A 49,659-nucleotide genomic window follows, 5' to 3' on the forward strand; every position below is an offset into this window, starting at 1 on the left:
GCGGGTGGGCGTGCCGTGGGCAGGTGGCGCGCGATCAGCGACCGTCGCGGGGGCCGAAGGCGACCAGGGCGTCCACATCGCTGTTCCGGGAGCGCAGGTACTCGTCGGCGAAGGCGGCGGCGTCCGGGTAGCCCGACTCGGCGGCCACCCGAGCGCAGGCCGCATCGACGTCGTACGCCGTGCGGCGCAGTTGGACGCCGGGGCCGAGCAGCGCCCACCAGGCGCCCGCGCCACCGTACGGCATGCCGACGCTGCCCGGGTTGACGACCAGTCGGCGGTCGACCAGCCGGGTGAACGGCATGTGGGTGTGCCCGCAGACCACCGTGCCCACCTCGGCCGGCAGGTCGGCGAAGACCTCGGCCCAGCGGTCGAGGCGCGAGTCGACGAGCACGACCTCCTCGTCGTCCCGGGGTGTGGCGTGGCAGAACAGCACCTCGCCGAGACCGGCCACGGGCAGCGTCACGGTGCGCGGCAGTGCGGCCAGCCGGGCCACCTGATCGTCGCGCAGTTGCCCGGCTGCCCAGGCCGACACGTCGATCGGGGCCGGCTGCCCGGCCCGCGTCTCGACCAGATGCCGGTCGGCGTTGCCCCGGACCCAACAGGCCCGGTCACCAAGGGAGGCGAGCAGGTCGAGCACCTCGACCGGCTGCGGTCCGGCGGCGAGATCGCCGGTGAGCACGATCAGGTCGGCGGCGGCCACCTCCGGCTCGGCCAGGACGGCCTCCAGCGCCGGCAGTACGCCGTGGATGTCGGAGAGGACAGCGACGCGCTCCAGCATCGCCCCAGGATTCCGGCTGCCGGAGCTGTCGTCCAACGATTCTGCGCTGGGCAGACGGCACCCGCGTACGGCGTCGTTGCGCGGGCGCGCGAGGACCGGGGTCAGACGCGGGCGCGGCGGGCCAGGCGCTCCGGGTCGAGGATGATGATGCTCTTGCCGTCCAGCCGGAGCCAGCCACGCGAGGCGAAGTCGGCCAGGGCCTTGTTGACCGTCTCCCGCGAGGCGCCGACGAGCTGGGCGATCTCCTCCTGGGTCAGGTCGTGCGTCACCCGCAGCACGCCACCGTCCCGGGTGCCGAAGCGGCCGGCCATCTGGAGCAGGTTCTTCGCGACCCGACCCGGCACATCGGTGAAGATCAGGTCGGCCAGCGCGTCGTTGGTCCGGCGCAGCCGGCGGGCGAGCACCCGCAGCAGCTGCTCGGCGATCTCCGGCCGGTTGTTCAGCCAGGGGCGCAGGGCCTGCTTGCGCAGTCGGGCCAGTCGGCTGTCGGTGACCGCGGTGGCGGTGGCCGTACGCGGACCCGGGTCGAAGAGCGACAGCTCACCGACCATGTCCGATGGGCCCATCACCGCTATCAGGTTCTGCCGGCCGTCGGCCGCCCGGCGGCCCACCTTGATCTTGCCGGACAGCAGGATGTAGAGGCTGTCGCCGGGCTCGCCCTCGTTGAAGACGACCTCGCCCTTGCGGACCTCGATCGTCTCCATCTCCTTGGCGAGCGCCTCGGCTGCCTCCGGGTCGACTCCCTGGAAGATCCCGCTGCGGGCCAGTACCTCGTCCATCGCGCACCTCCGCTTACGCGTGCCGTCCGTCGGCGGGGTCTGCAGTCCGCTGATCCGTCGCGCGCCGACCAGTCTAGGCGCACGTGAGCAGGAATCGGAGGTGCACCCCGGGAATCTTGATCGTTGGATGTAACGTGCCCGTCGAGATCAACCGGTAGCATCGCGCCCCCGGTGCGGGCGGGCTGGGGGCGATCCCACCCTCGGTCGTAGGGTCACGGCGTGCTGAGTGATCCCCTGCTTACCGTACGCCCCGAGGACGGGCGGGACGTCCCGCTGCTCGTGTGGCGGGCCGAAGGCCCTCTGCGCGCGGTCAGCACCGCGCCACTCGGTGGCGGACTGGGCGTACGTCGCTGGGTGGTGAACGCGACGGTGCCCATGTCGTACGACCGGGACGACCCCGCCGACCACCTGGCCGGCATGGCCCGGCGGCTCGGCCTCGACGGACCGGGGGTGGGGCTGCTGACCGGGGTGGACGTCGGTGAGGTGGTGACGCGGGCGGACAGCGGCGTGCGGGTCTGGGCCACGGTCGGGCTGGGCACCCCGGTGCCCGCGGCGGCCCCGGCCCCGGCCGTGGCGCAGCGCGTCGGCACGGTGAACATCGTGGCGTACGTGCCGGCCCGGCTCGGCGACGCGGCGCTGGTCAACGCGGTGGCCACCGCCACCGAGGCGAAGGCGCAGGCGATCGCGGACCTGGGCCTGGCCGGCACCGGTACCCCTACCGACGCGGTGACAGTCCTCTGCCCGCCGGACGGTCCGCTGCACGCCTACGGCGGACCGCGCTCCACCTGGGGGGCACCCCTCGCCCGCGCGGTGCACGCAGCGGTGTGTGCGGTCGGGGTCGACACGGTGCCATGGTCGGATCGGCTGCCGGGCTGAGACTCCCACCCGATCGGCCGTCGTGGACGCGTTATCCGGCCGGTAGGGTCGCCCACGATGTATGCTGCCGCCCTTTCCGTGTCCCGATCGCGTCGCCGCCGCGTGGCCGCAGTCGGGGCGCTGCTCGTCGCCCTTGTGCTGGCCGGTTGTGGTGACTCCGGCGGGCAGCCGGTCTGGCAACCCGGCGTGGGTGGTGGCGGCACGGGCGGGCCGGTCGAGTCGAGCCCTCCGGCACCCAAGCCGATCTCGCTCTCCGCCACCGGCGACATCGTCATGGCCATGGCACCCAACCGGATGCCGCCTAACGACGGCAAGGGCTTCTTCGACTCGGTCAAGAAGGCGCTCGCCGCCGACCTGGTGATGGGCAACCTGGAAGAGCCGTTGACCGAGGACACCGGCGTCAGCAAGTGCGGGCCCGACTCGACGAGTTGCTTTGCGTTCCGGGCCCCGCCCGGGTACGCCAAACACCTCGCCGACGCCGGGTTCGACCTGCTCAACCAGGCCAACAACCACGGCAACGACTTCGGGGCGAAGGGGTACGAAAACACCCAGCAGGCACTGGAGGAGCACGGCCTCGAACACACCGGGGCGCCCAACCAGATCACCGTGGTCGACGTCAAGGGCGTCAAGGTGGCGGTCGCCGGCTTCTCCTCGTACGCCTGGTCGAACAGTCTTGTCGACATCCCGGCCGCGAAGAAGGTGATCGCCAAGGCCGCCACCATGGCAGACATCGTGGTGGTGCAGGTGCACATGGGTGCCGAGGGCGCGGAGATGACCCGGGTCCGGCCGGGTACCGAGACCTACGTCGGTGAGAACCGGGGCGATCCGATCAAGTTCTCCCGGGCGATGATCGACTCCGGCGCCGACCTGGTGGTCGGCCATGGCCCGCACGTGCTGCGCGGCATGGAGTTCTACAAGGGCCGGCTGATCGCGTACAGCCTGGGCAACTTCGCCGGCGGCGGCAACTCGCTGAGCAACACCGGCCGGCTCGGCTGGGGTGGCGTGCTCAAGGTCAAGTTGAATCCGGACGGCAGTTGGGCGGGCGGCTCGTTCGCCTCCACCTACATGAACGACGTCCGCCTGCCGACCATGGATCCCGACGACCGTGGCCTCGGGTTGCTCCGGGAGCTCAGCAAGCTCGACTTCCCGGAGTCCGGCGCGCAGCTCGACGACTCCGGGAAGATCAGCCCGCCGGACGCCGACTGACCCGGGCCGGTACGCCAGGCCGGCGGGACGGTCGGTGCGACGACGTAGGCTGGCCGTCGTGACCAGAAGTGCCACCGAGACCGACCTCGGGCGGACCCGGCGGGCGCGGCGGATCGGCCGCGTGCTCGCCGAGACCCACCCCGACGCGCACTGCGAGCTGAACCATGCCAACCCGCTGGAGTTGGCCGTCGCCACCATCCTCTCGGCCCAGTGCACCGACAAGAAGGTGAACGAGGTCACCCCCAAGCTCTTCGCCCGCTACCCGACCGCCGCCGACTACGCCGGGGCGGACCGGGGCGAGTTGGAGGAGCTGATCCGGCCCACCGGCTTCTACCGCAACAAGACCAGCTCGCTGATCCAGCTCGGTCAGGCACTCGTCGAGCGGTACGACGGTGAGGTCCCCGGCCGGCTGGTCGACCTGGTGACGCTGCCCGGGATCGGCCGCAAGACCGCCAACGTCATCCTCGGCAACGCCTTCGACGTGCCCGGCATCACCGTCGACACCCACTTCCAGCGGCTGGTGCAGCGCTGGCGGCTGACCACCGAGACCGACCCGGTCAAGATCGAGCATGCGATCGGCGCGATGTTCCCCAAGCGCGACTGGACCATGCTGTCGCACCGGATCATCTTCCACGGCCGCCGGGTCTGCCACGCCCGCAAGCCCGCCTGCGGGGCGTGCACCCTGGCCACGCTCTGCCCGTCGTACGACACCGGCCCGACCGAGCCGGCCGCAGCGGCGAAGCTGCTCAAGGGTCCTCGGGCCCGCGACCTCGCGGTCGCCGCCGGCGTCGACCCCGACCTCGTGCCCGTGCAGGCGGTCCGGGCGGAGGTGCCATGATCCGCCGCCTCACCCTGCTCTGCGTCGCGGTGCTGCTGCTGGTCACCACCGGTTGCACCGCCGAGCCCGAGCCCGACTCGCCCACCCCGCGGGACGCCGCCGCCAGCCGGCCGTCACCGTTCGAGGAGTGCGCCGCGCTCACCGCGGGCCCGACCGCCCCCGCTGACCCCGGCACCGCCTCCGGTGACCTGCTGCCGGAGCTGACCCTGCCCTGCTTCACCGGCGGTGCCCAGGTCACCCTGCGGGAGGTGGCCGGGCCGGCAGTGATCAACATTTGGGCCTCCTGGTGCGCACCCTGCCGTGAGGAACTGCCCGCCTTCCAGCGGCTCAGCCAACGCGCCGCAGGACAACTGCGGGTCATCGGGGTCAACAACCGGGACAGCCGCGAGGCCGCCCAGTCCATCGGCGAGGATTTCGGCGTACGGTTTCCGATGCTCTTCGACCAGGGTGAGGCGTTGCGGCGGGCGCTGCGCCGCAACGCGTTCCCGCTCACCGTGTTCGTCGCCGCCGACGGGCGGATCCGGCACATCGACACCTCAGGTGCCCTCGACGACGCGCAACTCGCCACGCTCGTCCGACAGCACCTCGACGTCACGGTGCCCGCGTGAGCCACGTCCGATCGGCGAACGGTGGGCGGCGGCAGCCGCCGGGCTGGATGACGCCGCTGCTGACCCGGCTCGGCACCGCGCGTCGCGAGGACTTCACCCCGCTTCGCACCCCGGAGCAGGGCGGCCGGGAAAGTGCCGTGCTGGTGCTGCTCGGCGAGGAGACCGGCACCGGCCCCGACGTGCTGATCCTCCAACGGGCCGCCACGCTGCGCAATCACGCCGGCCAGCCGGCGTTTCCCGGTGGTGCCGCTGACCCGGAGGACGCCGACGCCGCGGCGACCGCACTGCGCGAGGCCAACGAGGAGGTCGGGCTCGATCCGACAAGCGTCACCCTGCTCACCGAGCTGCCGAGACTCTGGATCCCGGTCAGCGACTTCGTGGTGACCCCGGTGCTGGCCTGGTGGCACGCGCCGCATCCGGTGCATCCCCGGGAACCGGCCGAGGTGGCGCACGTGGCCCGGCTGCCAGTCACCGAGCTTGTCGACCCGGACAACCGGATGCGGGTACGCCACCCGAGCGGCTGGATCGGTCCGGCGTTCTCCGTACGCGGAATGCTGGTCTGGGGCTTCACCGCCGGAGTGCTGGCGACGCTGCTCGACATGGGTGGGTGGAGCCGGCCGTGGCCCCTCGGCCGGGTGATCGACCTGCCTCCGGTGGCGGCGGTGCCGGCCCCGTCCGCCGGTACCGACGAGGCCGATGAGAGCGCGGTCCGCTGATCGGACCGTCACCTTCCGCTAGTGATCGTCATCCCGCGCGCCCCCGGCCCGTACGCTTGACCCGTGTCGGCCGTGGATCTCGTAATGCTGTTACTCATGCTCGTGTTCGCGATCAGCGGATACCGACAGGGGTTCGTCATCGGAGTGCTGTCGTTCTCCGGGTTCTTCCTGGGTGCCCTGATCGGCCTCCAGATCGGGCCGCTGATCGCCGAGCAGTTCGTGGACAGCGGCACCCGGGTGCTCATCGCACTTGTCGCCGTCTTCGGCCTGGCGGTGGTCGGCCAGGCGCTCGCCGGCTGGCTCGGTTCCCACCTGCGCCGCACCATCGCCAGCGACGTGGGCCGGCAGGTCGACGACGTCGGTGGCGCGTTCGTCTCGCTCTTCGCGGTGCTCCTGGTCGCCTGGCTGGTCGCGGTGCCGCTCGGCTCCTCCTCGCTGCCCTGGCTGGCCGCCTCGGTGAAGAACAGCGCGCTGCTGCGCACGGTGGACGCCGTCATGCCCGACCAGGCCCAGCAGCTGTCCCGGGCGCTGCGGGACACCGTCGACACCAACGGCTTCCCGGACGTCTTCGACGGTCTGCGGCGCACCCAGGCTCGGCAGGTCGAGCCGCCAGACCCGGCCCTCGCCGGCTCCGAGGTGGTGGCCAACGGCCGGCAGTCGGTGGTCAAGGTGCTCGGCTCCGCGCCGAGCTGCTCGCGCCGGATCGAGGGCTCCGGCTTCGTGTACGCAGACGACCGGGTGATGACGAACGCGCACGTGGTCGCCGGCACCCGCACGGTGGCGGTGGAACTGCGCGGCGACCGGTACGACGGCGAGGTCGTCGTCTACGACCCGGATCGGGACCTGGCCGTGCTGTACGTCCCCGGGCTGCCCGGCCCCTCCATGCGGTTCGCTGCTGGTAACGCCTCCACCGGCGCGGACGCCATCGTGCTCGGCTTCCCGCTGGACGGCCCGTACAACGCGCAGTCGGCCCGGGTCCGTGACGTCGGCCGGATCCCCGGGCCGAACATCTACTCCTCCGGCGAGGTCACCCGGGAGATCTACACGATCCGGGCGCTGGTGCGCAGCGGCAACTCGGGTGGACCGTTGGTCTCCTCGAACGGCCTGGTGCTCGGGGTGATCTTCGCGGCGGCGGCGGAAGACCCGAACACCGGATTCGCGGTGACCGCCGCCGAGGCCCGGCCGGTGGCGCTGGAAGGCGCGCAGCGTACCCGGGGTGTCGGCACCGGCGAGTGCACCTGACGCCTCACCGCCCGGTCGCCGGCCGGATGTCTCCCGCGTGCCTGTCGAACAGGGCCACGGTGGCGATGACCACCGCCGTTCCGAGCAGCCAGCCGGCCACCACATCACTTGTCCAGTGGACGCCGAGAGCGATCCGGCTGAACCCGGTGACCAGGGCGATCAGCAGCGCGCCGACGCACACCGCCACCCGCGTTGCCGGCCGGGCGGCCGGTCGTGCCACGGCGGGGTGCAGGAAGACCACCACCAGGACCCCGGCGGCGAGCGCCGCGTTCAGCGCGTGTCCCGAGGGGAAGGCGAGCCCCGACGCCTGCGCCACCGGATCGGGCAGCGCCGGTCGCGGGCGACCGATGAGCAGCTTGAGCAGCGGCCCGAGCAGGCCACCGACGACCATGGTCGTGGTGACCCAGGCGGCGAGCCGCCGGGCGCCCCGGACGGCCAGACAGATCACCAGGACCAGGGCCGCGATCCGCAGCGGCATCGGTGCGAAGGCGTCGGTCCAGAAACTCATAACCCGGGTCCAGGCCGGCTGGTCGTGGGCCACGTCGTGCAGCCGCTCGGCCACCGCCACGTCCAGCCGACGCAGCGGCGGCCAGTCGGCCAGCACCAGTGCGGCGAGCAGCGCGAACAGCACGAAGGAGAGCAGCCCGGAGGCGGGCAGGGCCGGCCACCGCCGCGCCACGGGCAGGTGGGACCGCGATGATGACGCTGCGCCGCGTCGGCCGGTGCTGCCCATGTCGGCAGGTGTACCCAGCCGGAGCGGCTCGGCCACCTGGGAACCTGCGGATTCGTCCGGCGGGCCGGTCAGCGGTGCGCCCGCCGGAACCGGCGCACCATGAGCGCCGCGCCGGTGAGCAGGGCGACGAGGATCGCCGAGCCCACCCAGAGCCGTTCGGTGGCGACGTCGTCAGGTGACCCGGCCGCCCGCGCCCGCCACCTGGTCTCCTGTTGCGGCCCGCTCAGGCCGAGTTGTTCGGCGTCCGGATCGTTGACCGGGGTCAGGCCGGGTGCCGAGCCGAAGCCGCTGACCCCCGGCGAGTCGTTGTCGTCGAGAGGGTTGTGGCCGATCAGCGGCACGTCGGCGGTGAGGGCCGCGATCGGGTCGACCAGACCGTAGCCGAAACGGTCGTCGCGGCCGGTGGGGCCGATGTCCTTGGCGGTGGTCAGCAGCCGGTTCACCACGTCGCCGGCGGACATCTGCGGATACCGGGAGCGCACCAGGGCGGCGGTGGCGGCGACCAGCGGCGCGGCGAAGCTGGTGCCCTGCACCCGCCAGTAGCCGGAAGGCGGGCGGGCGCCGACGAGTCCACTGGCCGGCGCGGTGAGGACGGTGGCGCGTCCGGTGATCGCGCCGCTCCACAGGTTGTTGCTGCTGCGTTCCAGGCCGGAGACCGCGATCACGCCCGGTTCCCGAGCCGGATACCACACCTTCGCGTCAGGTGAGGTGGCGAGGTTGCCGGTGCAGGCGATCACCACGACGTCGCGGGCGAAGGCGTAGTCGATGGCGGCCGCCAGGGCGGGACTGTCGCCGCTGCCGCCGAGCGACAGGTTGATCACGCGGGCACCGTTGTCGACCGCCCACCGTACGCCCTTGGCCACGATGAGGGCGTCGTCGTAGCGGTTCTCCTCGTCGAGCACCCGTACCGGCAGGATCCGGGCGTCCGGTGCCAGTCCCACCACGCCCTGCCGGTCGTCGTTGCGTCCGGCGATCAGCCCGGCCACCGTGGTGCCGTGCCCGACCGGATCCGGCGGGGTGGCACCGCCGGGGGAGACCAGGTCGAGGCCGGGAAGCACCCGACCGGCCAGATCCGGATGGGAACCGTCCACCCCGGAGTCGATCACGGCGACGGTCACGCCACGCCCGGTCGACGTCCGCCAGGCGATCTCCGCGCCCAACTTGTCGAGCTGCCACTGCTCGTCGCGGATCTGGTCGGAACGTTCGGTGACGTCTCCCGGCGCGTACGCCACCGGGACAGCGAACGGGGACACGGTGAGCGGCGTGGCAGTGGCGGGTACGACCGTGACGGCGGCCGCCAGCACGGTGGCCGTCGCCGACAGCAGTGCCCGGTGAGCGAACCATCGAGGCCCGAACCGGCCGCTGTGCCGCACCCTGGTCACCTTCTCAGCCATTCCTCGCAGGACACATGACGATCGGAGATTACCGGTTCCGTCCCGCTTACAGGGACGTTCCGTGGACTTCGCGTCACTGTGGCGGAAGGTGGGCCAGTTGGACCAGGCGTACCCCTTCACGTCGGGTGAGCAGTCGGCCGCGTCCGGGCGGCAGCGGACCGGGCCGGACCGCCCCGAGCAACGCACCCTCCTCCGGGCTGCCCGACATCACCAGGCCCGAGGTGGAGAGCTCCCGAAGCCGCTGCACGAGGGGCTCGTACTGGGCTCGACCGGCACCGCCGCACCGGCGCACCATCACCAGGTGCAAACCGATGTCGCGGGCCTGCGGCAGATGCTCCTCCAGCGCCCGCAGCGGGTTCGCCGGGCCGCTGGCGACCAGGTCGTAGTCGTCCACCAGGACGAACAGTTCCGGCCCGGACCACCACGACCTGTCGCGTAGCTGGGCCGGGCTGACCTCCGGGCCGGGGATGCGGCCCTGCATGTAACCGGCGGCCGACTCGACCAGGTCGGCGGTGTGGGCCGCGGCGGTGCCGTACCCGATCAGGTGCGGCGTCTCGATGGCACCGAGCAGGCTGCGTCGATAGTCCACCAGGATCACCCGGGCCTGCTCCGGGGTGAATCGGGTGACGATCGAGGTGGCCAGGGCGCGCAGGAACGACGACTTGCCGCACTCGGCGTCGCCGTAGACCAGGAAGTGCGGTTCGGTGGCGAAGTCGAGGACCACCGGACGCAGGTCCGCCTCGGCGATCCCGATCGGGATCCGCAGCCCGGTGGTGGCGTCGAGGTCCAGATCGGCGTACGGCAGCACCGCGGGGAGCAGCCGGACCCGGGGCGCGGCCGGACCGGACCAGGCCGCGGCGACCTGTCGTACCAGCCCGGTGGTGTCGGCGTCGGTGGCGCGTGGCAGCGCGGTGAGGAAGTGCAGGCTCTCGGCGGTGATGCCACGTCCCGGCCGCTGCTCCGGCACGTCGACGGCCGCGCGTCGGGCGACGAGTGAGTCGGACGGATCACCGAGGCGCAGTTCCAACCGGGAACCGAAGAGATCCCGGATGGCCGGGCGGAAGTCCAGCCAGCGCACCGCGCTGGCCACCACGTGCAGACCGTACGACAGGCCACGGGTGGCGAGGTCGGTGATCAGTGGTTCGAGGTCGTCGTACTCCCCGCGCAGGGTGGCCCACCCGTCGATGACCAGGAACACGTCACCGAAGCTGTCCTCCCCGGCCAAGTCGGCCCGGGGCCGGGCGGCACGACGCTGCCGCCAGGCGGTGACCGACTCCACGCCGGCCTCGGCGAAACTCCGCTCCCGTTCGGCCAGCAGAGTGGACATCTCGCCGACGGTCCGGCGTACCCCGGTGGGATCGGCCCGGCCGGTGACCCCGCCGACGTGGGGTAGCTCGCGCAGCGCGGCCAGCCCGCCGCCGCCGAAGTCGAGGCAGTAGATCTGCACCTCGGCCGGGGTGTGGGTGAGCGCCAACGCGCAGATGAGCGTACGCAGCGCGGTGGACTTGCCGCTCTGCGTACCGCCGACCACCGCGACGTGGCCCGCCGCGCCGTCCAGCGCCAACCAGAGCACGTCCCGGCGCTGCTCGTACGGCTTGTCGACCACGGCTACCGGCACCTGGAGCGCCCCGTGCAGCTCGGGATTGCCGAAGCTCAGCCCACGGGCCGGGTCCACCGCGAGCGGCCCGACCAACTCGTCGAGCGTGGGTGCGCCGTCGAGCGGCGGCAGCCACACCTGGTGGGCCGGTGGCCCCTGCCCGGCCAGCCGGCCGACCAGCAGATCCAACAGGGTCTCCCGGTTTTCCTCCTCGTCCTGCTCGGCGACGGGGGCGGGCGACGGTTGCGGCGCGGGCGTGAAGTGGGTGGAGAAGGTGAGCAGGCGAGGGCGTTGCCCGCCGGCCGTGGCGACGTCCGTCCCGCGTCGGCGTACCGGCCCGGAGACGTAGGCGCTCTTGAAGCGCAGCAGCGGTTCGGTGCCGAAACGCAGGTAGCCGTGCCCCGGTGAGCGGGGCAACTGGTGAGCGTCCGGCACCCCGAGCACGGTCCGCGACTCCAGCGCGGAGAAGGTACGCAGACCGATCCGGTACGACAGGTGGGTGTCCAGCCCGCGCAGCCGCCCCTCCTCCAACCGCTGCGAGGCCAGCAGCAGATGCACGCCCAGCGACCGACCCAGCCGGCCGATCTGCACGAACAGGTCGATGAAGTCGGGCTTCGCGGAGAGCAGTTCGGAGAACTCGTCGCAGATCAGCAAGAGCGACGGCAACGGCGCGAGCGGGCTGCCCGCCGCCCGGGCCCGCTCGTAGTCCCGGAGGCTGGCGAAGTTGCCGGCCCGGCGCAGCAGTTCCTGTCGGCGGACCAGTTCGCCGTTTATCGCGTCGACCATGCGGTCGACCAGGGGCAGCGCGTCGGCCAGGTTCGTGATCACTGCGGCGGTGTGCGGCAGCCGGTCGAAGGAGGCGAACGTCGCGCCGCCCTTGAAGTCCACCAGCACGAAGTTGAGCTGCTCCGAGGAGTGGCTGGCGGCCAGCCCGAGCACCAGCGTACGCAGCAGCTCCGACTTGCCGGAGCCGGTGGCGCCGATGAGCAGCCCGTGCGGGCCCATGCCGTCCTGCGCCGACTCCTTGAGATCCAGCTCGATCGCGCCGCCGTCGACGCCGACACCGATGGGCACCCGCAGCCGTTCGCGGGCCGACCGGGGGGTCCAGCCCTGATCGGCGGTGAAGTTCTCCGGGTCGCCGATGCCGAGCAGCTCCGGCAGGCCCGGTTCGGCACCGGGCGCCGCGTCGGCCCGGCGGCTGGCGGCGGCCAACCGTAGCGGAGCCAGCCGGCGGGCCACCGCCTCGGCCTCGGCGACCTCCAGCGCGTCGGCGGTGCCGACCTCGGCGGATCCGTCCGCCGAGTGCGAACGCAGCCGGCCACCGCGTACCTCCAGCAGCAGCGCGAAGCGGTCGAGCAGTCGCGGTGGCGGCGTGCCCAGGTCGATCACTGTGACCGCGTCGATGCCACCGTCTCCGGCGAGTTCGGTGGCACCGGTCAGGTCGCCACCGTCGAGCACCACCACCAGATGTGGCCCGTCGGTGGCGGGCCCGGCCGGGCTGAACCGGGCCCGGGCGGCCAGCACCTCGTCGAGCAGGCGTTCCAGCTCCACCGCCGAACTGGTCACCAACCGCAGCGGGCCGAGGGCGTCGCTGCGGGTCGGGTGTTGGGCGTGCGGCAGCCACTTGACCCACTCCCAGACACCGCGCCGTTCCGGTCCGGCACAGACGGCGATGAGCAACTCGTCCGGGGCGTGGAAGACCGCGAGCTGGGTGAGCATCGCCCGGACCAGCACCTGCGCCTCCGGTGACCCGGTGTGGCCAGCCGGCGCGCCGCGTACGAAAACCCGCGCGAAGCTGCGCAGCGACACCGCCACCGGCAGGTCGGGCACCACGGAGTACGCGTCGAGGAAGCGGCGCAGCGCGCCGGCCGTCATCGGCTCCAGCTCCTCCAGCGGGCGGGTGACCGGCGGGATCAACGGGGTGGCCAGGGTCTGCGGCCCGATCGCCACCCGGACCACCGCGAAGTCCGGATCGTTGGGGCGGCGCTCCCAGACCCGGTGACTGTCGACGGTCGACCACAACAGCGCCGGATCGGGGTGCCGGTAGAAGAGACCGGCACGCTGCCGGGTGGCGGTCTGCCGGACCTGGCGCCGCAACGTGGTCAGGTGCCGCAGGTACTCCCGGCGGGCCGCCATCATCTCGGACTTCTTGGGACCGCCCGAGGCGCTGCCCCAGCTGGTCACCAGCATGGCCAACGAGGAGAGGCCGAACATGCCGCCGACGACGTACGAGTAGGCGCCGCCGCCCCGGCCGAACATCATCGCCATCGCGACAGTGCCGCCGAGCATCGGCAACAGCATCAGGAGCTGAGTCCAGCGTCCACCGGTGTCCGCCGGAATCTCCGGAGGGGCCTCGACCGCCAGTTCACCTGCGGGAACCTGCGGCGCGGGACGCCGTGGTGGTCGTCGGATGACGACAGTGGACACTCGACCTCCCCCAACGCGCTCGGTAACCCGAACCTGGCTCATCGTAGGTAAAGTCCTCTCGTTCGCGCAGCCGTCACCCCGCTCGACATGGAGATCAATCAATGACAATCGGGCTGGCTCGGGTCACCGTCAACGCCCCTGCGCGGCGGGTCGACGTGGCCCTGCCGGAGCAGGCTCCGCTCGTCGAACTGCTGCCCGAGGTGCTGCGGCACGCCGGTGTCGGGCTCGCCGACGACGGCGAACAGCACGGCGGCTGGGTGCTGCGCCGCGCCGACGGGACCGTGCTGGCGACCGCGCAGACCCTGCTCGCCCAGGGCGTACGCGACGGCGAGGTGCTGCACCTGGTGCCGGCCCGCGCCGAATGGCCCGAGCTGGAGTACGACGACGTGGTGGAGGCCATCGTCGACGGCGCGCGTCGACGCGGTGGCGGGTGGTCGTCCCGGGCCACCCGGGCGGCGGCGCTGGGCGGTGCCGCCGTACCGCTCGCCGTCGGCCTGCTCGCCCTGCTCACCGGGGGACCGGGCCAACCGGCCGGCGCGCTGGCCGCGACCGGCGTGGCGGTGCTGCTGGTGCTGGCCGGCACGGTGCTCTCCCGGGCCCAGGGCGACGGTCCGGCGGGAGCGACGGTCGGCGGCTACGCACTGCCGTACGCGGCGGTGGCCGGTGCGCTCGCCGTCAGCTCCGGTGACCCGGTCGGGCCACTGGCCCCGCTGCGCTGGATCGGCGCGGCCGAACTGCTTGCCGGTTCGGCGGCGTTGCTGCTGGTCTCGGTGCTCGGACTGCTTGGGGTGGCGACCCGGCTGCGGATCTTCGTGGCAGGTGCGGTGACGGGGGCGGTCGGGGTGCCGGCCGCCCTGGGGGGCGTGTTGCTCGGGTCCGCAGGCGCCGCGGCCGTGCTGCTCTGCGTGCTGCCCTTCGCGATCGGGGCGATCCCGCTGCTGGCCATCCGGTTGGGCAAGGTGCCACTGCCGCCGATCACCCTGCCCACCGGCGCCGCGGAAGACCCGGACCGAGCCCGTGACCTGCCCGATCGGGGCCGGGTGTACGCGGCGGTGGCCCGGACCGAGGAGATGCTGACCGGAATGCTCATCGCGCACGCGGTGCTCACCGTTGCCGCTGCGGTGGTGCTCGGCGTCACCGGTGGCAACACCGGTCGGGTGCTCGTCGCGGTGGCCTCGGCGGTGCTGCTGCTGCGGGCCCGGCTCTTCGCGGCGGTACGGCACCGGTCGCCGCTGGTGCTCGCCGGATCGGCCGGGTACGCGGTCCTCGGTGCGGTGCTCGCCACCGGTGCCGGACCGACCGGTCGCCTCGTCCTGGCCGTCGGCGGAGTGCTTGTCGCCCTGGTGGTGGTGGCCGGCGGCAGCACGTACGCCCGCCGGCCGGTCTCCCCGTACCTCGGTCGGTTCGCCGACCTCACCGACACCGTGCTGGTGGTCTCCCTGGTGCCGATCGCCTGCGCCGTGCTCGGGCTCTACGAACGGGCCCGGGGCCTGCTCGGCTGAGCGCTTCCCGGGCCGGTCGACACGTCAGTTCAGTGGGTGGCCTCGCCGCGCGCCTCGGCCTCCCGGGCACGTCGGTACGACGCCTGGATCTCGGCCTCGGCCTCGATCCGCCCCACCCAGGTCGCACCCTCGACCGACTTGCCCGGCTCCAGATCCTTGTAGACCTCGAAGAAGTGCTGGATCTCCAGCCGGTCGAACTCGCCGAGGTGGTGGATGTCGCGCAGATGCTCCTGCCGCGGGTCCTCGTACGGGACGCAGAGGACCTTGTCGTCGCCACCCTTCTCGTCCGTCATCCGGAACATGCCGATGGTGCGGCACCGGATCAGGCAACCCGGGAAGGTCGGCTCGGGCACCAGCACCAGGGCGTCCAGGGGGTCACCGTCCTCGCCCAGCGTGCCCTCGATGAACCCGTAGTCCGCCGGATACTGGGTGGAGGTGAAGAGCGTGCGGTCCAGCCGGATCCGGCCGGTCACGTGGTCCACCTCGTACTTGTTGCGGTGACCCTTCGGGATCTCAACCGTGACGTCGAAATCCATCTGCACGCTCCCTCGTTCGCCCACGCTGGCTTCGCCGGAACCGGCGGTCGCGCCTCGGGCAGGCGAATGCCCACCCACCGACTCCGACCGCCGCATAGTCTTCGGACCGAAGTAGTGTCACCCAGGCCGGTTCCAAACGGGGAGGAGGGGGTCGTGGGGAGGGAAGATTCACACTACCGTTCCAGCGATGCCGCCGGAGGCGACAACGCCCAGCAACCGGCCAAGCCGGCGACCGGGCGGGTGTCGGTGCCGGACGCGCAGACCCTCCGACCGCAATCGGCGTACCCACCCGCCTCGCCTCCATCCGGCCCGGCGCCGACGACCGCGGCTGGTGCGGTCGCGCCGCCGGCGCCCACCGAAACGCCTCCACCGCCGGCCCCGCCCAGCAGCCGCCGGCGGCTGCCGCTGGTGCTCGCCGCCGTACTGGTGCTCGTCCTGGTCGCGGTCGGGTTGGTCGCGGTACGCCCCGGCCCCGTGGCGCGGTGGCTGGGTGACGACTCCGCTGGCTCCGCTACCGCTGGCCCGCCGGAACCCGCACCGGTCGCGGTGCTGGCCGCAGCCGACGTCGGGGCGCCGATGCCGAGTGCCGAGGGGCTGCGCGCGGTGCTCGATCCACTTGTCGGGGACGCCGCGCTCGGCGGCCGGGTCAACCTGGCGGTGGCCGACGCGCTGACCGGGCAGCCACTCTTCGAACGGGGTGGCGGCGAGGGGACCGTGCCGGCTTCGGTGACCAAGCTGCTGACTGCGGTGACGGTGCTCACCGCGCGCGGACCCGGGTACCGGATACCGACCCGTGCGGTGGCCGGATCGGCACCGGGCGAGGTGGTGATCGTCGGCGGCGGGGATCCGACCCTGGCAGCCGGCGCCAAAGGCTTCTACCCGGGGGCGGCCAGCCTCGAAGACCTCGCCAAGCAGGTGCGTACGGCGCTGGGCGGGACCGAGCCGACCCGGGTCGTCGTCGACTCGACGCTTTACCCGGGGCCGGTGCACGGACCGGGTTGGGACGATGACATTCCCACCGGCGGGTACGGCGCGGCGGTGACCGCGTTGATGCTCGACGGCGCACGTAAGGACCCCAAGGCCGACCAGGGTTGGGCCGAGCGGGTCCCCCAGCCGGAACTCGCCGCCGGCCGGGCCTTCGCCCGACTGCTCAACGTGCCGGAGAGCGCCGTCCGGAGCGGCACCGCGCCGCCGGCACCGACCGAGGCGACTCCGGCCGCCAGCGTCGCGCCCGGCGCCGAGCTGGGCGTGGTGCAGTCACCGCCGCTGATCCGGCTGGTCGACGTCATGATCAGCGAGAGTGACAACATCGTCGCCGAGGCGCTGGCCCGCCAGGTCGCCCTGGCCCGGGACCGGCCGGCCTCGTTCACCGGCGCCGCCGCGGCGATGGTCGAGGTGCTTACCGAACTCGGCCTGCCGACCGACGGACTGACCCTCGCCGACGGCAGCGGCCTGTCCCGCACGAACCTGGTCAGCCCGGCGCTGCTCACCGAACTGCTGGCGCTCGCGGCCAGCCCCGACCGGCCCGAACTCGGCGGCGTCTTCAGCGGGCTGCCGGTCGGCGGCTGGTCCGGCACGCTGCGCGACCGCTACGGCGCGACACCCGGCACCGCCTCCGGCGCCGGGGTGGTCCGGGCCAAGACGGGCACCCTGACCAAGGTGCACGCCATCGCCGGGGTGGTCACCACGGCCGAAGGACGGCTGCTCACCTTCGCGGTGCTCACCGACGAGGTGCCACCGGACGGTATGGAGCCCGCGCGGGCCGCCCTCGACCGGATCGCCGCGGCCCTCGCCACCTGCGGCTGCCACTGAACGACGGGGTGGCCGACCTGCTCCGGGGCCTCCCGATCAAGCCCACGCGGGCCGGCGAGCCCGGCTGGGGTGTCGCGACACGGGTACCGTGGGTCGCATGGCGCAGTTCGTGGACTGGGATCTGGCCGTCGCGACGGCGGGGGCACTGGGTAAGTCGGGCCCTCGGGTGTCGTACTCGGAGGCCACCGAGGTGGTCGCCGACCTGCGCCGGTTGACCGACGAGGCGGCCGGGCACGTGGCCGGGTACACCGGGCTGACGTCGCAGGTGGCGCACCCGCCGGTGCGGGTGGTCGACCGGCGCGACTGGGCCGCGACGAACGTCGCCGGCCTGCGGGAGGTGATCACCCCGCTGGTCGGCCGGCTCACCAAGGACAAACAACCCGGCGCGCTGGCCGAGGCGGTCGGCTCCCGGGTCACCGGCGTGCAGACCGGCACCGTGCTGGCGTACCTGTCGGGGCGGGTGCTCGGTCAGTACGAGGTCTTCTCCGGCGAGCCGGGGCAGTTGCTGCTCGTCGCGCCGAACGTCGTCGAGGTGGAGCGCAAGCTGGGCGCCGACCCACGTGATTTCCGGCTCTGGGTCTGCCTGCACGAGGTGACCCACCGGACGCAGTTCACCGCCGTGCCGTGGATGCGGGGATACTTCCTCGGCGAGGTGCAGGCGTTCGTGGACGCCGCGCAGGGTGGCGAGCAACTGCTCGACCGGCTGCGTCGCAGCGTGGGCACGCTCGCCGACGTGGTCCGCAACCCGCAGAGCCGGGCCAGCGTGCTGGACATCGTGCAGACACCGGGGCAGCGGGCGGTGCTGGACCGGCTGACCGCGCTGATGACCCTGCTGGAAGGGCACGCCGAGTTCGTGATGGACGGCGTCGGTCCGCAGGTGATCCCGAGCGTGGAGCGGATCCGGGCCGGGTTCAACAGGCGCCGCGAGGCCGGCAACCCGGTGGAGAAGGCGGTCCGGCGGTTGATCGGCATCGACGTCAAGATGCGGCAGTACGCGGAGGGTCGCAAGTTCGTGCACGCGGTGGTCGAGCGGGTCGGCATGGCCGGTTTCAACCGGGTGTTCGAGTCACCGTTGACGCTGCCCCGGCTCGCCGAGCTGAGCGAACCGGACGCCTGGGTGGCGCGGGTGCACGGGCCGGTCGGCCCGGTGCCGGACGCCGGCTGAGCACGGCGCCGGCATGGCCCCACTCGCACCGCCGGTCGCCGCGATCCGGCTCGCGGTCCGTCGTGCGCTGGCCGATCTGCCAGCGTACGGGCCGGTGCTTGTCGCCTGCTCCGGCGGGGCCGACTCACTCGCCCTGGCCGCGGCCGCCGCCTTCGTGGCCCCACGGGCCGGCCACACCGCCGGCCTGGTCACCGTCGATCACGGGTTGCAGGCCGGGTCGGCCGGGCGGGCCGAGGCGGTGGCCCGGTGGGCGCAACGGGCCGGTCTCGCGTCCGTTGACGTGGTGCGGGTCGATGTCGCCGGCCGACCGGGCGGTCCCGAGGCGGCGGCCCGCGAGGCGCGCTACCAGGCCCTCACCGAGGTGGCCGGGCGGCACGGGGCGGTGGCGCTGCTGACCGGGCACACCCGCGACGACCAGGCCGAAACCGTGCTGCTGGCGCTGGCCCGAGGTGCCGGCCCGCGTGGGCTGGCCGGGATGCCCACCCGCCGGGACCTGAATGGGGTGCCGCTGGTCCGGCCGCTTCTGGAGATCAGCCGCGGGCAGACCCGGGCGGCGTGCGTGGCCCTGGGACTGACGCCGTGGCAGGACCCGCACAACAGCGACCCTGCGTACGCCCGGTCCCGGATCCGCGCCGACGTGTTACCGGTGCTGGTCCAGGCCCTCGGGCCGGGGGTGCTGGACAATCTGGCCCGTACCGCCCGGCTGGCCGCGGCGGACAACCTCGCCCTGGACGAGTTGGCCGATGCGGCGCTGGCCGCGGCCCGACACCCTGAGGGTGGGCTGCTGGTCGAGTCTCTGGCCAACCTGCCTGCGGCGGTACGGACCCGGGTGCTACGCGCCTGGGCGCACGAGTTGGGTGCCGCGCCGGCCGCGCTGTCCCACCGGCACGTCACCGCGCTCGACACCCTTGTCACCGGCTGGCGGGGACAGGGGCCGGCGTACCTGCCCGGCGGGCTGCGGGTGCGCCGCAGCGCCGGCCGACTGCTCGCGGTACCGGCGGAGGACGAGGAGTGTGCGGGCGGGGCGGTGTCAGCCGGTCGGCGCGCGGTGGCGGAAGGTGCGGCGGTAGGCGTTCGGGGTGGTGCCGACCCGGCGGGTGAAGTGGTGCCGTAGCCCGGCGGCGTCGCCGAAACCTGCCCGGTCGGCCACCGCCTCCACGGTCAACCCGGTCTCCTCCAGCAACCGGCGGGCGAGCAGGACCCGCTGGTTGGTCAGCCAGTCGTGCGGGGTGGTGCCGGTCTCCGCGCGGAAGCGCCGGGCGAACGTACGAGGTGACATGCCGGCCCGGGCGGCCAACTCGTCGACTGTGATCGGCCGGTCCAGCTGTCCCATCAACCACTCCAGCACCGGCTCCAGGGTGGGTGCCTCAGGTGCCTTCGGGATGGGCGCCTCGACGTACTGGGCCTGCCCGCCGTCGCGGTGCGGCGGCACCACCATCCGCCGGGCCAGTCGGGTGGCGATGGCCGAGCCGTGCTCCTGGCGTACCAGATGCAGGCAGGCGTCGATGCCGGCGGCGGTGCCGGCACTCGTCAGCAGCCGGCCGTCCTGCACGTAGAGCGAGTTGCAGCGGACCCGGGCCTCGGGGTGCCGGCGCTGCAACTCGTCCACGTGCCGCCAGTGGGTGGTGCACTCCCGCCCGTCGAGCAGCCCCGCCTCGCCCAGCAGGTACGCGCCGGTGCACACGCTGAACAGGTAGGCCCCCCGGTCGGCGGCCCGGCGCAGCGCGTCGTGCACCTCGGGTGGCGCGGTGGTGAAGCCCTCATGGGCGGGGACGGCCACCAGGTCCGCCTCCGCGACCGGGCCGAGGTCGGCGTTCGGCGTCACCTGGAAACCGGCGGAGGTGCGTACGCCGGCACCCCGTGGGCTACACACGTCGAAGCGGTACCCGGGCAGGCCGTCGGCGGTGCGGTCGGTGCCGAAGACCTCGGCGAGCACACCGAGTTCGAACGGGGCGACCCCGTCCAGGGCGAGCACGGCGACAGAGTGAAGCATGTGACGAGGGTAACCGCAGTGGTGGCGGGATTTCACGCACGGCTGGCATTTCTGCCACTGTCCGGGCGGTGATGCGGCGCGCAGACTTGCCTGGTCCGGTGCGCACCGGCGGCGACAAAAACCCAGCAATCATGCGAAAGCGAGCGCCGCCATGGGATTCCTTTTTCTGCTGATCTTCCTCCTGCTCCTCACCTTCGCCTCCGCCGTCGGCTTGACCGCCGACAGCCGCGACTCGGCCGACTGGAAACCGTCAGACGGTGGTCGCCGGTGGCGATCCCGTCCGTCCTGAGGTGATTGGTGCGCTTGGTCGGAATAATCCGGGCCGGGGTCGTCCAGAAAGGGGCGGCCCCGCCGACGGCTCACCGGGGCCGTACGGCAGGCTAGGGTCATGGCTGACGGCTCCTGGTACGACGCCGACATCGACCACGTGATCATTTCCGAGGCGCAGATCCGCGAGAAGATCGCGGAGCTGGCCAAGCAGGTCTCCGCGGACTACGCGCACGTCTCCGACGGGCTGCTGCTCGTCTGTGTGCTCAAGGGCGCGGTCATGTTCATGGCCGACTTCGCCCGGGCGCTGGGCCGACAGGGGCCGCCCGCCGAGCTGGACTTCATGGCCATCTCGTCGTACGGGCAGGGCACCACCTCCTCCGGCGTGGTGCGCATCCTCAAGGACCTCGACCGGGACATCGCCGGCCGGCACGTCGTCGTGGTGGAGGACATCGTCGACTCCGGGTTGACCCTCTCCTGGCTGCTTCGCTACCTGGAGTCCCGGTCGGCGGCCAGCGTCGAGGTGGTCGCGCTCTTCCGCAAGCCGGACGCGGTCAAGGTGCACGTGCCGGTCAGGTACGTCGGGTTCGACATCCCGACCGAGTTCGTCGTCGGTTACGGCCTCGACTTCGGCGAGCGCTACCGCGAGCTGCCCTACGTCGGCGTACTCAAGCCCGAGGTCTACGCCCGCTCCTGACCTGCCCTTGTTACTTTCGGTGTGGTCGACATTCAGCCATCTCTCAGCCGATCGGGATAGCGTGGATCGCGGTGGTCAGGAGGTCTCCTCCCGGTCACGCCGGTTGAATCCCGGTTCGCCGTACGCGTAACTGCTGGGCTCGCCAGCTCACATCCGTTCCATACGGTGTACCGTCGAATGACCGTGGCGCGGCAGGTCCGCGCCTCGGGGTCAGGGCCGGCCCGCACGGCGGCTCCGGCAGCCGCTCCGGCGGCGACACCCACAGTCGGTCAGGACGTCGATCAGGAGGATGCGGGCGTCTCGGCGCTCGACAACAGCATGGAACGTACGCGTTTCTTCCGCCGACCGGTGTTCTGGGTCATCCTGGTCATCCTCGGCGCCGTCGTGCTCAGTCAGCTGTTCACCGGTGGTCCCAGCTACCACCGGGTGGACACGTCCGTCGCGCTCGACCAGCTCAACAAGGGCGGCATCGAGAAGGTCGTCTTCCAGGACAAGGAACAGACGATCCAGCTCGAACTCGCCGAGGAGGCCGAGTTCGACAAGACCACCACGAAGCTGATCGAGGCCCAGTTCCCGTACGAGGTCGGCAACGAGGTCTGGAACCAGGTCCTCGACGCCAAGGCGAACAACCGGGTGACCGGACCGGCCGACACCGAGGTGTCGTCCGACAGCATCTGGGTCAGCCTGCTTGTCAACCTGCTTCCCATTGTGCTGCTCGTGCTGCTGCTGCTGTTCTTCATGTCGCAGATGCAGGGCGGCGGCTCCCGGGTGCTCAACTTCGGCAAGTCCAAGGCCAAGATGATCACCAAGGACACGCCGAAGACCACCTTCGCGGACGTCGCGGGCTCCGAGGAAGCGGTTGAGGAACTGCACGAGATCAAGGACTTCCTCCAGAACCCGGCGAAGTACCAGGCGCTCGGTGCCAAGATCCCCAAGGGTGTGCTGCTCTTCGGTCCGCCCGGTACCGGCAAGACCCTGCTCGCCCGCGCCGTCGCCGGTGAGGCCGGAGTGCCGTTCTACTCGATCTCCGGCTCGGACTTCGTGGAGATGTTCGTCGGTGTCGGCGCCAGCCGGGTTCGTGACCTGTTCGAGCAGGCCAAAACCAACGCACCCGCGATCGTCTTCGTCGACGAGATCGACGCCGTCGGTCGACACCGAGGTGCCGGCATGGGCGGTGGCCACGACGAGCGTGAACAGACCCTCAACCAGCTGCTCGTCGAGATGGACGGCTTCGACGTCAAGGGTGGGGTCATCCTCATCGCCGCCACCAACCGTCCCGACATCCTCGACCCGGCGCTGCTGCGGCCGGGCCGCTTCGACAGGCAGATCCCGGTCGACGCCCCCGACATGGAGGGCCGCAAGGCCATCCTGCGGGTGCACGCCAAGGGCAAGCCCTTCACCCCCGACGTCGACCTCGACTCGGTGGCGAAGCGGACGCCGGGCTTCAGCGGTGCCGACCTGGCCAACGTGATCAACGAGGCTGCCCTGCTGACCGCCCGGAAGGACCAGCGGGCCATCAGCAACGACTCACTCGAGGAGTCGATCGACCGGGTGATCGCCGGCCCGCAGCGGCGTACCCGGGTGATGAGTGACCAGGAAAAGAAGATCACCGCGTACCACGAGGGTGGGCACGCGTTGGTCGCCTGGGCCCTGCCGCACGCCGCGCCGGTGCACAAGGTGACGATCCTGTCCCGGGGCCGCTCGCTGGGCCACACCCTGGTGCTGCCCACCGAGGACAAGTACACCCAGACCCGCGCGGAAATGGTCGACACCCTGGCGTACGCGCTGGGCGGGCGGGCCGCCGAGGAACTCGTCTTCCACGAGCCCACCACCGGTGCCGGCAACGACATCGAGAAGGCCACCGCACTGGCCCGGGCGATGATCACGCAGTACGGCATGAGTTCCAAGCTCGGTGCGATCAAGTACGGCACCAGCGGTGACGAGCCGTTCCTTGGCCGCAACATGGGCCACGAGCGGGACTACTCCGACGCCGTCGCCGCCGAGATCGACGGCGAGATGCGGGCGCTCATCGAGCTGGCCCACGACGAGGCCTGGGAGATCCTGGTCGAGTACCGGGACGTCCTGGACAACATCGTGCTCGAACTCATGGAGAAGGAAACCCTCTCCACCGCCGACATGGCACGGATCTGCGCCCGGGTGGTGAAGCGCCCGCCGATGGCCCCCTACAACGGCTTCGGCAAGCGCCAGCCCTCCACCGAGCCGCCGGTGCTCACCCCGGCCGAGAAGGAACGGCTCAAGGTGCAGGCCGAAGCGGACGGGGTCCAGGCCACCGTCGGCGGGGCCAACTCGAACAACTCGGACGGCCCACACTGAGCACCGACGACCCGGCGGCCAGCCCCACCCATCGAGGGCTGGCCGCCTCAGCTACCGAACCGGACGACGTCCTCGACTACATCGCCGCACGACTGGTCAACGGCCGGCTGACCGGGCGACCGGTCGAGGACGCCATCGACCTCGCCCGGATCGAGAAAGCGGTCCGCGAGATCCTGATCGCGGTCGGCGAGAACCCGGACCGCGACGGTCTCCAGCAGACCCCGGCCCGGGTCGCCCGAGCGTACGCCGAGCTCTTCGCCGGCCTTCGCGTCGACCCGGCCACCGTGCTCACCACCACGTTCGAGGCCAACCACGAGGAACTGGTGCTGGTCCGGGACATCGACGTGATGAGCCTCTGCGAGCACCACCTCCTGCCGTTCCGGGGAAGCGCCCACATCGGCTACATCCCTGGCCCGGATGGACGGATCACCGGTCTGTCCAAGCTGGCCCGGCTGGTCGAGGTCTTCGCTCGCCGTCCACAGGTGCAGGAGCGGCTCACCGTCCAGATCGCCGACCTGCTGATGGAACGGCTGTCACCCCGCGGCGTGGTGGTGGTGCTCGAATGCGAGCACATGTGCATGGCCATGCGCGGCATCCAGAAATCCGGCGCCAAAACGATCACCTCGGCGGTCCGGGGCACCCTCCAGCGAGACGCCAAGTCCCGCGCCGAGGCGATGGCACTCATCATTCCCCGCTGAGGAGCTGCCGGCTTCGTCAAGACCTGCGTGACGTCCCTGGCCGACCGTCACACCCTCGGGCGTTCACGCGCCGAGCATGGCCAGCACGATCCCGGCGGTGGCCAACACCGCCGGGATCAGGCAGGTAAGGGCCCCGAACCGGGGAGTCCGATCCACCCGATCCCCGTCCTGGGCCGGGAACAGCCGCCCCACCACGAGCCAGCCCACGCCGAAAGCGAGAGCCGGCGTCGGCAGCCCCACCACAAGTGCCAGGACCGTCACCGGGCTGTTGCCGGCCACCAGGTGCACCGCCACCAGGAGCACCGGAAGAACCAGCCCCAACGGCCCGTACACCAGCAGATTGCGGGCCGCCGGCGGCCAGTGCGCCACCCGAGGCAGACCACGCGCGGCGAGCGTGTCGTCGGCACCCTGCGCCCACCGTCGGGCATCCCGCAGCGCCGCCAGCACCGCCGAGGGACCACCCGACATCGACCTGGTCGCCTCGGACAGCTCCGGCGGTGTCGGTGCCAGCGAGATCGCCGGTACGCCCAGCTCACTCAGCCGAGTCTGCTGCGAGGCCAACCGCGTGCGTACGGCAGTCAACTCCTCCCGGGCGGCCTGCACCGTACGCGCCTGCTCGCTCGCGGCGGTCGCCGCGCCCCGGCGTACCCCATCCAGCTGACGCGCGGCGGCCAGGTACTCCGCCCACGCTGCCGGCACTGGATTCTCCGTAGCTGCGGGCGGCGCGTCACCGGTTCGTTGCCGCCCCGGCCCGGCGCGGAGGGTTCGTGACTGCTCTCGCGTCATGCCGACCCTTCATCCTCGTCACCAGGTACGCGGTACGGCACCAGGACGACGCCACGCTCACCCGGGCCGTCCCAGAGCACCACCCGGTCGGGGCGGGGCCGCCACTCCACCACCCGGCCGAACACCGGTGTGAGCTGTGCGCCCGGCACCCCCGCCACCGCCACGGCGGTCAGCTTGTCGACCGTCTCATCCGGTCCGACCAGCGCCGCGAACGTCGGCACCGTACGCCACCAGCCGAGCAGGTGCTGCCCGGCCGGTGGCCCGTCGGACAACAACATCCGCAACCGGGCGGGCGGCAGCTGCTCCGGTGCCGCCACATCCAGCCCGAACACCACCAGGTACGCCGGCTCGCCGGACTCCATCGCGGCAAGCAGCCCATCGAGCTCGACCTGCTCGACCGGATGCCGCTGGCTCAGCTCCGCAGCCAGGTCGTCGGCGAACGGCCGCGCCTCGACGTCGGGCGCGCAGACCACGAACCGGGCGGTGCCCGGCGCATGGTGGACCGCCGTGCTGCGAGCGGCCATCGCCAACAACCGGGTCGCGTCCGGTCGCGGACCGAGAACGGCGAGGTTCTGCCCCGCAGCCGGCCCGAACGGCACAGTAACCGTGCTCCGCGCGACATCCACGGCCCGCCCGAGCAGCGCGGCCGGAGCGAACGACTGCCCAGCGAGCGCCGCCCGGTAACGGGGATCATTTCCCAGCAGCGGACGGGCGTAGCCGGCGAAGACCACAGGTGGTCTGGATGTTTCGGCACGAGCCGACCAGAGTCGATGCCGTAGCCGCTCGACGGTCTCCGGCTCGTCCCGGGGATCGGGAAACCGGACCAATCGCTCATGACCACGGATGGCACCTCGGGGACCACCGAGCCCGCCGGCGGTGTTCACCACCGCGCTGCCCAGCGGCAGGCCGGCCGCGGAATCGTTTGTGGGTTCCAGCACCGCTGCGCCACCAGGCAGCGCGACCCGCACCGGAAACTGGCCGAGCAGCGAATCCCGCTGCCCGCCGTCGGCGCGCAGCGCCAGACCCAGGTCACCCTCGCCGGCCAGGACCAGATGCACACCGTACGCCCGGCCCGTCCGCGCCAACGCGTCCAACCGGGCGACGGCGTCGGCGGCGAGTCGATCCCGCTCGGCGAAGAGCAGCGGCAGGTTGTCCACCACGCAGACGATCCGAGGCAGCGGACGATGTTCCCGAAGCTCCGCGAAACGCTGCCCACCGGCGCGTACGGACGCCTCTGTGCGCCGCTGGACCTCGGAGATCAACTGATCGAGCAGGTCGGACAAATACTCCCGGTCGGCGGCCAGCGCCGCCGCCCGAACCTGCGGAATCCAGGACCGGTCCCGCTCGGTCTGGAGAAACTCGGCGAAGGATTCGCCGGCACCGAGATCGACCAGATACAGCGCCAGTTCGTCCGGGCCGTACCGGGCGACGAGATTGAGTAGCGCCATGGTCAGGAAGGCGGCGCGACAGGCAGGTGACCTGCCGTTCACCAGCCAGTGCGGAGTCAGCTCGGTGAAACCGAGCGACACCGGGCGCCCACCGGCGTCGCCGATCGCGGCGGTGAGCCCCTCCCCGGCACGCGCCTGCCACAACTCCTCCTGCAACGGCGGCAGCAGGGCGGACAGCGACAGCCGACTGCCGGCCTCGACCTGGGCCGCGAGCCGCCGACAGACGGCGTCGACAAGTTCGGCCGGCGGGTCCGGATCGAGGAACACGGGTGAGTTCAACCCGCCGTCGGTGCCCGGCGCGGCGAAGGGCGCACCGGGCGGGTCGCCCAGCAGCGCGTACGCGGTGCGCATGGCGAGGGCCGTGGCCCGGGGCAGCGGAGCTCGGCCAGCCGGCGGCCAGCCCGCGACGATCAGATGCAGCCCGGCAGCCGGGCCCTGCTCGGCGAGCGTCTCGATCCGGGCCAGGTCGGCGGTCTCGGTCTGCTCCGGCAGCGCGGCCAGCACCAGCACCAGTGACCGGTCATGCCGGCGAGGACCCGTCGTCCCGGCCGACACCCACCCCTCCGCCTCGGTCAACGCGGCCCGTAGCCCGGCGAGGTCGGTGGCGGGCGGGGACAGCACGCCGGCGTCGCCGAGCGCCGCGAACGGCGCCAGCGCCGCGCCGGTCGGGTCCACCACCCGAACCAACAGCGCCCCTGCCGGTGACGCGGCCAGCAGCCGCAGCAGCACGGCCCGCAGCAGCCCGATGACCCGCGGATCGTCCGCGTCGGCGTCAACAGTCAGGTGGCCGGCACCGAGCAAGGGCACCAGAGCAGGGAAACGCGCGTCGTCCAGCGGCGCTGCCGTGCCGATCCGGACGAACGGCGGCAGGCCGTCACCTGCAGGAGCATCGGCCACGATGGAGTCCAGGGCCGCGCCCGCCCAGCCCGGCGCGAGGACCTCAGCCGCAGCGCACAACCGTTCCGCAAGGGTGTGCTGGCGGGCCTGGTCGGCAGGGGCAGGGCGGATGTCATCCAGGACCGCAGCCGCTGCTGCCGCCGTCGCGGCGGCCCGGCGGTGCAGCGCGGCGGCACGAAGCGTCCGTGCCTTCGGACCGCCCACCGTGTCCACCTCCTCCGCCCGGAGTCGGCACCACCCGCCGGGCAGAGACGACCGTATCCCAGCGAAGGCCCCACCCATGGGACGCGAAGCGGCGCTGCGCCGATGTTGTCGTGGATCTCACCGATCGGCAGTGGTTCGTCACGATCTGCTGAAACTGGGGCATTGGGTCGACGGCGTCCAACCGATAGCCTCAGGGGGTGGAATCAGTGCCGCCCCCCGCCGGTTCCCAGGTGTCCCGTGTACCGGCACAACGGACACCCCCGGAGGAGTTGGCCCCGCCTGCGGTCGCACCAGTACCGCAACGGCCCCGCCGGCGGCTCCGTACGGTGCTGACCGTGATCGCCGGAACACTTGCGGCACTGTGCCTGGGCGGCGGAGTGGTCGGCTACCTTCTGTACGACCGCGCCACCACCCCCGACCGCAGCACACCAGCGGTAGTTGTCGATAACTACTTGCGCGCCTTTCTTGTGGACCATAACGATGTCCGGGGGAATCTTTTCGTCTGCGACGGCAGTGCTCAACTTGGCCAGCTTGAATTGCTTAGAAGCGACCTAGCGGTTCGCGAACAGCGCTTCGGGGCCAGAATATGGGTCAGTTGGGAAGAGTTTCACGTTGATCGCCACGACGACTACGCCGACGTGCGAGTCGACCTTACGTTCTCGGCTCAGATCGATGGTATTCGACAGACGGACCGGCAGGCGTGGAAATTTACCACCCGATTGGGCGAAGACTGGCGGGTGTGCGCTGCGGCCCGGGCTGACTAATCAGTTCATTCCATCCACAGGAGATGGACAGGTACTTCCAGCGTGGTTGGCGTCTGGCCGCGCCAGGCCCAGCGGTACCACTCCATCTCCGGCGTGATCCGTACGCAGATGTCGCCCTCTGCACCCGAATAGGTCTCGGTCACGGCCCGTAGATCGCGGTGTTCGACTGCGTCGACCATGTGGACCACCCGCCGGCCCACCACCGAGTCGGCCTCGAAGACCGGTGTCGGCACCCGATGTGCCGGTGCGTCGAGTGAGACGAGTCGGATGCTGCTCCCCTCAGGCGCTGTCGTGGGCGTCCGAGAGCCCACCGTTTCGACCCAGACCCGTTCGACCGGCACCAGTGGCGCGAAGACCTCGACCTGGTCGGATTCGGCGCGGTACCACTCGTGCTCGGGGATGACCGGTACGTAGGTGCGGCTGTTCTGCACCACCCGCTCGTCGGCTCGCAGGTCACCCCGCCACCCGAGGCCGGGTAGCCCCACGAGCACCCGCCGCCCGCGAAGCTCCACTCGGCCGGCCGCTGGAAGGACCTCGATCGGGCGCGGTGGCTGCGGGGCCCAGTCCGGCTGGTCGGCGAATGGATCGGGAAGTGGCTCGGTCATGAGGCGGTTCGGCTCACCCGGCACGCTTCAACGGTGCGCCCTTAGACTGCATGAAGGGCACTGGATCTATCGCGCTCCGGCTGCTGCGGTCGCCATCGGTGTGCACCTCGAAGTGCAGGTGCGGCCCGGAGGAGTTGCCGCTGCTGCCCACCTCACCGATCACCTGACCGGCTTCCACGGTGTCACCAACGGCGACTCGGGGACGACTCACCATGTGACAGTAGCGGGTGACGATGTCCTGGGCATGCAGGACATCGACGAACCAGCCGCAGCCGCCCTTGCCCGGCCAGCCATCCACGTCGCAACTGTGTCGACCGCTCCGATCGGGGTCGCACCGGGATACCAGGACCCGGCCGGTCGCCGCGACCCGGATGAGCGTGCCTTTCGGGGCGGCGATGTCCACCCCGTTGTGTGCCGGGCGACTGGCGGTCCGGAAACCGGACCCGACGCCGCCGGGAATCGGCGCGGTCCATCCGGAGGCGGCGATCTCACCGGACGCGGCGGCGTCGCATACCTGTTCTCCGGCGATCAGGGCGGTTCGGGCGGCGCCGCCGGCCAGCGCGTCGACGATCCGGGCGGCCAGTTCCTCATGCTTGGCGTAGGCGTCGGGGAAAGCGCTGATCTGCACCCGCTGGGCGGCCACGGTCAGTGGCAGCTTCTCCCAGCCGGACACCTCGACGAGTTTTTCGTAGAACTTGCGGGCCGCGTACTCGGGGGTCATCCGCTGGGCGATGCTGCCCCACGACGGACGTTGCTGGAACAGGCCGAGCGAATCATGGTCGGCGCCCACGCCCTCGTGCGGAATGTTCCGCGACTCGGCGACCGTGCGGTTCGCGAGATTGAGCAGTCGTGACTCCTGCATGGCGGTTGCCACGGCGATGACCCAGCCGCGGGGCGGCACCTTCATCTCTTGACCGACCTTGATGATCACGGCGGCGTTACGAAGCTGCCGCTCCCCATACTGGCTGAAGCGGGGCATGGTTCCCGTCACGTCGACATCGAAGTCGCCCGTGCACTCGACGCTGGCCGGCGTCAGCTGATGCTCGGCGGCGTCGCCCCCGAGCTCGGTGAGGAAGAACGCGCCAGTACCACCGGTGCAACAGAGAAACGCCAGCGCCGCCGTCAGGGCGGCGGCGAGGGCGCCTACCCGGACCGGGCGGCGACGAGGTTCGGTATCGGCACTACTCATCCCTGCTCCCAGTCCACGGCGTCGACCAGCCAACGTCCGTCCGGTGCCACAAGTTCGAGCCGGAGCCGCCCGGTGTCGAGCGGGATCAGGGCCTCCACGAAATTCTCACTGCGGGCCTGCACGGTCACCTCGTCCGTCATTTCGCCGGCTGGCACACCGGTCGGATCAGCACCGGAGAGCTTGTCGATGAGGTTGGCCGTCGAGAGCGGACGTAACTCCTCGTGCCAGCGCTCGGCGGCGAGATCGGGCCGGCCGAGCCAGGCCGCCGCAAAACGTTCCGCGACCTTCTCGGGCCCTGCCTCGCCGGACCGGGTGACCGGCGATGGGGTAACCGTGGTCGAGATCGCGCCGTCGTCCCCCGTGGTCGGGTCGACCGTGGTGATCGGCTCAACTGGCCGGTTACTCAGCCCGGCTGACGGATCGTCGGGTCCAGCGACCAGCCGGGCCGCGCCGACCACGCCGAGCACCAGCACCGCGATGCCGACGGCCAGTCCCAACCGCGATCGCAGCAACCGGCTGAACAGGAATTCGATGGCACGCCGCACGGCGGTCACCGGGCCTCGGATCGGATTCGAGGTGCCGGCTTCTCGGGGGCCCGCTCCGCTGAGCCTGGACGGTAGATGACAAAGGACGGGTTCTCGTCCGGCACGTCCGGCTCGGTCCACGCGGCGGGCTGTCGGCGGCGTGGTCGGGGCGCGACGGGGCGGGCTTCACGGCGTCGCTCCTCCGGCGGGCCGGACGCATCGCTTGCCTCCCGGCCGTCCGGGCGCTCCGGTTCGGGACGCTTCGGCCCGGCCGGTGTGCTCGTTGGCACCGGGTCCGGGCGGGCCTCCGGACGCATTCTCGGCTGCTCGACCACGACCGTCCGACGCCGGCCCATACTGGGCTCGGTGGTGCCGCCGGGCTCGGCGGCGTCGAGCCTGGCTGCGGTCCGCATGTCCCGGAAGAAGCGCCGATGCCAGGAACCGGCCGAGCTGACTGCCGCGCTGCTGTCCTTGCCGCCAAGTTGGGTGATCCGTCGGTAGGGACGTAGCAGCAGCCAGCCGACTACTCCACACAGCCAGACCAGTACCACCTGGAGCCAGCCCGCCAGGGTGGGTGTGCTCATGATGAGGTCCACCGCGAAGAGGTAGATCGCCGCGCCGGTACCGAAAATCGCGATGTTGAAGAGGGCGGCGATCACCGCGTTGCCCAGCCGGCGCAGGCCAGCACTTGCCGGTCGGAGCAGACCGATGGTGCCCAGGATCGGTGCGGCGATCACCGCCCACCGGAAGATCAGGAAGCCCAGCAGCACGAGCAGCGAGGCGGTCAGGTCGAACATCGCGAAGAGCAGGGCGGCGAGCACCGCGATGAAGCCCGCGCCGACCCGGTCCATGTCCCGGACGCCCTGCAGGTACTCGTAGGCTTCCGGATCCTCCCGCTCAATTTGTTGCGCGACCGTCATCCACTGCTGCTTCTTGGCGTTGATGGTGGCATCACGGGTCTCAGGACTGGTCCGAATTCTCTCTGCCTCGCCCCATGAGAGCGACTTGGCGTCGTAGAGCGCCGCCCCGTACTTGCGGGCGGTTTCGCTGTCGGCTGAGCCGAGCACACCACGTAGCCAGTTCCGGTAGAGCATCGACTCGGCGGCGGTGTCGCTGGCTCGGACCGCTGGCGGGCGCTTGTCCGTGCAGGCGTCCGGGTTGGGCATGGCACAGCGGCCGGGCGGAACGTCCCTGGCTGCTGGTCCGACCGCGTCATGTACGACGCCGAGTGTGGAGACGAGGGCATCGTCGGCGAGGTTGGCCGACTTGACCGGCCACGCGGCCAACGCGGTGACCGCCACCATCACCACCAACGCCCAGCCTGCCGTGGTCATCGCCGTGCTCATGTCGGACTGACGGGAGCGCCAGAGCAGGTAGAGACCGACGACGCCGAGCGTGACAATGCCGAAGACGCTGAACACCTTCTGGTAGATCGCCTTGGTCGCCTGATCCACGAGCGGATCCGCCCAGCCCCACATCGTGCCCGGTTCCCAGGCACGCTCCCGCAGAGCGTTGGAGGCACCGATGATCGCCGTGGCGATCATGAACTCGCCGTTGGCGATCGTGTTGGTGAACTTGTAGTCCGGATGCAGCAGGGTTGTCGCGCATCCTGACTCGATCTTGTACGTGGTGTAGCTGTAGCCGGCATAGCCGTAGTCGCTGTAGTAGCCCTTCGGGCCGGGTAGCTTAGATGCCTCAGGGCGTGATGCAAACCAGCCAGCGATGCCGGAGTCTGGTGCGGTCGGTGTCGGTGGTTTGAGGCAGGTTGCCTCAGATTCTGCCACCTTCTGGAGTTTCGCGACGCAGGCGCGGAAGTCGACTTGCCATTCCTGGGTCGTGCAGAGTTCGGCGGAGGACTGGTACGCCAGCGGGGCGGCGTACGCCGGTGTGCTGGTGAGTCCGGGCCATCCGATGGTGGCCGCGGCGAGGACGCCGAGGGCCAGGAGGAACGCCGTGATCCGTACCCGGGCCCTCACCATGTCACGCCTCCATGTCAGGCAGCACGGTCGGCAACACCCCGGCAGCGGCGGCGATGGCGGCGGGGGTGGTGTCGAGATGATCCAGCAAGCCGTCCACGTAGGAAACGTCGACGCGTACTTTCTGCACCCGACCGTCGACGTCGCGCATGACGAACTCACGGAAGCCGAGCCGGTGGGCGGAGGTCGCGTCGGCGGTGGAGAGGGAGGCGAGGGTCGCCTCGTACCCGTCGTCCACCGGTACGCGCAGCAGCCGCAGCGCCTCGGAGGCGATCTCGGCGTCTTCGGCGATCCGGCCGACGAAAACGGTCGAGACCAGGTTCTGCACGTCGAGGCCGAGGATGTCGCGTGGGTTCTGGGAGGCGACAAGCGCGGCGAGGTTCCACTTGCGGGAGTCACGAGCGAGGCGGACGAGGAAGGATCGGCCGGAGCGCCATCCCTCCATGAAGTGCGCCTCGTCCAACCCGACCAGCTTGCGTGACGACATCGAGCCGCCGTAACAGCGACGTACCGCCAGCCGGTGTGCGGTGTGCAGCATCGGCAGGGCGAGTGACTCCTCCGCCGACCAGTACTCGCGTTCGATCTTCAGGTCGGGCAGCCGGAGACCTGCCATGGTGATCACCGTGAGTGCCGCGTCCGGGCCGAGCAACCCGTCCGGTGGGCGGCCGAAGAAGAGCATGGCCAGCGGCATCTCCGCAGTGTCCAGCAGCAGATTCGCCAGTTCCCGGCCGGTGTCGTCGTCGAGCCTGCCGAGACAACTCACCACGTCGTCAAGGGTGGAGGTCTCTTCGGCGGGCACCTGGCGTACGGCGTGCCGGAACAGGGTGGCGGTCGAGGCCTCGCGGGCGACCTGGGGCGGTACCAGCATCATGCAGATGTCCTGGACCAGCATCCGCCGCTCGGCTCGAGCGTTGGAGACCGCGATCTCGAATTCCCGGTCCCCGCTGGGCCCCGCCACGAACTCGCTGCGCAGCGGCGTCGGGATCAGCGAGTACGGTGCCAGCGTGCCGTGTTCGGAGCCGGTCAGGTTCAGCACGCGGGAGTACGGTCGCAACTCCGGCATCGCACAGAGCCGGGCTAGCGGGCCGGAGGGGTCGAGCAGGGTCACCTGTACGCCGCGTCGGGCGGCCAGGTAGCCCAGCGCGCCGAGCAGCGTCGACTTGCCGCCACCCGGTTCGGCCACGAAGACCGCGAGGCCGGAGCGTTCCCGGACCTCCATGGGGAAGTGCAGGTCGAGGAAGACCGGCCGCCGGCAGGTGCCGGCCGTGCGGCCGATCAGGTCGCCGCGGCGGTCACCGACAGTGGACGCGGCCTGCGGCAGCGCCGCCGCCAGCAGGGGGACCGGCATGCGTCGGACGTAGCCGGTGTTGGCGATCGGTTCACCGGGGATGAACTCCCGGGCCAGCCAGTCCTGGTTCTTCGGGTGTTGCAGCGAGATGCGCAGCTCGCGGGAGTACAGCTGGATCAACCGGCGGGCCCGTTCCAGGCACTCCTCCCGGGTGCGCCCACCCACCGCGATCCGGTGCCAGCCGTGGGCTCGGGCGGAGTCGACAGGCAGGCCGGTCGTCATCTCGTCGCCGATCACCAGCGCCCGCTTGGCCAGCCGCTCCAACTCCGGCGGCGCGTCGATGCCGTGTTCGGCGTAGTCGAGCTGCTGCGATCTGATCATCCGCAGTCGGTGTTCGAGATTGCGGAAGGAGTCACCGGAGCCGAGGATGTCGACCCGGGTGGAGAGTTCCATCGGCCAGGGCAGTCGCTCGTGGAAGTGCAGCCAGGGCTCGTGGCGCTCGGGGATCTCCAGCGGCTCCATCCGGCCCACGGCGAGCACCGCCACGTGTCGTTCCTCGCCGGTCATCCGGTTGACCAGCTTGACCGTCGAGCCGTAGGGAGTGCGGTAGCGCTCCACCTGCTCGGTGAGGGCGAGCAGGTCACCGCGTTCCCAACGCCCGTCGGTGATGGGAGAGAGCGCCCCGGGTGGCGCCATGCAGAGCGCCACCGACCGGTAGAGCAGCCATTCCAGTTCATCGGCGGTGACGCGTCGGCCGCGCATGCCGAACGCGCCAAGCACCTCGTCGAACTGCTCGACGGTGCGGCCCAGCTTGCGTCGCTCACCCTCGGCGACACCTCGACCGAAGGTGCGTAGCAGCCGCTCGGTGAGCGAGTCGCCGAGTGATCGGCGGGCGAAGGTGACCCCGAGATAGGTCTGGCCCTCGGCGTGGTTCACCGAGAGCAGGTGCCGCTGTGCGGCCACCAGGTGGTCGGCCCAACTGGTCGTGCCCGGCACGTCGGGCAGCGGCGTGGCGGTGTTGGTGTCGATGGTGCGGGCCCACTCGTCGGCCGGGAAGGGCCGGGTGGTGCGGCGCAGGTGCAGTCGGAAGCCGGCGAGGCCGGCGTACTGCTCCGAGATCGCCGAGAGCAGTGCCTCGCGTTCCGCATCTGGCCGGAAGGCCCAGCGCACCTCGGGTAGCCAGTACCAGGCGGTGACGGTGTTGGGGGTGAAGGTCAGGTGTCCGGCGATCTCGGTGATGGCCAGTTCGACAGCGGGGTCACGATCCCCGAACTTGATCTTCGGTGGGCGGACCCGGGTGGGCTTGATCGGCCGGTCGCGGCGGTCGACCGCACGCTGCCGGGGCGGCGTGGTGGCGCGAGCGGCGGTGGTCTTTTCCGGTGCCCGGGCCGGCGGGCCGGCCGTCCGGCCGCCCTCGGGAGTCGGTTCGGCGGCAGGCGGCCGAGCACCCGGCCCCGGGGCCACGGGCGTGGGCGCCGGAACCGGAGACGGTGCCGGTGTACGGAAGGAGGGCGGCGTGCCCGGACCGGCGGTCGCGGCAGGCTCGTCAACCGGCCGGCTGGCTGGTGCGGGCGGCGCGGTGACCGCGGGTTGCGCGGCCGCGGCGGGTGGCGCGGGCGGGGCCGGCCGGCGGGTCAGTGGTGCCGGTCCGGGCGCGGCGGGCTGCTGCGGCAGGGCCCGCGCCGGTAGGCCGTTGGGCCGCTGGGCGGCGCCCTGACGGGGGTACGCCCCACCGAACAGGTCCAGGAAGGGCGAGTCGATGTCGGCGTTGTCGCGCGCCGGCCCGGGCTCTGCCGCTCGGCGTTGGGCCGGACGGGGTGCCTGGAAGACGCCGACGCTGCCGTGGCCGGGACTGGCGGCGAGCGCCGGATCGAGGGAGCCGTCGTCAGCCTCGTCGGATTGCGGGTAGTCGAACGAACGCGCACGGTTACCGTGTGGTGCGGCCGGGTGTCCGGCCGGGGATCCCGGCGTGGAGGAGCGGCTCATGAGATCGCCCTGCCCGCGCCAGTGGGCGATGTCGGGCGACAGTGCTTGTCGGGGTTTCGCGCCAACCCTCTGCGCGGCCCGTACGACGTGCAGCCGGTCATGCCAGTTCCTCCCGGATCCTGATCCCGCTGCCGACCAGGCGCGGGTCGCGCTGTTCGGCGGCCGGCTCCCGGGTGCGTCGCCAGTCGGTTAGCGCGGTGCGGATCACCATGCGCGCGGGCCGATCCGGGTCGACGTACCGGAAGACGAACGAGGTGGTCACGATGGCGAGCGCGATCTCCCAGGCGGGGAAGAGTTCGACCTGCATCGTGAACAGCCAGTGGATGAACATGTAGAGGGGAACGAGCAGGATGAACAGGCCGTACTGGGCGTACGGCAGGTGGACCGGAAGGGTGTAGCCGGGCGGCCCGAGGTAGACCAGGCGGGCCCGGTAGATGTCGTCGTCAGTGCGCAGCCGCATCTCGTGCCCGCGCCTACTGGAAGATCAGGTTGATCAGGAAGTCGCCGATGAAGAAGAGGGTGGCGGCCCCGGCGATGAAGGCCAGGCCGACGATCGCGATCGCGGAGCTGGTCAGCACCTTCGAAATCTCTCCCCGGCTGGCGCGACCGATGAAGATGACGCCCAGCACGGCCAGTAGGATCGGAGCGATCTTGCTGGCGAAGAAGGTGACGACGCCCTCTGTGTTGATCCCCTTTGGTTCCTCGGCGGCGAGTGGGATCGACGACGCCACAGTGGAGAGCAGGTGGAGGGCGTTCGTGGACGCCGTTTCCATCAGCTCGATGGCGATCACTGGAACCTCCCCAAGTCGCGGCCGGCGGCGCCGCGGTGGTGCAGTAGGCAAGCCTGACGGGATGGTGCTCACTCGGCGCAGCGCGCGAGACGCTGCGTACAGCATCCGCCACTGAAAGTGGCGATTTTTGGGTGGATTCTCCCGCTTCGGCCCTCCCTAACCGCGTCGCCATCTCGATGCCGGGCAATTCCACAGCGTACGGGCCGCCCCTCTTTGCGACAAGCCGCGAAGAGGCTGCCCGAATCGGCCCGGACGACCGATCGTACACCTGTTCCAATTGCCATGTCAGGGCCCTTCAGCCCGGGCTGATCGACGCCGCCCTGTAGACCGGTACGGTCTAGTCGTGACGGATCTGGTACGGGCTCCGGCCCCGGTGGTGATGGGTGTCCTGAATGTGACGCCCGATTCGTTCTCCGACGGTGGGCGGTACGCGGACGTCGACGCGGCCGTCGCACATGGAGTCCGGCTCCGTGCCGACGGTGCCGGGTTGGTGGATGTGGGTGGAGAGTCGACCCGGCCCGGCGCCGATCGGGTCGACGCCGACATCGAGAGTGCCCGGGTGCTGCCGGTGGTCCGTGCGCTGACCTCGGCCGGCGTACCGGTGAGCATCGACACCACCCGCGCCCGGGTCGCCGAGGCCGCCCTTGCGGCCGGTGCGGTGGTGGTGAACGACGTCTCCGGTGGGCTGGCCGATCCGGACATGGCACGGGTGGTCCGCGACGCCGGCTGTCCCTGGGTGCTGATGCACTGGCGGGGCCATTCCCGACAGATGAGCGAGCTGGCCAGTTACCGCGACGTCGTGGCCGACGTCCGAGCCGAACTCGACAAGCGGGTGTCGGCGGCGCTCGCCGCCGGGGTGGCTGCGGACCGCATCATCATCGACCCGGGCCTCGGCTTCGCCAAGACGGCGGCACACAACTGGCAGCTCAGCGCCCGGCTGCCGGAGCTGCTGCAGTTGGGCTATCCGCTGCTCTTCGCGGCGAGCCGCAAGTCGTACCTCGGTCTGTTGCTGGCCGGACCGGACGGCACGCCACGCCCGACCGCCGACCGCGAGATGGCCACCGTCGCGACAAGCGTGCTCGCGGTCGCCGCCGGTGCCTGGGGCGTGCGCGTGCACGACGTGCGGGCGACAGTCGACGCACTCGCTGTCTGGCAGGCCACCGGCCGCCCGAAGCTGACCTGGCCGCCCGGGCCAGCCGCGTCGCCCGGGCCAGCCGGGTCGCCCGGGCCAGGCGCGCCGGTCCCCGCCACCGCCAGCGGTGCCGAACAGCCTGTCGACGGGAGGTAAGCCGGTGACCGACCGGATCGAGTTGACCGGCCTGCGGGCGTACGGCCGGCACGGGGTGTACGACTTCGAACGCGCCCAGGGGCAGGAGTTCGTCGTGGACGCCGTACTGGAGTTGGATCTCAGTCCGGCCGCCCGCTCCGACGACGTGGCGGACACGGTGCACTACGGCGAGCTGGCCGACCGCCTGGTCGCGGTGGTGACCGGAGAGCCGGTCAATCTGATCGAGACTCTCGCCGACCGGCTGGTCGAGGTCTGCCTGGCTGATCCCCGGGTGCACGGCGCGACGGTCACCGTGCACAAGCCCGAGGCGCCGGTGCCGCACGCCTTCACCGACGTGGCCGTCACGATGCGCCGGACCCGGACCCGATGACCCGCGCCCTGCTCTCGCTCGGCAGCAACCTCGGTGACCGGCTCGGTCACCTCCGGACCGCCTTGGCGACGTTCGGCGAGAGTGTGCTGATGGTCTCGGGGGTGTACGAGACGCCACCGTGGGGGGACGTCGAGCAGCCCGCGTACCTGAACGCGGTGCTGTTGGCCGTGGACCCTGCGGCCGGCCCGTACGACTGGTTGGCCCGGGCAAGGGCGGCGGAGCACACCGCGGGCCGGGTCCGGGACCCGCAGCGGCGCTTCGGGCCCCGTACCCTCGACGTCGATGTCATCGCGGTGTGGGCCGACGACGATCGACAGGTGCTCAGCGACGACCCGGAGTTGACACTGCCACATCCGCGGGCGCATCTGCGGGCCTTCGTGCTCCGGCCGTGGATCGACATCCAGCCCTACGGTCAACTGCCGGGACATGGTCGGCTGACCGATCTGCTGACCTGCGGCCCGGCTGCGGCCGAGGTCGCGGAACTGCGCCCACGGCCGGATCTGCGGTTAGAGTCGGGAGCATGACGCAGTCCCCACCTCCCGACGGGCCGCGGATGGGACCGACCCGCATTTCGACCCTGGTGGTGACCGCCCTGGCCACGGCGGCGGCCGCCTGGTTGCTGATCAGCAGTCTCTACTACAACCGGATGCCCGCGCTGCCCTGGCTCCCGGTGATCACCCTGGCCGGTCTCGCGGTGCTGGAGGCCTACGCCGCGATCAACACCCGGGGGCGGATCGAGCGGCGGCCTGGCCGTGACCCGGTGAACCCGCTGATGGTGGCCCGGTTCGTCGTGCTCGCCAAGGCGTCCGCCCTGGTTGGGGCGATCTTCGCCGGCTTCTACGCGGGATTGACCGGCTGGTTGTTCGTGCAGACCACGCGGGCGGCAGGTGAGGACCGCCCGGCCGCCATCGCGGGTCTGCTGGCCTCGGTCGCCCTGGTGGCTGCTGCGCTCTGGCTGGAGCGGTCCTGCCGGGTTCCGGAGCGGCCGGAGGACGAGCAGGAGCCAGACGACCGGGAAACCCGTCCGGGCCGGCGTTAGCGCCTGGGCCGTACTGCTGGCGCTTGCCGCGCCACCTCGGTCCGGGAGCTTCCTGACGCCTACCGACTCTCCGGCACCCGATCGACGGGGGTTACGCCCGGCTGGGAGCGCGGGTACGGTGCCTGCGACCGGGAGGCAACGGCCGCCGCCGGTCCGCCCGCGCGTCGGTGCAGTCCGGGCGGCCGCTGGAAGGCAGGATTCATGGGGTACGACGAACCGGGCCGGAGCGGATCGGCGGAGCCGACCTCCGGCGTACCGGCCGGCGGGGCGGACACCGTAGTGGACGACTCCCGCAGCGGTGAGTCGGGTCCGGACCGGTTCGGCGTCCACGTGGTCTGGGAGACCCTGCTCCTGCTCGGCTTCGGCGCCCTGGTGTATTTGCTCTGGCGGGAGGATCCGGCGGCGCTGCGGGGCAACGGCCTACGCGACCTCATCCTCGACGTGGTCGGTCTCGGTCTGCTGGTGATGGCCGCCGGGCTGAGTCTGCGTACCGCGGCGGTGAACCTGGCGATCGGGCCGGTGGCGGTCGCGGCCGGGCTGCACTTCGCCGAACAGGGTGACCGGGGTCTGGTCGTGGCCGTCGGTATGGCCGCCGCGGTCGCCGCGCTCGGCGGGCTGCTGCTGGGGTTGGTGGTCGTGGTGCTGCACGTGCCGGGCTGGGCGGCCAGCCTGGGTGGTGCCGCTGGCGTGATCGTCTACGTCGAGCAGCGTTCCGCGCCGGTGCTAGTGCAGGGGGACCACGATCCGCGCGCCATCGCCGGTCAGCTCTTCGTCGGGTTCGCCGCGATCGCGATCATCGGCGGGTTGTTCGGCGCGATGGGCCCGATCCGCCGCCTGGTGGGCCGGTTCCGTCCGGTCGCCGATCCGGCGCGGCGGCGGGGGGTGGCGGCGGCCGTCGTCACGACCGGCGGGTACGTCTGCTCCACAGTGCTGGCGATGTTCGCCGGTGTGCTCGTCGCCTCGGCTGATGGTGCGGTGACCCCGGCCGCCGGCCTGGACTGGACGGTGTTGGCGGTGGGTGCCGCGCTGCTCGGCGGCACCAGCGCGTTCGGTCGGCGGGGCGGCGTGTTCGGCACGCTCGTGACGGCCGGCGCGGTCGGCCTGTTCTTCACGTACGCGCAGACCAGCGGCTGGACGGTGAGCCGCTGGGCGGTCGGCGGTGTGGCGCTGGCCGCCGGACTCGTGGTCACCCGACTCGTCGAGGCGTACGGCCGGCCGGCGTCGGGGCCCACCGCGCGGCCGGTGTCACCGGCCGGTGGTGATCCGGCGAACGCCGGCGGATGGGCCGTGCCACGGCCGGAACCGGTGGGCGACTGGCCGCCCGTGCTGCCGACCCAGCAGTCCGGGGGCGCGGCCGACCCATGGGGCGGTCGACGGTGGGAGGCCGGCTCGCGGAGCTGGGACGCCGAGGATCGGTGACCTGCCGGCTCACTCCCGGCGCGCCGTCGGCATGCCGGATGTGATCTCGGCGGTTAGGCTCGGCGCATGACCGACACATCATCGATCTCCGGCGGCCGGTCGTTCGAGGAACTGGACGTTCTCTCCACGGAGGAGCTGCGCGAGCAGGCGTTCGCGCTGGCCCGGGAGCGCCGCGACGTGGGGTTCTTCTGGTCGGTGCTGCGGCACCTGCCGAACGCGGACGAGGCTGCCGCGCTGGACGGAGCGCCGAACTCGGTCGGGCCGACGATTGACGAGGCGGCCGCCCTCTGGCGGGAGATGACCGGTCACGGCTACGAGGAGTCTGCGCCGCTGCTGCGGGCCGCCTTCATCGACTACCTGATGAAGCACTGACGCCTGCGGGTCGATCAGGCCGTGATCGGGCCGAGCCCGGCGTAGCACCATAAATCACGCCTGGCGTTTGCCCATGTCGATCCGCTGGGAACTAGCGGGCCATGGCTCTCACCAATCGTTACAAGTCCGCACCTGGTGCCGGCACCCTCGCGGCACTTCTGCTCGTCCTGGTCTTCGGCAGCCCGTGGTACGCCGACTGGGCCCGGGACAACACCGATCCGGACAGCGCCGGCGGGTGGTTCCTGAGACTGCTCGCCTGGCCGGCCTGGCGGTTCGACTCCTCCGACTCGATCCAGGAGATCTTCGCCGCGGATCTGAAGGCGATCCTCGTGGTCGTCCTGACCTTCGTCTTCCTCTACCTTCTTCCGGGCTCCCAACTCGCCCGCGCCCGGGGCACCCTCAGCCAGTTCTTCGCCGGCTGGGCCGCGTACATCTTCGCGGGAGCGTTCGCGGCCCTGCTCACCGCGCTGATCCGCACCGACCCGACGCTGCTCGGCGCCTTCCAGGCCGCCGGCGACGGCGCGGAGTACGGGATCTTCACCGGCTGGATCATCGGGATCGCGACCCTGGGTGGCTACCGGGGCCGTCGCTGACGTCGGTGCGGCACCGCCGCCGCCCGCCGTGGCCGGGCCTGTCCGAGGACGGGCCCGGTTCCACGTTCCGGCTCAGCTGGACGGTTCCGCCAACGCCAGGATGCGCTCCCGGCGCAGCAACCCGACCGGCCTGCCCTCCTCGGTGACCACGGCCTGCCCGCTGGGCGAGGTGAGCAGCACCGCCAGCGCGTCGTACGCCGAGCCACCCAGCGACACCACCGGCAGTTCCACCGAGGCGTCGGCGGGCAGCGGTTCGAGCACCTCCCGGGTGACCGGGGTGACCACGAGCCGTCGGATGCCCCGGTCGGCCCCGACGAACTCGCGGACGAACGGGGTGGCGGGGGAACCGAGCAGAGTGGTGGGGCTGTCGTACTGCTCCAGCTGGCCACCCTCGGAGAGCACCGCGATCCGGTCGCCGAGCCGGACGGCCTCGTCCAGGTCGTGGGTGACCAGCACGATCGTCTTGCGTACCTCGGCCTGCAGGCGCAGGAACTCCTCCTGTAGGCGGGTCCGCACGATCGGGTCGACGGCGGAGAACGGCTCGTCCATCAGCAGCACCACCGGATCGGCCGCGAGCGCCCGCGCCACACCTACCCGCTGCCGCTGCCCGCCGGAGAGTTCGTGCGGGTAACGCCGGCCGAACTGGGTCGGGTCGAGGCCGACGAGCTCCAGCAGCTCCCCGACCCGCTGCCGGGCCCGGTCCCGGGACCAGCCGAGCAGGCGGGGGACGGTGGCGACGTTCGCCGCCACGGTCTGGTGGGGAAACAGCCCGACGTTCTGGATCACGTAGCCGATCTGCCGCCGCAGTCGTACCGGATCGGCCTGTGTCACGTCGGAGTCACCCAGCAGGATCCGACCGCTCGTCGGCTCGATCAATCGGTTGATCATCCGCAGCACCGTTGACTTGCCACAGCCCGACGGGCCGATCAGCACCACCAGCTCGCCCGCGTCGACGTGCAGGCTGAGGTCACGGACCGCCTCGGTGCCGTCCGGATAACGCTTACCGATGCCGTCGAGAGTGATCGACGCCGCGCGCTGACCGTCGCCGTCAGCCGGGGTACCGTCCACGTATGTTCCTCCGCCTGAGCTATCGGGCCGACCCGGGTAACCCGTGGTTCTCCTGGCAGTACCTGCGGGACAACTCTGACACGGTGACGACGGCGCTGCGTGACCACACCACGCTGACCCTACGGGCGGTGGTGATCGCCGCGTTGGTCGCCGTCCCACTGGCCGTGGTGGCGTACTGGTTCCGGCCGCTCACCGGCCCGATTCTCGCATTCACCGGTGCGCTCTACACGATCCCGTCCCTGGCCCTGTTCGCGTTCATCGCGCCGTACCTGGGCATCGGCGTCGCGACGGTGCTCAGCGTGGTGGTGCTGTACGCGTTGCTGGTGATCGTCCGGAACACCGTCGCCGGGCTCCATCAGGTACCCGCCGAGGTGCGGGAGGCGGCCGAGGGGATGGGGTACGGCCGCTGGGGTCGGCTGCTGCGGGTGGAGCTGCCACTGGCCCTGCCCGGCATCCTCACCGGCCTGCGGCTGGCCACCGTCTCCACGGTGGCGCTGGTCACCGTCGGGGTGGTGATCGGACGCGGCGGGCTGGGACAGATCATCTTCGCCGGCTTCCAGAACAACTTCTACAAGTCCCAGATCATGACCGGCACCCTGCTCTGCGTCCTGTTGGCCCTGGTGCTCGACCTGCTCCTGCTCGGCGTGGGCCGGCTGCTCACCCCGTGGCTGCGCGGGCGGACCGGATGAGCGGCCGGACCGCCAGCGATCCCCGCGGCGCCAACCGCCGGAGGTGGAGATGAATCCCGTGGAGCAGGCGGTGCGCTGGCTCAACGACCCGTTGAACTGGACGAATCCGGGTGGCATCCTCGACCGGCTCGGCGAGCACGTGACCATCTCGGCCACCGCCGTGCTGCTCGGCTGTCTGGTGGCCTGGCCGCTCGGGCTCTGGCTGGGGCACGCCGGTCGCGGGGGCGGGCTGGTCGTGCTCGTCTCCAACCTCACCCTGGCGGTGCCGACGCTGGCCCTGCTGACCATCCTTCCGTTGACCTTCCTCGGCTTCGGCCGTCCAGCAGTGGTGGTCGCCCTGGCCGTGTTCGCGGTGCCACCGCTGCTCGCCAACGCCTACACCGGAGTGCGGCAGGTCGATCCGCAGACCCGGGAGGCGGCCCGGGGCATGGGCATGACCGGGCCGCAGGTGCTGCGCCGGGTCGAGTTGCCACTCGCGGTGCCCTACCTGGCCGCCGGTTTCCGCACCGCCGCGGTCCAGGTGGTCGCCACGGCGGCCCTGGCGACCTTCGTCAACGGCGGTGGCCTGGGCGAGATCATCCGGCTCGGCTTCGGCCTGAGCATCGCCGTGGGTGGTGGCCAGATCCTCGCCGGTGGCCTGCTCGTGGCCGGGCTCGCGCTCGGCGTGGAACTGCTCTTCGGGTTCGTCGAACGGCTGGTCACCCCGCGACCGCTGCGCCGGGCCCGACGCAGCGCCACGCGGCGCGCGGCGGACGCCATCACCGGCTCCTGAACCGGCCGGGTCGGCCGGCAGGTGCACACCTGCGGGCCGACGGAAGGTGACGTTCCGGTGACGAAGGTCGCGAGAACTTGTCGGTGCCGGACGTCAGGATGTTGGGTGGAGGTCGCGGGCGGCCGGAAACGGCATCGCCCGTCGGACACGCGGCCGGCCCGGACGGGTCGCGCCGGGACACGGAAGGCGGGCTGATGCACGCAGGCAGAAGACTGTCCATCGCGGTCGTGGGCGCAGTCGCCGCAGCCGGCGTACTGGCCGGGTGTGGCGAGGCTGGCTCCTCCGGCACGGAGGCGCCGCAGCAGGCCGCCTCGGGCGCCGGGTGCGCACCGGTGGCCGGCCAGCAGTTGATCGCGCTCGAGGACGACAAGTCCCTCCAGAACGCGGACAACGTGATCCCCGCGATCCACAGCAAGGCGTCCACGCCGCAGCTCATCGCGGCGCTCGACAAGGTCTCCGCGGTGCTCGACACCCCGAAGCTGGTGCTGCTCAACAAGGCGGTCGACGAGGACCGCAAGAGCGCCCAGGCGGCGGCGCAGGAGTTCGCCACCGCCAACGCGCTCACCGACGGGGTTGAGCGGGGGCCGGGTGGACGGCTCACGGTCGGAGCGGGGAACTTCACCGAGAGCGAGATCATCGCCGAGCTTTACAAGATCCAGCTGACTGCGGCCGGTTACCAGGTGACTGTCCAGCAGATCGGCAACCGGGAGCTGTACGAACCGGCCCTGGAGAAGGGCGAGATCCAGGTTGTCCCGGAATACGCCGCCACTTTGGCCGAGTTCCTCAACGGCAAGCTGAACAGCGGTGCCGATCCGGTCTCCTCGCCCGACGTGGACGCCACCGTCACCGCGCTGCGCGGGCTCGGTGAGAAGGCGGGCCTGACCTTCGGTGCGCCGGCCGCCGCACAGAGCCAGAACGCCTTTGCCGTGACCGAGGAGTTCGCCGAGAAGTACGGCGTGCGAACGCTGTCCGAGCTGGCCGAGAAGTGCTCGGGCACGGCGACGGTGCTGGGTGGTCCGCCGGAGTGCCAGGAACGGCCGTTCTGCAAGCCCGGCCTGGAAAAGACCTACGGGCTCGGCGTCGGCTCCTTCTCCTCGCTCGATCAGGGCGGTCCGTTGACCAAGACCGGCCTGCGCAACGGCACGATTAGCGTCGGCTTGGTCTTCTCCACCGACGCGGCGTACGCCAAGAGCTGAGTCGCCCGGACTCATGGCGCCCCCGCCGACCCGGCTGGGGGCGCCATGTCGTCGCTGGTCACAGCGTCGGCTCCGGATTGCCAGGAAACTCCTACCCGCCGCCTGCCGGAGTGCCGTTCACAGTCACCACAACTCTCGGTAGGCTCCGGACCCATGCCCGCTCCGGTTCCCACCGACCCGCGTAGCAAGCGACTCCTCACCGCGCTCTTCTGGGGCGGTGTGGCCCTGGCCCCGGTGGCGGCGCTGATCCTGCTGGTGGCCGACGGTAACGGCCCGCTGCGGTTCGCGGCGGTACTGGCGATCATGGCAGTGGTGCTGATCGGGCTCTCCATCGCGCTGCGCACTGAGGGTGGTGTCGGTCACGCCGAGGACCTGCGCGCCGAACTCGACGAGTTGCAGCGGGAACTGCGCGCGGAGATCGTCGCTGCTGCCCAGCGTGGCAACCAGGCACTCGACGAGGCGAACCGGGTCCAGGAGGCGCTGGCCGGGTTGCGCCGTCGGGTCGACGCCGGCGTCGCCGGTCCGGGTGTCGGTGGCGAGACGCCCGGCGCGGGCCGGGCCCGGGTGGCCGCGCCGGGGCCGGAGGTGCCGCCGCACCACGCCGAGCGGCCGGCCGGGCAGGCCGGGGTGTACGCCGCCGCGCCGGTCGCGGGCCACGGCGTCGGATACGACGACGACCAACCGGAGGCGGCCTACCCCGCCGACCGCGAACGCGTCCCCGCAGCGCATGGCGCCGACCGGGCATCCGCCGGTCCTGCCGGTGACCGTCCCGTCGGCGGCTCCGCCGGGGTGTACGGATCAGCCGGTCGCCCCGAGCACGACAACCGTGCCCGCCCTGAGCACGACAACCGTGCCCGCCCCGAGCACGACAACCGGCTTCGGCCTGAGCACGACAACCGTGCCCGCTCGGAGCACGACAGCCGGCACGGCGAGCCGGCACCGCGGCCGCTCGGCATGGTCCGGCACACCGAAACCGTGCACGTGACCACCCGGCACACCATCGTGGATGGTGGGGTGGGCGAATCCGGCAGCCGTTACGGGGGGTACGCGGCACCGTGGTCGCCGCAGCAGGAGGAGCGGCCACGGGCCGGCCACGGTGCGGAGCGTGACGACCGCTCGTGGCCCGAACCGGAGGAGCGTTTTCGTCGGGACGACGACCGGTCCTGGTCCGGCCCCGGCCGGGAGGAGGACCGGCACCGGCCGGACGCCCGCAACGAGCCGCACTGGTCCGGCCATCGCGACGAGCGGACCCCGCCACGGGACGAGCACCCGGCACCCCGAGCTGACCGCGCGGCGTACCAGGACGATCGCGTGGCACCCCGCGACGAGTACCCCGGACACCGTAACGAGCACCCGGGACACCGGGACGATCGTGACTGGGCGGCGCCGCGCGCTGAGTCGGGCTGGGACGACAGGGGACAACAGCAGTGGGACGTCCCGGCTGAACCGGCTTCGTCCGGTGCACAGCGGCCGGACGACACAGGCGAGTACTGGGCGCAGATGCGGGCCGGTGACCGGTGGGCCACCGTACGTGATGATGATCGAGGGCATGAGCTGCGGGTCGGCGAACGCCGCGCCGAGGTGCACACCGACAACACCGGCACCGAATACCGCATGGCCGACCGCTGGGCCAGTGTGCGTCGCGACGAGCCGCGGCGGGGTGCTGACAGCGGTGACGGATGGCGGGACGGCCGGGACGAGCCGGAGCACCGCCCGGCGCTGCCCGCCGGTGGGGTGCCGGTGCCTCAGGAGTGGCGGCCACCCCGCCAACGCGGGTACCAGCCGGAGCCGGCGCGCCAACACCAGCCCGCATCGGCGTACGGACACCAGCCGGACCCGGCGTACGAGCACCAGGCCGAAGCGGCGTACGGGCATCAGCCGGACCCGGCGTACGGGCATCAGGCTGAACCCGCGTACGGACACCAGCCGGAGCCGCGGGCCGGCGGGTATCCGCCCGAGGGGGCATGGGGCCCGCAGCCGGAACCCGAGCCGTACGGCCGCCGCCGGCAGCACACCGAGGAGCCCGGCTACGGCCAGCCGCCGCACGACGCCGCCTCGAACCGCTGGCGCTGACCGGGCGGCCAAGGCCACCGGGCGGCCCGCCGCGCCGGGTCACTTGTCGATGTCGCCCACCACGAAGAACATCGAACCGAGAATGGCGATCAGGTCCGGTACCAGGCAGCCGGGGAGCAGGGTGGCCAGCGCCTGCACGTTCGCGTACGACGCGGTCCGCAGCTTGAGCCGCCACGGCGTCTTCTCGCCCCGCGACACCAGGTAGTAACCGTTGATGCCGAGCGGATTCTCCGTCCACGCGTAGGTGTGCCCCTCGGGTGCCTTGAGCACTTTCGGCAGCCGGGTGTTGATCGGACCGGTCAGCCGGTCCACCCGGTCCAGGCACTGCTCGGCCAGGTCGAGCGAGGCGTACACCTGGTCCAGCAGCACCTCGAAGCGGGCGTGGCAGTCGCCGGTGGTGCGGGTGACCACCGGCACGTCGAGCTGGTCGTAGGCCAGGTACGGCTCGTCGCGGCGCAGGTCCAGGTCCAGCCCGGAGGCCCGGGCGACCGGGCCGGAGGCACCGAACGCGGCGGCGTCGGCGGCCGAGAGCACACCGACCCCCACCGTGCGGGCGAGGAAGATCTCGTTGCGCCGGATCAGGTTGTCCAGGTCCGGCATCCGGCGGCGGACCTCGCCGATCGCCGTCCGGGCCCGGCCGGTCCAGCCGGCGGGGACCTCCTCCTTCAGCCCGCCGACCCGGTTGAACATGTAGTGGATGCGGCCGCCGGACACCTCCTCCATCACCGTCTGGAGCGTCTCCCGCTCCCGGAAGGCGTAGAACATCGGCGTGATCGCGCCGATCTCTAGCGGGTACGAGCCGAGGAACATCAGGTGGTTGAGCACCCGGTTCAGCTCGGCCAGGGCCATCCGCAGCCAGGTGGCCCGCTCCGGCACCTCCATGCCCATCAGCCGTTCCACGGCGAGCACCACACCCAGCTCGTTGGCGAAGGCCGAGAGCCAGTCGTGCCGGTTGGCCAGCACGATGATCTGCCGGTAGTCGCGTACCTCGAACAGCTTCTCCGCACCCCGGTGCATGTATCCGACGATCGGTTCGGCGGAAATCACCCGCTCACCGTCGAGGACGAGCCGGAGCCGCAGCACGCCGTGTGTGGAGGGATGCTGCGGCCCGATGTTGAGCACCATGTCGGTGCCGAGTTGCTCCCCACCGGTGCCCGCCACCAGCCCGGCACCGGTGCCGACGGTCAACTCGCGCAGGTCGCCCGTGGTCATGTCCGCCATCGTGCCATGAACGCCGTCCCGGCCGTGGACACGGCGGCACCGGTCCGCGTCACCGCGACCGCGGACCGGCTGCCGGGGCCCGCTCCGGCCACCGCCCCTCGGCGGGCAGGCCGACCGGCTGCCAGAGCCAGAAGTGCCCACCGAGGCCGGCCGGGTCGGTCAGTTCGGCCGCCGCCGACGCCTCGGCGAGGGCCCGCACGTAACCGGCCGGGTCGCTGGCGGCCAGGCTCAGCGGTGGTCGCCCGCCGTCGGCCCCGAGCGCCCGCAGTCCGTCCCGCTGAGAGCCGAGGGAGTACGCACACCTGGCGACCCGCTCACCGGCGGAGGCGACCGAGTCCATTGCGACGTGCGCGGTGACATCGCAGGACCCGTCCGGCACCGGCGGCACCTGCCGTCCGCTGCGATACCCGGTCAACGTCCCACCGATCGGCCGATCCGACCGCAGGTGTCCGTAGTCCACGGCCAACGCCAGCCCCCGGTCGACGTGGCCCACCGCCTCGGCCCAGGCTTCGTCTCGTGGGCGCCCGATCTCTGCTCTGGTGGTTGGGGTGGGGGGTTCCGGGCAGCCCGACCGGCTCCGGGCGGTCAGGCTTGATCCCTGCGCCGGTCGGGCTGCCCGGAACCCTGACGTGGTCGATCCGTGGCCGTCCGTCGCGGTCTGCACAGGAGGGCTGGCGTCGTGCGTGGGTGTGGGCCACCAGGTGGTGAGCCAGGTGGCGTCCTCGGGGCTGATCGGGTCGCCTACTGTCTCCTCGCCTGATGTCAGGTCGACCAGGAGGTAGTGCCAGCCGGACCCGGTGTGGGTGGCGATGTCGAGGGGGACGTTGTCGAGCCATTCGGTGGCCAGCAGCAGGCCGGTGATCCTGGCGGGGAGCTGATCCGTCCAGGTGATCTGTGCGGGGA

At 71.6% G+C, this 49,659-nt stretch carries 43 protein-coding genes and 2 pseudogenes; 26 read left to right on the forward strand and 19 right to left on the reverse strand.

Annotated elements, in window-relative coordinates:
* Positions 1-34: 34 nt before the first annotated feature.
* Positions 35-778 (reverse strand): metallophosphoesterase family protein, encoded by a 744-nt coding sequence (locus C1I93_RS03905; protein WP_111241825.1) that lies wholly within the window; start codon positions 776-778, stop codon positions 35-37.
* Between the two features lie 101 nt (positions 779-879).
* Positions 880-1,557, reverse strand: coding sequence for a Crp/Fnr family transcriptional regulator (locus tag C1I93_RS03910; RefSeq protein ID WP_013736306.1), 678 nt, complete (start codon positions 1,555-1,557; stop codon positions 880-882).
* 219 nt (positions 1,558-1,776) lie between these two features.
* Here C1I93_RS03910 and C1I93_RS03915 point away from each other — a divergent pair, with 219 nt between their 5' ends.
* The 6 genes from C1I93_RS03915 (at position 1,777) to C1I93_RS03940 (ending at position 7,043) form a co-directional block, all read left to right on the forward strand.
* A complete protein-coding gene (locus C1I93_RS03915) occupies positions 1,777-2,433 on the forward strand; it encodes an adenosylcobinamide amidohydrolase (protein ID WP_111241826.1) in 657 nt (218 codons plus the stop codon).
* Between the two features lie 57 nt (positions 2,434-2,490).
* Positions 2,491-3,639 (forward strand): CapA family protein, encoded by a 1,149-nt coding sequence (locus C1I93_RS03920; protein WP_111241827.1) that lies wholly within the window; start codon positions 2,491-2,493, stop codon positions 3,637-3,639.
* A gap of 58 nt (positions 3,640-3,697) precedes the next feature.
* Entirely contained in the window at positions 3,698-4,477 is a 780-nt protein-coding gene (gene nth / locus C1I93_RS03925; RefSeq protein WP_111241828.1) for an endonuclease III, read from the forward strand.
* Positions 4,474-5,085, forward strand: coding sequence for a TlpA family protein disulfide reductase (locus C1I93_RS03930; RefSeq protein ID WP_111241829.1), 612 nt, complete (start codon positions 4,474-4,476; stop codon positions 5,083-5,085). Before nth ends, C1I93_RS03930 begins: the two co-directional genes overlap by 4 nt.
* Positions 5,086-5,132: 47 nt before the next feature.
* A complete protein-coding gene (locus C1I93_RS03935; RefSeq protein WP_111241859.1) occupies positions 5,133-5,801 on the forward strand; it encodes an NUDIX hydrolase in 669 nt (222 codons plus the stop codon).
* 63 nt (positions 5,802-5,864) lie between these two features.
* Positions 5,865-7,043, forward strand: coding sequence for a MarP family serine protease (locus tag C1I93_RS03940; RefSeq protein ID WP_111241830.1), 1,179 nt, complete (start codon positions 5,865-5,867; stop codon positions 7,041-7,043).
* 4 nt (positions 7,044-7,047) lie between these two features.
* On the opposite strand, the gene C1I93_RS03945 is transcribed toward C1I93_RS03940, so the two are convergent.
* The 3 genes from C1I93_RS03945 to eccCa form a co-directional block, all read right to left on the reverse strand.
* The gene (locus C1I93_RS03945) at positions 7,048-7,812 is read right to left on the reverse strand and encodes a phosphatase PAP2 family protein (protein ID WP_223256351.1); all 765 of its coding nucleotides are present in this window, start codon (positions 7,810-7,812) and stop codon (positions 7,048-7,050) included.
* A 32-nt stretch (positions 7,813-7,844) separates the two neighbouring features.
* Positions 7,845-9,170, reverse strand: coding sequence for a type VII secretion-associated serine protease mycosin (mycP, locus tag C1I93_RS03950; protein WP_111241831.1), 1,326 nt, complete (start codon positions 9,168-9,170; stop codon positions 7,845-7,847).
* Positions 9,171-9,243: 73 nt separating this feature from the next.
* Positions 9,244-13,194, reverse strand: a complete 3,951-nt coding sequence (eccCa, locus tag C1I93_RS03955; RefSeq protein ID WP_111241832.1) for a type VII secretion protein EccCa — start codon at positions 13,192-13,194, stop codon at positions 9,244-9,246.
* 101 nt (positions 13,195-13,295) lie between these two features.
* Here eccCa and eccD point away from each other — a divergent pair, with 101 nt between their 5' ends.
* The gene (gene eccD, locus C1I93_RS03960) at positions 13,296-14,696 is read left to right on the forward strand and encodes a type VII secretion integral membrane protein EccD (protein WP_111241833.1); all 1,401 of its coding nucleotides are present in this window, start codon (positions 13,296-13,298) and stop codon (positions 14,694-14,696) included.
* 29 nt (positions 14,697-14,725) lie between these two features.
* Here the strand turns inward: eccD and C1I93_RS03965 are convergent, their stop codons facing one another.
* Positions 14,726-15,232, reverse strand: coding sequence for an inorganic diphosphatase (locus C1I93_RS03965; protein ID WP_111241861.1), 507 nt, complete (start codon positions 15,230-15,232; stop codon positions 14,726-14,728).
* Between the two features lie 408 nt (positions 15,233-15,640).
* Here C1I93_RS03965 and dacB point away from each other — a divergent pair, with 408 nt between their 5' ends.
* The 3 genes and pseudogenes from dacB to tilS all read left to right on the forward strand — a co-directional run.
* Entirely contained in the window at positions 15,641-17,044 is a 1,404-nt protein-coding gene (gene dacB / locus C1I93_RS03970; protein ID WP_420811747.1) for a D-alanyl-D-alanine carboxypeptidase/D-alanyl-D-alanine endopeptidase, read from the forward strand.
* A gap of 97 nt (positions 17,045-17,141) precedes the next feature.
* A complete protein-coding gene (locus C1I93_RS03975; protein WP_111241835.1) occupies positions 17,142-18,209 on the forward strand; it encodes a zinc-dependent metalloprotease in 1,068 nt (355 codons plus the stop codon).
* Positions 18,210-18,222: 13 nt separating this feature from the next.
* Positions 18,223-19,203 (forward strand): annotated as a pseudogene (gene tilS, locus C1I93_RS03980) (tRNA lysidine(34) synthetase TilS); the annotation flags it as partial.
* 36 nt (positions 19,204-19,239) lie between these two features.
* Here the strand turns inward: tilS and C1I93_RS03985 are convergent.
* The gene (locus tag C1I93_RS03985; RefSeq protein WP_111241837.1) at positions 19,240-20,202 is read right to left on the reverse strand and encodes a GlxA family transcriptional regulator; all 963 of its coding nucleotides are present in this window, start codon (positions 20,200-20,202) and stop codon (positions 19,240-19,242) included.
* A 151-nt stretch (positions 20,203-20,353) separates the two neighbouring features.
* Between C1I93_RS03985 and C1I93_RS31910 the strand changes: the two genes are divergently transcribed.
* The 4 genes from C1I93_RS31910 to folE all read left to right on the forward strand — a co-directional run bounded on the left by C1I93_RS31910 (position 20,354) and on the right by folE (position 24,198).
* Positions 20,354-20,491, forward strand: a complete 138-nt coding sequence (locus tag C1I93_RS31910) for a hypothetical protein (RefSeq protein ID WP_182910375.1) — start codon at positions 20,354-20,356, stop codon at positions 20,489-20,491.
* Between the two features lie 99 nt (positions 20,492-20,590).
* Positions 20,591-21,166 carry a hypoxanthine phosphoribosyltransferase gene (hpt, locus tag C1I93_RS03990; RefSeq protein WP_111241838.1) on the forward strand — a complete coding sequence of 192 codons (576 nt, stop codon included), beginning with the start codon at positions 20,591-20,593 and terminating at the stop codon, positions 21,164-21,166.
* A gap of 318 nt (positions 21,167-21,484) precedes the next feature.
* Positions 21,485-23,500 (forward strand): ATP-dependent zinc metalloprotease FtsH, encoded by a 2,016-nt coding sequence (gene ftsH, locus C1I93_RS03995; protein WP_111241862.1) that lies wholly within the window; start codon positions 21,485-21,487, stop codon positions 23,498-23,500.
* A 38-nt stretch (positions 23,501-23,538) separates the two neighbouring features.
* Positions 23,539-24,198, forward strand: a complete 660-nt coding sequence (gene folE, locus C1I93_RS04000; RefSeq protein WP_111241839.1) for a GTP cyclohydrolase I FolE — start codon at positions 23,539-23,541, stop codon at positions 24,196-24,198.
* A gap of 63 nt (positions 24,199-24,261) precedes the next feature.
* Here folE and C1I93_RS04005 read toward each other — a convergent pair whose 3' ends face one another.
* Together C1I93_RS04005 and C1I93_RS04010 are read right to left on the reverse strand one after the other, a co-directional pair.
* A complete protein-coding gene (locus tag C1I93_RS04005; RefSeq protein ID WP_111241840.1) occupies positions 24,262-24,984 on the reverse strand; it encodes a hypothetical protein in 723 nt (240 codons plus the stop codon).
* Positions 24,981-27,542, reverse strand: coding sequence for an FtsK/SpoIIIE domain-containing protein (locus tag C1I93_RS04010; RefSeq protein WP_181445003.1), 2,562 nt, complete (start codon positions 27,540-27,542; stop codon positions 24,981-24,983). Before C1I93_RS04010 ends, C1I93_RS04005 begins: the two co-directional genes overlap by 4 nt.
* Before the next feature lie 188 nt (positions 27,543-27,730).
* Between C1I93_RS04010 and C1I93_RS04015 the strand changes: the two genes are divergently transcribed.
* Positions 27,731-28,297, forward strand: a complete 567-nt coding sequence (locus C1I93_RS04015) for a hypothetical protein (protein ID WP_420811745.1) — start codon at positions 27,731-27,733, stop codon at positions 28,295-28,297.
* 5 nt (positions 28,298-28,302) lie between these two features.
* Here the strand turns inward: C1I93_RS04015 and C1I93_RS04020 are convergent, their stop codons facing one another.
* From C1I93_RS04020 to C1I93_RS04050, 7 genes are all read right to left on the reverse strand, one after another.
* The gene (locus C1I93_RS04020; RefSeq protein ID WP_111241863.1) at positions 28,303-28,902 is read right to left on the reverse strand and encodes a hypothetical protein; all 600 of its coding nucleotides are present in this window, start codon (positions 28,900-28,902) and stop codon (positions 28,303-28,305) included.
* Positions 28,903-28,915: 13 nt separating this feature from the next.
* The gene (locus C1I93_RS04025) at positions 28,916-30,091 is read right to left on the reverse strand and encodes a M23 family metallopeptidase (protein ID WP_111241843.1); all 1,176 of its coding nucleotides are present in this window, start codon (positions 30,089-30,091) and stop codon (positions 28,916-28,918) included.
* Positions 30,088-30,645 carry a hypothetical protein gene (locus C1I93_RS04030; RefSeq protein WP_111241844.1) on the reverse strand — a complete coding sequence of 186 codons (558 nt, stop codon included), beginning with the start codon at positions 30,643-30,645 and terminating at the stop codon, positions 30,088-30,090. Before C1I93_RS04030 ends, C1I93_RS04025 begins: the two co-directional genes overlap by 4 nt.
* Positions 30,642-32,594, reverse strand: coding sequence for a DMT family transporter (locus C1I93_RS04035; RefSeq protein WP_111241845.1), 1,953 nt, complete (start codon positions 32,592-32,594; stop codon positions 30,642-30,644). Before C1I93_RS04035 ends, C1I93_RS04030 begins: the two co-directional genes overlap by 4 nt.
* Before the next feature lies 1 nt (position 32,595).
* The gene (locus C1I93_RS04040; RefSeq protein ID WP_111241846.1) at positions 32,596-35,865 is read right to left on the reverse strand and encodes an ATP-binding protein; all 3,270 of its coding nucleotides are present in this window, start codon (positions 35,863-35,865) and stop codon (positions 32,596-32,598) included.
* Between the two features lie 97 nt (positions 35,866-35,962).
* Positions 35,963-36,325, reverse strand: a complete 363-nt coding sequence (locus C1I93_RS04045; RefSeq protein ID WP_111241847.1) for a hypothetical protein — start codon at positions 36,323-36,325, stop codon at positions 35,963-35,965.
* A 13-nt stretch (positions 36,326-36,338) separates the two neighbouring features.
* On the reverse strand, positions 36,339-36,656 hold the full coding sequence (locus C1I93_RS04050; RefSeq protein ID WP_111241848.1) for a hypothetical protein: 318 nt from the start codon (positions 36,654-36,656) through the stop codon (positions 36,339-36,341).
* A 343-nt stretch (positions 36,657-36,999) separates the two neighbouring features.
* On the opposite strand from C1I93_RS04050, the gene folP reads away from it, so the two are divergent.
* The 7 genes from folP to C1I93_RS04085 all read left to right on the forward strand — a co-directional run bounded on the left by folP (position 37,000) and on the right by C1I93_RS04085 (position 41,737).
* A complete protein-coding gene (folP, locus tag C1I93_RS04055) occupies positions 37,000-37,944 on the forward strand; it encodes a dihydropteroate synthase (protein WP_111241849.1) in 945 nt (314 codons plus the stop codon).
* A 4-nt stretch (positions 37,945-37,948) separates the two neighbouring features.
* Positions 37,949-38,314, forward strand: a complete 366-nt coding sequence (gene folB / locus C1I93_RS04060; RefSeq protein ID WP_111241850.1) for a dihydroneopterin aldolase — start codon at positions 37,949-37,951, stop codon at positions 38,312-38,314.
* Positions 38,311-38,838 (forward strand): 2-amino-4-hydroxy-6-hydroxymethyldihydropteridine diphosphokinase, encoded by a 528-nt coding sequence (gene folK, locus C1I93_RS04065; RefSeq protein ID WP_111241851.1) that lies wholly within the window; start codon positions 38,311-38,313, stop codon positions 38,836-38,838. Before folB ends, folK begins: the two co-directional genes overlap by 4 nt.
* Positions 38,839-38,867: 29 nt before the next feature.
* Positions 38,868-39,353, forward strand: a complete 486-nt coding sequence (locus tag C1I93_RS04070) for a DUF3180 domain-containing protein (protein WP_420811746.1) — start codon at positions 38,868-38,870, stop codon at positions 39,351-39,353.
* A gap of 201 nt (positions 39,354-39,554) precedes the next feature.
* Positions 39,555-40,772, forward strand: a complete 1,218-nt coding sequence (locus tag C1I93_RS04075) for an ABC transporter permease (protein ID WP_111241853.1) — start codon at positions 39,555-39,557, stop codon at positions 40,770-40,772.
* Positions 40,773-40,838: 66 nt separating this feature from the next.
* On the forward strand, positions 40,839-41,144 hold the full coding sequence (locus tag C1I93_RS04080; protein WP_111241854.1) for a hypothetical protein: 306 nt from the start codon (positions 40,839-40,841) through the stop codon (positions 41,142-41,144).
* 101 nt (positions 41,145-41,245) lie between these two features.
* Positions 41,246-41,737: a hypothetical protein gene (locus C1I93_RS04085; RefSeq protein WP_111241855.1), complete on the forward strand. Its 492-nt coding sequence runs from the start codon at positions 41,246-41,248 to the stop codon at positions 41,735-41,737.
* Between the two features lie 72 nt (positions 41,738-41,809).
* On the opposite strand, the gene C1I93_RS04090 is transcribed toward C1I93_RS04085, so the two are convergent.
* Positions 41,810-42,805 (reverse strand): ABC transporter ATP-binding protein, encoded by a 996-nt coding sequence (locus tag C1I93_RS04090; RefSeq protein WP_111241856.1) that lies wholly within the window; start codon positions 42,803-42,805, stop codon positions 41,810-41,812.
* Between the two features lie 2 nt (positions 42,806-42,807).
* On the opposite strand from C1I93_RS04090, the gene C1I93_RS04095 reads away from it, so the two are divergent.
* From C1I93_RS04095 to C1I93_RS04110, 4 genes and pseudogenes are all read left to right on the forward strand, one after another.
* A complete protein-coding gene (locus C1I93_RS04095) occupies positions 42,808-43,494 on the forward strand; it encodes an ABC transporter permease (RefSeq protein WP_111241857.1) in 687 nt (228 codons plus the stop codon).
* A gap of 49 nt (positions 43,495-43,543) precedes the next feature.
* Positions 43,544-44,266, forward strand: a complete 723-nt coding sequence (locus C1I93_RS04100; protein ID WP_111241864.1) for an ABC transporter permease — start codon at positions 43,544-43,546, stop codon at positions 44,264-44,266.
* A gap of 21 nt (positions 44,267-44,287) precedes the next feature.
* Positions 44,288-45,462: pseudogene (locus tag C1I93_RS04105) on the forward strand (glycine betaine ABC transporter substrate-binding protein).
* Between the two features lie 153 nt (positions 45,463-45,615).
* Positions 45,616-47,535, forward strand: a complete 1,920-nt coding sequence (locus C1I93_RS04110; RefSeq protein WP_181445004.1) for a hypothetical protein — start codon at positions 45,616-45,618, stop codon at positions 47,533-47,535.
* Positions 47,536-47,574: 39 nt separating this feature from the next.
* Here C1I93_RS04110 and C1I93_RS04115 read toward each other — a convergent pair whose 3' ends face one another.
* On the reverse strand, positions 47,575-48,756 hold the full coding sequence (locus C1I93_RS04115; RefSeq protein WP_181445005.1) for an NADH-quinone oxidoreductase subunit D: 1,182 nt from the start codon (positions 48,754-48,756) through the stop codon (positions 47,575-47,577).
* Between the two features lie 49 nt (positions 48,757-48,805).
* The coding region (locus tag C1I93_RS04120) for an SAM-dependent methyltransferase (RefSeq protein ID WP_181445006.1) at positions 48,806-49,659 on the reverse strand (854 nt) is incomplete at its 5' end.

Origin of the sequence: Micromonospora endophytica (assembly GCF_003236305.1) — a bacterium.
GTDB classification, from domain to species: Bacteria; Actinomycetota; Actinomycetes; order Mycobacteriales; family Micromonosporaceae; genus Micromonospora; species Micromonospora endophytica.

Coding starts and splice junctions, on each gene's coding strand:
- C1I93_RS03905 (WP_111241825.1), bottom strand. CDS start 778: ATGCTGGAGCGCGTCGCTGTCCTCTCCGACATCCACGGCGTACTGCCG.
- C1I93_RS03910 (WP_013736306.1), bottom strand. CDS start 1,557: ATGGACGAGGTACTGGCCCGCAGCGGGATCTTCCAGGGAGTCGACCCG.
- C1I93_RS03920 (WP_111241827.1), top strand. CDS start 2,491: ATGTATGCTGCCGCCCTTTCCGTGTCCCGATCGCGTCGCCGCCGCGTG.
- C1I93_RS03930 (WP_111241829.1), top strand. CDS start 4,474: ATGATCCGCCGCCTCACCCTGCTCTGCGTCGCGGTGCTGCTGCTGGTC.
- C1I93_RS03935 (WP_111241859.1), top strand. CDS start 5,133: ATGACGCCGCTGCTGACCCGGCTCGGCACCGCGCGTCGCGAGGACTTC.
- mycP (WP_111241831.1), bottom strand. CDS start 9,170: ATGGCTGAGAAGGTGACCAGGGTGCGGCACAGCGGCCGGTTCGGGCCT.
- eccD (WP_111241833.1), top strand. CDS start 13,296: ATGACAATCGGGCTGGCTCGGGTCACCGTCAACGCCCCTGCGCGGCGG.
- C1I93_RS03965 (WP_111241861.1), bottom strand. CDS start 15,232: ATGGATTTCGACGTCACGGTTGAGATCCCGAAGGGTCACCGCAACAAG.
- C1I93_RS03975 (WP_111241835.1), top strand. CDS start 17,142: ATGGCGCAGTTCGTGGACTGGGATCTGGCCGTCGCGACGGCGGGGGCA.
- C1I93_RS03985 (WP_111241837.1), bottom strand. CDS start 20,202: ATGCTTCACTCTGTCGCCGTGCTCGCCCTGGACGGGGTCGCCCCGTTC.
- C1I93_RS31910 (WP_182910375.1), top strand. CDS start 20,354: ATGGGATTCCTTTTTCTGCTGATCTTCCTCCTGCTCCTCACCTTCGCC.
- hpt (WP_111241838.1), top strand. CDS start 20,591: ATGGCTGACGGCTCCTGGTACGACGCCGACATCGACCACGTGATCATT.
- ftsH (WP_111241862.1), top strand. CDS start 21,485: ATGGAACGTACGCGTTTCTTCCGCCGACCGGTGTTCTGGGTCATCCTG.
- C1I93_RS04005 (WP_111241840.1), bottom strand. CDS start 24,984: ATGACGCGAGAGCAGTCACGAACCCTCCGCGCCGGGCCGGGGCGGCAA.
- C1I93_RS04020 (WP_111241863.1), bottom strand. CDS start 28,902: ATGACCGAGCCACTTCCCGATCCATTCGCCGACCAGCCGGACTGGGCC.
- C1I93_RS04025 (WP_111241843.1), bottom strand. CDS start 30,091: ATGAGTAGTGCCGATACCGAACCTCGTCGCCGCCCGGTCCGGGTAGGC.
- C1I93_RS04035 (WP_111241845.1), bottom strand. CDS start 32,594: ATGGTGAGGGCCCGGGTACGGATCACGGCGTTCCTCCTGGCCCTCGGC.
- C1I93_RS04040 (WP_111241846.1), bottom strand. CDS start 35,865: ATGAGCCGCTCCTCCACGCCGGGATCCCCGGCCGGACACCCGGCCGCA.
- C1I93_RS04045 (WP_111241847.1), bottom strand. CDS start 36,325: ATGCGGCTGCGCACTGACGACGACATCTACCGGGCCCGCCTGGTCTAC.
- folK (WP_111241851.1), top strand. CDS start 38,311: ATGACCCGCGCCCTGCTCTCGCTCGGCAGCAACCTCGGTGACCGGCTC.
- C1I93_RS04070 (WP_420811746.1), top strand. CDS start 38,868: ATGGGACCGACCCGCATTTCGACCCTGGTGGTGACCGCCCTGGCCACG.
- C1I93_RS04075 (WP_111241853.1), top strand. CDS start 39,555: ATGGGGTACGACGAACCGGGCCGGAGCGGATCGGCGGAGCCGACCTCC.
- C1I93_RS04080 (WP_111241854.1), top strand. CDS start 40,839: ATGACCGACACATCATCGATCTCCGGCGGCCGGTCGTTCGAGGAACTG.
- C1I93_RS04085 (WP_111241855.1), top strand. CDS start 41,246: ATGGCTCTCACCAATCGTTACAAGTCCGCACCTGGTGCCGGCACCCTC.
- C1I93_RS04095 (WP_111241857.1), top strand. CDS start 42,808: ATGTTCCTCCGCCTGAGCTATCGGGCCGACCCGGGTAACCCGTGGTTC.
- C1I93_RS04100 (WP_111241864.1), top strand. CDS start 43,544: ATGAATCCCGTGGAGCAGGCGGTGCGCTGGCTCAACGACCCGTTGAAC.
- C1I93_RS04110 (WP_181445004.1), top strand. CDS start 45,616: ATGCCCGCTCCGGTTCCCACCGACCCGCGTAGCAAGCGACTCCTCACC.
- C1I93_RS04115 (WP_181445005.1), bottom strand. CDS start 48,756: ATGGCGGACATGACCACGGGCGACCTGCGCGAGTTGACCGTCGGCACC.